Origin of the sequence: Frigoribacterium sp. MCBA15_019 (assembly GCF_001864945.1) — a bacterium.
GTDB lineage: Bacteria > Actinomycetota > Actinomycetes > Actinomycetales > Microbacteriaceae > Frigoribacterium.
The window spans coordinates 902997-959621 of record NZ_MJGS01000001.1 but is presented as its reverse complement, the minus strand read 5'-3'; the positions used below and the strand labels follow the sequence as shown (position 1 = coordinate 959621).

The 56625-nt window shown below is 70.4% G+C and carries 54 protein-coding genes and 1 pseudogene (2 of these 55 running past the window's edge); 31 read left to right on the top strand and 24 right to left on the bottom strand.

The annotated features are described in order from the left end of the window. The 6 genes from BIV04_RS04525 to BIV04_RS04500 form a co-directional block, all read left to right on the top strand. A protein-coding gene (locus tag BIV04_RS04525; RefSeq protein WP_071254414.1) for an ABC transporter permease crosses the window boundary here: on the top strand, window positions 1-109 show its 3' end. Its footprint begins 1181 nt before the window's first position; only the last 109 of its 1290 coding nucleotides appear in the window; its start codon lies off the left edge, out of view; the stop codon is at window positions 107-109. Then, a complete protein-coding gene (locus BIV04_RS04520; protein ID WP_071254412.1) occupies window positions 106-543 on the top strand; it encodes a cytidine deaminase in 438 nt (145 codons plus the stop codon). The genes BIV04_RS04525 and BIV04_RS04520 overlap by 4 nt, the downstream gene beginning before the upstream one ends. An 87-nt stretch (window positions 544-630) precedes the next feature. After that, complete coding sequence (locus tag BIV04_RS04515; protein WP_071254410.1) at window positions 631-1926, top strand: thymidine phosphorylase; 1296 nt, start codon at window positions 631-633, stop codon at window positions 1924-1926. 136 nt (window positions 1927-2062) lie between these two features. Next, entirely contained in the window at window positions 2063-3184 is a 1122-nt protein-coding gene (locus tag BIV04_RS04510; protein WP_071254409.1) for an adenosine deaminase, read from the top strand. Between the two features lie 2 nt (window positions 3185-3186). Next, complete coding sequence (locus BIV04_RS04505) at window positions 3187-3633, top strand: PTS sugar transporter subunit IIA (RefSeq protein WP_071254408.1); 447 nt, start codon at window positions 3187-3189, stop codon at window positions 3631-3633. 29 nt (window positions 3634-3662) lie between these two features. Beyond that, window positions 3663-3935 (top strand): PTS sugar transporter subunit IIB, encoded by a 273-nt coding sequence (locus BIV04_RS04500; protein WP_043594402.1) that lies wholly within the window; start codon window positions 3663-3665, stop codon window positions 3933-3935. 114 nt (window positions 3936-4049) lie between these two features. Here the strand turns inward: BIV04_RS04500 and BIV04_RS04495 are convergent, their stop codons facing one another. From BIV04_RS04495 to BIV04_RS04480, 4 genes are all read right to left on the bottom strand, one after another. Next, window positions 4050-5765 (bottom strand): phospho-sugar mutase, encoded by a 1716-nt coding sequence (locus tag BIV04_RS04495; protein WP_369825276.1) that lies wholly within the window; start codon window positions 5763-5765, stop codon window positions 4050-4052. Continuing rightward, on the bottom strand, window positions 5762-6595 hold the full coding sequence (locus BIV04_RS04490) for a purine-nucleoside phosphorylase (RefSeq protein WP_071254407.1): 834 nt from the start codon (window positions 6593-6595) through the stop codon (window positions 5762-5764). The genes BIV04_RS04495 and BIV04_RS04490 overlap by 4 nt, the downstream gene beginning before the upstream one ends. 60 nt (window positions 6596-6655) lie before the next feature. Continuing rightward, window positions 6656-8413 (bottom strand): biotin carboxylase N-terminal domain-containing protein, encoded by a 1758-nt coding sequence (locus BIV04_RS04485; RefSeq protein ID WP_071254405.1) that lies wholly within the window; start codon window positions 8411-8413, stop codon window positions 6656-6658. Window positions 8414-8492: 79 nt separating this feature from the next. After that, window positions 8493-9182, bottom strand: coding sequence for a nucleoside triphosphate pyrophosphatase (locus BIV04_RS04480; RefSeq protein ID WP_071254404.1), 690 nt, complete (start codon window positions 9180-9182; stop codon window positions 8493-8495). 26 nt (window positions 9183-9208) lie between these two features. Between BIV04_RS04480 and BIV04_RS04475 the strand changes: the two genes are divergently transcribed. From BIV04_RS04475 to BIV04_RS04460, 4 genes are all read left to right on the top strand, one after another. Then, window positions 9209-10450 carry a class I SAM-dependent RNA methyltransferase gene (locus BIV04_RS04475; RefSeq protein WP_071254402.1) on the top strand — a complete coding sequence of 414 codons (1242 nt, stop codon included), beginning with the start codon at window positions 9209-9211 and terminating at the stop codon, window positions 10448-10450. A 71-nt stretch (window positions 10451-10521) separates the two neighbouring features. Then, window positions 10522-11232, top strand: coding sequence for a response regulator (locus tag BIV04_RS04470; RefSeq protein WP_369825282.1), 711 nt, complete (start codon window positions 10522-10524; stop codon window positions 11230-11232). Further along, entirely contained in the window at window positions 11222-12529 is a 1308-nt protein-coding gene (locus tag BIV04_RS04465) for a sensor histidine kinase (protein ID WP_071254398.1), read from the top strand. The genes BIV04_RS04470 and BIV04_RS04465 overlap by 11 nt, the downstream gene beginning before the upstream one ends. Beyond that, window positions 12526-13572 (top strand): hypothetical protein, encoded by a 1047-nt coding sequence (locus tag BIV04_RS04460; protein ID WP_071254396.1) that lies wholly within the window; start codon window positions 12526-12528, stop codon window positions 13570-13572. Before BIV04_RS04465 ends, BIV04_RS04460 begins: the two co-directional genes overlap by 4 nt. Window positions 13573-13849: 277 nt before the next feature. On the opposite strand, the gene BIV04_RS04455 is transcribed toward BIV04_RS04460, so the two are convergent. Together BIV04_RS04455 and BIV04_RS04450 are read right to left on the bottom strand one after the other, a co-directional pair. Next, entirely contained in the window at window positions 13850-14131 is a 282-nt protein-coding gene (locus BIV04_RS04455) for an acyl-CoA carboxylase epsilon subunit (RefSeq protein ID WP_177174757.1), read from the bottom strand. Further along, a complete protein-coding gene (locus tag BIV04_RS04450; protein WP_071254394.1) occupies window positions 14128-15741 on the bottom strand; it encodes an acyl-CoA carboxylase subunit beta in 1614 nt (537 codons plus the stop codon). Before BIV04_RS04450 ends, BIV04_RS04455 begins: the two co-directional genes overlap by 4 nt. A gap of 107 nt (window positions 15742-15848) precedes the next feature. On the opposite strand from BIV04_RS04450, the gene BIV04_RS04445 reads away from it, so the two are divergent. Genes BIV04_RS04445 through BIV04_RS04435 form a run of 3 tightly spaced genes read left to right on the top strand, consistent with a single transcriptional unit; the run spans window position 15849 to window position 18515 of the window. Further along, complete coding sequence (locus BIV04_RS04445) at window positions 15849-16628, top strand: biotin--[acetyl-CoA-carboxylase] ligase (protein WP_071254392.1); 780 nt, start codon at window positions 15849-15851, stop codon at window positions 16626-16628. A gap of 4 nt (window positions 16629-16632) precedes the next feature. Beyond that, window positions 16633-17181 (top strand): PH domain-containing protein, encoded by a 549-nt coding sequence (locus BIV04_RS04440; RefSeq protein ID WP_235451060.1) that lies wholly within the window; start codon window positions 16633-16635, stop codon window positions 17179-17181. Between the two features lie 29 nt (window positions 17182-17210). After that, window positions 17211-18515, top strand: a complete 1305-nt coding sequence (locus tag BIV04_RS04435) for a UDP-glucose/GDP-mannose dehydrogenase family protein (RefSeq protein ID WP_071254390.1) — start codon at window positions 17211-17213, stop codon at window positions 18513-18515. Here BIV04_RS04435 and BIV04_RS04430 read toward each other — a convergent pair. Then, a complete protein-coding gene (locus BIV04_RS04430) occupies window positions 18512-19003 on the bottom strand; it encodes a GtrA family protein (RefSeq protein ID WP_071254388.1) in 492 nt (163 codons plus the stop codon). The genes BIV04_RS04435 and BIV04_RS04430 overlap by 4 nt on opposite strands. A 123-nt stretch (window positions 19004-19126) precedes the next feature. Between BIV04_RS04430 and BIV04_RS04425 the strand changes: the two genes are divergently transcribed. From BIV04_RS04425 to BIV04_RS04415, 3 genes are all read left to right on the top strand, one after another. Further along, window positions 19127-20263 (top strand): 5-(carboxyamino)imidazole ribonucleotide synthase, encoded by a 1137-nt coding sequence (locus BIV04_RS04425; protein WP_071254386.1) that lies wholly within the window; start codon window positions 19127-19129, stop codon window positions 20261-20263. Window positions 20264-20349: 86 nt separating this feature from the next. Beyond that, window positions 20350-20817, top strand: a complete 468-nt coding sequence (gene purE / locus BIV04_RS04420; protein ID WP_071254804.1) for a 5-(carboxyamino)imidazole ribonucleotide mutase — start codon at window positions 20350-20352, stop codon at window positions 20815-20817. A 47-nt stretch (window positions 20818-20864) separates the two neighbouring features. Continuing rightward, complete coding sequence (locus tag BIV04_RS04415; RefSeq protein WP_255364137.1) at window positions 20865-22157, top strand: LCP family protein; 1293 nt, start codon at window positions 20865-20867, stop codon at window positions 22155-22157. A gap of 116 nt (window positions 22158-22273) precedes the next feature. Here BIV04_RS04415 and BIV04_RS04410 read toward each other — a convergent pair whose 3' ends face one another. Genes BIV04_RS04410 through rfbB form a run of 3 tightly spaced genes read right to left on the bottom strand, consistent with a single transcriptional unit; the run spans window position 22274 to window position 25261 of the window. Then, window positions 22274-23413, bottom strand: a complete 1140-nt coding sequence (locus tag BIV04_RS04410; RefSeq protein WP_071254383.1) for a glycosyltransferase family 1 protein — start codon at window positions 23411-23413, stop codon at window positions 22274-22276. Beyond that, complete coding sequence (rfbD, locus tag BIV04_RS04405) at window positions 23388-24278, bottom strand: dTDP-4-dehydrorhamnose reductase (protein ID WP_071254381.1); 891 nt, start codon at window positions 24276-24278, stop codon at window positions 23388-23390. Before rfbD ends, BIV04_RS04410 begins: the two co-directional genes overlap by 26 nt. After that, window positions 24278-25261, bottom strand: coding sequence for a dTDP-glucose 4,6-dehydratase (gene rfbB, locus BIV04_RS04400; RefSeq protein WP_071254379.1), 984 nt, complete (start codon window positions 25259-25261; stop codon window positions 24278-24280). The genes rfbD and rfbB overlap by 1 nt, the downstream gene beginning before the upstream one ends. Before the next feature lie 165 nt (window positions 25262-25426). On the opposite strand from rfbB, the gene BIV04_RS04395 reads away from it, so the two are divergent. The 4 genes from BIV04_RS04395 to BIV04_RS04380 all read left to right on the top strand — a co-directional run bounded on the left by BIV04_RS04395 (window position 25427) and on the right by BIV04_RS04380 (window position 28140). Next, window positions 25427-26035 (top strand): dTDP-4-dehydrorhamnose 3,5-epimerase family protein, encoded by a 609-nt coding sequence (locus BIV04_RS04395; protein ID WP_071254377.1) that lies wholly within the window; start codon window positions 25427-25429, stop codon window positions 26033-26035. A gap of 6 nt (window positions 26036-26041) precedes the next feature. Then, the gene (rfbA, locus tag BIV04_RS04390) at window positions 26042-26902 is read left to right on the top strand and encodes a glucose-1-phosphate thymidylyltransferase RfbA (protein WP_071254375.1); all 861 of its coding nucleotides are present in this window, start codon (window positions 26042-26044) and stop codon (window positions 26900-26902) included. Window positions 26903-27034: 132 nt separating this feature from the next. After that, window positions 27035-27868, top strand: coding sequence for a D-alanyl-D-alanine carboxypeptidase family protein (locus BIV04_RS04385; RefSeq protein WP_071254373.1), 834 nt, complete (start codon window positions 27035-27037; stop codon window positions 27866-27868). Window positions 27869-27909: 41 nt separating this feature from the next. Next, window positions 27910-28140 (top strand): hypothetical protein, encoded by a 231-nt coding sequence (locus tag BIV04_RS04380; RefSeq protein ID WP_071254371.1) that lies wholly within the window; start codon window positions 27910-27912, stop codon window positions 28138-28140. Window positions 28141-28168: 28 nt separating this feature from the next. Here the strand turns inward: BIV04_RS04380 and BIV04_RS04375 are convergent, their stop codons facing one another. From BIV04_RS04375 to BIV04_RS17030, 6 genes are all read right to left on the bottom strand, one after another. After that, complete coding sequence (locus BIV04_RS04375) at window positions 28169-29032, bottom strand: glycosyltransferase family 2 protein (protein ID WP_071254369.1); 864 nt, start codon at window positions 29030-29032, stop codon at window positions 28169-28171. Then, the gene (locus BIV04_RS04370; RefSeq protein WP_071254368.1) at window positions 29032-30168 is read right to left on the bottom strand and encodes a glycosyltransferase family 1 protein; all 1137 of its coding nucleotides are present in this window, start codon (window positions 30166-30168) and stop codon (window positions 29032-29034) included. Before BIV04_RS04370 ends, BIV04_RS04375 begins: the two co-directional genes overlap by 1 nt. 55 nt (window positions 30169-30223) lie before the next feature. After that, window positions 30224-31171: a GDP-mannose 4,6-dehydratase gene (locus tag BIV04_RS04365; RefSeq protein ID WP_071254367.1), complete on the bottom strand. Its 948-nt coding sequence runs from the start codon at window positions 31169-31171 to the stop codon at window positions 30224-30226. A gap of 3 nt (window positions 31172-31174) precedes the next feature. Further along, window positions 31175-32164, bottom strand: a complete 990-nt coding sequence (locus tag BIV04_RS04360; RefSeq protein WP_218141816.1) for a GDP-mannose 4,6-dehydratase — start codon at window positions 32162-32164, stop codon at window positions 31175-31177. Window positions 32165-32234: 70 nt separating this feature from the next. Beyond that, entirely contained in the window at window positions 32235-34370 is a 2136-nt protein-coding gene (locus BIV04_RS04355; RefSeq protein ID WP_071254365.1) for a hypothetical protein, read from the bottom strand. Further along, complete coding sequence (locus BIV04_RS17030; protein ID WP_071254364.1) at window positions 34367-34942, bottom strand: hypothetical protein; 576 nt, start codon at window positions 34940-34942, stop codon at window positions 34367-34369. The genes BIV04_RS04355 and BIV04_RS17030 overlap by 4 nt, the downstream gene beginning before the upstream one ends. Window positions 34943-35121: 179 nt before the next feature. Between BIV04_RS17030 and BIV04_RS17025 the strand changes: the two genes are divergently transcribed. From BIV04_RS17025 to BIV04_RS04335, 3 genes are read left to right on the top strand one after another with little or no spacing between them, the layout of a single operon-like run. Then, window positions 35122-35370: a hypothetical protein gene (locus BIV04_RS17025; RefSeq protein ID WP_071254363.1), complete on the top strand. Its 249-nt coding sequence runs from the start codon at window positions 35122-35124 to the stop codon at window positions 35368-35370. Beyond that, the gene (locus BIV04_RS04340) at window positions 35367-36896 is read left to right on the top strand and encodes a glycosyltransferase (protein WP_071254361.1); all 1530 of its coding nucleotides are present in this window, start codon (window positions 35367-35369) and stop codon (window positions 36894-36896) included. Before BIV04_RS17025 ends, BIV04_RS04340 begins: the two co-directional genes overlap by 4 nt. Then, on the top strand, window positions 36893-38368 hold the full coding sequence (locus BIV04_RS04335; protein WP_071254359.1) for a glycosyltransferase family 1 protein: 1476 nt from the start codon (window positions 36893-36895) through the stop codon (window positions 38366-38368). Before BIV04_RS04340 ends, BIV04_RS04335 begins: the two co-directional genes overlap by 4 nt. On the opposite strand, the gene BIV04_RS04330 is transcribed toward BIV04_RS04335, so the two are convergent. The 5 genes from BIV04_RS04330 to BIV04_RS04310 all read right to left on the bottom strand — a co-directional run bounded on the left by BIV04_RS04330 (window position 38365) and on the right by BIV04_RS04310 (window position 44742). After that, the gene (locus BIV04_RS04330; RefSeq protein ID WP_071254357.1) at window positions 38365-39525 is read right to left on the bottom strand and encodes a glycosyltransferase family 2 protein; all 1161 of its coding nucleotides are present in this window, start codon (window positions 39523-39525) and stop codon (window positions 38365-38367) included. The two genes, BIV04_RS04335 and BIV04_RS04330, sit on opposite strands and share 4 nt — an antisense overlap. Beyond that, window positions 39522-40499 carry an NAD-dependent epimerase/dehydratase family protein gene (locus BIV04_RS04325; RefSeq protein WP_071254355.1) on the bottom strand — a complete coding sequence of 326 codons (978 nt, stop codon included), beginning with the start codon at window positions 40497-40499 and terminating at the stop codon, window positions 39522-39524. The genes BIV04_RS04330 and BIV04_RS04325 overlap by 4 nt, the downstream gene beginning before the upstream one ends. A gap of 16 nt (window positions 40500-40515) precedes the next feature. Next, window positions 40516-41559, bottom strand: a complete 1044-nt coding sequence (locus tag BIV04_RS04320; protein ID WP_255364136.1) for a glycosyltransferase — start codon at window positions 41557-41559, stop codon at window positions 40516-40518. 64 nt (window positions 41560-41623) lie between these two features. Further along, window positions 41624-43882 (bottom strand): hypothetical protein, encoded by a 2259-nt coding sequence (locus BIV04_RS04315; RefSeq protein ID WP_071254353.1) that lies wholly within the window; start codon window positions 43880-43882, stop codon window positions 41624-41626. After that, a complete protein-coding gene (locus BIV04_RS04310; RefSeq protein ID WP_071254351.1) occupies window positions 43879-44742 on the bottom strand; it encodes a glycosyltransferase family 2 protein in 864 nt (287 codons plus the stop codon). The genes BIV04_RS04315 and BIV04_RS04310 overlap by 4 nt, the downstream gene beginning before the upstream one ends. A gap of 173 nt (window positions 44743-44915) precedes the next feature. On the opposite strand from BIV04_RS04310, the gene BIV04_RS04305 reads away from it, so the two are divergent. From BIV04_RS04305 to BIV04_RS04290, 4 genes and pseudogenes are all read left to right on the top strand, one after another. After that, window positions 44916-45869 (top strand): ABC transporter permease, encoded by a 954-nt coding sequence (locus tag BIV04_RS04305; protein WP_071254349.1) that lies wholly within the window; start codon window positions 44916-44918, stop codon window positions 45867-45869. Window positions 45870-45902: 33 nt separating this feature from the next. Then, window positions 45903-46598, top strand: a pseudogene (locus BIV04_RS04300) (ABC transporter ATP-binding protein); the annotation flags it as partial. Between the two features lie 11 nt (window positions 46599-46609). Continuing rightward, a complete protein-coding gene (locus BIV04_RS04295) occupies window positions 46610-48001 on the top strand; it encodes a hypothetical protein (protein WP_071254347.1) in 1392 nt (463 codons plus the stop codon). A gap of 9 nt (window positions 48002-48010) precedes the next feature. Next, the gene (locus tag BIV04_RS04290; protein ID WP_071254343.1) at window positions 48011-48799 is read left to right on the top strand and encodes a polyprenol monophosphomannose synthase; all 789 of its coding nucleotides are present in this window, start codon (window positions 48011-48013) and stop codon (window positions 48797-48799) included. 66 nt (window positions 48800-48865) lie between these two features. Here BIV04_RS04290 and BIV04_RS04285 read toward each other — a convergent pair whose 3' ends face one another. From BIV04_RS04285 to BIV04_RS04275, 3 genes are all read right to left on the bottom strand, one after another. Continuing rightward, window positions 48866-50185 (bottom strand): hypothetical protein, encoded by a 1320-nt coding sequence (locus BIV04_RS04285; protein WP_083396118.1) that lies wholly within the window; start codon window positions 50183-50185, stop codon window positions 48866-48868. Continuing rightward, window positions 50182-51501, bottom strand: a complete 1320-nt coding sequence (locus BIV04_RS04280) for an O-antigen ligase (protein WP_071254341.1) — start codon at window positions 51499-51501, stop codon at window positions 50182-50184. Before BIV04_RS04280 ends, BIV04_RS04285 begins: the two co-directional genes overlap by 4 nt. Before the next feature lie 64 nt (window positions 51502-51565). Continuing rightward, entirely contained in the window at window positions 51566-52762 is a 1197-nt protein-coding gene (locus BIV04_RS04275; protein WP_071254339.1) for an acyl-CoA dehydrogenase family protein, read from the bottom strand. Between the two features lie 154 nt (window positions 52763-52916). On the opposite strand from BIV04_RS04275, the gene manA reads away from it, so the two are divergent. The 4 genes from manA to BIV04_RS04255 all read left to right on the top strand — a co-directional run. Further along, entirely contained in the window at window positions 52917-54083 is a 1167-nt protein-coding gene (manA, locus tag BIV04_RS04270) for a mannose-6-phosphate isomerase, class I (RefSeq protein ID WP_071254337.1), read from the top strand. 44 nt (window positions 54084-54127) lie between these two features. After that, entirely contained in the window at window positions 54128-55087 is a 960-nt protein-coding gene (gene galE, locus BIV04_RS04265) for a UDP-glucose 4-epimerase GalE (protein WP_071254335.1), read from the top strand. A gap of 185 nt (window positions 55088-55272) precedes the next feature. Next, window positions 55273-55608: a WhiB family transcriptional regulator gene (locus tag BIV04_RS04260; protein ID WP_177174756.1), complete on the top strand. Its 336-nt coding sequence runs from the start codon at window positions 55273-55275 to the stop codon at window positions 55606-55608. 166 nt (window positions 55609-55774) lie between these two features. After that, window positions 55775-56625: the 5' end (the start) of a glycosyltransferase gene (locus BIV04_RS04255; protein WP_071254334.1), read on the top strand. 1981 nt of this gene lie beyond the right edge of the window; only the first 851 of its 2832 coding nucleotides appear in the window; its start codon is at window positions 55775-55777; its stop codon lies off the right edge, out of view.

Here is a 56625-nt window from a genome sequence, read left to right as displayed (position 1 = left end):
CGAGTTCATGCTGATGCTGCCGTACGTCGTGACGATCTTCGCGGTCGCCGGCCTGGTCGGGCAGTCCCGGGGCCCTGCGGCCTCGGGCAAGCCCTACATCAAGTCGTGACGGCCCGCAGCAGCGAGTCGGTCGTCGCCGAGACCGACTGGGACGCCCTCCGCGAGGCCGCCCGCGACGCGATGCGCAAGGCGTACGTCCCGTACTCGAAGTTCCCCGTGGGGGCCGCGGCCGTCACGGACGACGGCCGCATCGTCTCGGGCTGCAACGTCGAGAACGCCTCGTACGGCATCACCCTCTGCGCCGAGTGTTCGCTCGTGTCCGACCTCGTCATGTCGGGTGGCGGCCGCCTGGTCGCCTTCGCCTGCGTCGACGGCAACGGCGGGGTCCTCATGCCCTGCGGTCGCTGCCGTCAGCTGCTCTACGAACACTCGGACGAGGCCATGGTGCTCGACACCGTCTCGGGCTTCAAGACCATCGACGAGGTGATCCCCGACGCGTTCGGGCCGCGCCAACTCGAGCAGTACCGCGCCTCGCAGAGCTGACCCGCGCCTCCTCGTCCGTCCCCGTCGCGGCGTCCGCGTCGCGCCGACGGCCGCACGACCCACCGCACCATCGCTAGGAGCCCCACCGTGACCCAGAACGCCGTCGAACCGTTCGACACCGTCGACCTCATCCGCGTCAAGCGGGGTGGCGACGCCCTCAGCACCGAGCAGATCGACTGGCTGATCGACGCGTACACGCGCGGCTACGTGGCGGACGAGCAGATGTCGGCGCTCACCATGGCGATCTTCCTCAACGGCATGGAGCGTCGCGAGATCCGCGACATGACCATGGCCATGATCCGGTCCGGCGAGACGATGGACTTCACCGGGCTCGGCAAGACGACCGTCGACAAGCACTCGACCGGTGGCGTCGGCGACAAGATCACCCTTCCGCTGGCCCCGTTGGTCGCCTCGTTCGGCGTCGCCGTCCCCCAGCTCTCGGGCCGGGGCCTCGGACACACCGGGGGCACCCTCGACAAACTGGAGTCCATCCCGGGCTGGCAGGCCTCGATCTCGAACGACCGCATGCGCGAGATCATGGCCGACAGCGGGGCCGTGGTCTGCGCCGCCGGATCGGGCCTCGCCCCCGCCGACGGCAAGCTCTACGCGCTCCGTGACATCACGGGCACCGTCGAGGCCATCCCGCTGATCGCGTCGTCGATCATGAGCAAGAAGATCGCCGAGGGCACCGCGGCGCTCGTCCTCGACGTCAAGTTCGGATCGGGCGCGTTCATCCAGGACATCGAGCGGTCGCGCGAACTGGCCCGCACCATGGTCGACCTCGGCACCGACGCCGGCGTCGCGACGACCGCCCTGCTCACCGACATGAACGTGCCGCTCGGCCTGACCATCGGCAACGCCCTCGAGGTGCGCGAGTCGGTCGAGACCCTCGCCGGAGGCGGCCCGGCCGACATCCGCGAGCTCACCGTCGCCCTCGCCCGCGAGATGCTGACCCTGGCGGGTCGACCCGACGCCGACGTCGAGGCCGCCCTCGACGACGGCCGCGCCATGGACGCCTGGAAGCGCATGATCCGCGCCCAGGGCGGCGACCCCGAGGCAGCCCTGCCGACCGCCCGCGAGACGCACGTCGTCACCGCCGAGCGCACCGGCTACCTGACCGAGCAGCACGCGTTGCCGTTCGGCATCGGTGCCTGGCGTCTCGGCGCCGGTCGTGCCCGCAAGCAGGACCCGGTGCAGGCGGCCGCGGGCATCGAGCTGCACGCGAAGCCGGGCGACCGGGTCACCGAGGGGCAGCCCCTGTTCACGCTGCACACGGACGAGCCCGGGCGCTTCGAGCGTGCCCTCGACGCCGTCGACGGGGCGTGGACGATCGGCGACGAGGCTCCGGCGGCGCGCACCATCGTCGCCGAGCGGATCGGCTGACCCGGCCACGTCCGACGCGCGTCCCGCCGGCACCGCGCCTCCGTCCAGGAGGCGCGGTGCCGCTTCTCGTGGCGCGCGCACCTCTCTCGTGGCGCGCGTCCAGAGTCGTCGGCCGGACCGCTAGTAGATTGAGGGCATGAGCGCTCCCGACAAGGACTACCGGCTGCCGAACGGTGGCCCGCGGCTCGCGGCCCTGCCGAAGGTGTCGCTGCACGACCACCTCGACGGGGGCCTCCGGCCCGAGACCGTCGTCGACCTGGCGGTCGAGGCCGGCATCGACCTCCCCGCGTCCGACCCCGAGGCGCTGCGCCGCTGGTTCGTCGAGAACGCCGACTCCGGCACCCTGGTCGACTACCTCGCGACCTTCGAGCTCACGGTCGCGGTCATGCAGACCACCGAGCAGCTGACCCGTGTCGCCCACGAGTTCGTCCTCGACCTTGCCGCCGACGGCGTCGTCCACGCCGAGGTGCGCTGGGCCCCCGAGCAGCACCAGCGGCAGGGGCTCACCCTCGACCAGGCGGTCGAGGCCGTGCAGACGGGCTTCGCATCGGCCGTACGGTCGTTGGCCGCCGACGGGTACGAGATCTCGGTCGGGCAAATCCTCAGTGCGCTGCGCCAGGGCGAGCGGTCGCTCGAGATCGCCCAGCTCGCGGTCCGCCATCGCGAGAACGGCGTGCTCGCCTTCGACATCGCCGGCCCCGAGGCCGGGTACCCGGCCGCCGACCACAAGGTCGCCTTCGACCTCCTGGCCCGAGAGTTCATGCCCGTCACGGTGCACGCGGGCGAGGCCGACGGTCTCGACAGCATCCGCGGCGCCTTGATCGACGGGCGGGCCCTCCGCCTCGGCCACGGCGTGCGCATCGCCGAAGACATCCGCGTCGTCGCGAGCAAGGGCTCGACCTCCACGGTCGAGATCGGGCCGATCGCCTCGTGGGTGCGCGACCGCGAGATCCCGCTCGAGCTGTCACCGCAGTCCAACCTGCAGACCGGTGCCATCGCGGCCTGGGGCACGGACCTCGACGACCACCCCTTCGACCTGCTCTACCAGCTCGGCTACAGCGTGACGGTCAACACCGACAACCGCCTGATGAGCGACACGAGCCTCTGCAAAGAGCTCGCCCTCCTCAGCCAGGCCTTCGACTACGACCTCGACGACCACGAGACGTTTCAGCTCAACGCCGCGGCGTCATGCTTCCTGCCGCTCGAGGACCGCGAGGCGCTGGCCGACCGCATCACCGCCGGCTTCGAGGGGGTCTGAGCATGGCGCTCCCTCCGCTGCCCGACGAGGCGGTCGTCATCGGTGCCCGGGTCGCCGACTGGCGTGAGGCCGTCCGTGTCGCGGGGCACGCGCTGGTCGACTCCGGTGCCGCGCTCGAGGGCTACGGCGACGAGATGGTCCGCATGATCGACGAGCACGGCCCCTACGTGGTCATCGCGCCCGGCCTCGTGTTGGCCCATGCCCGTCCGGGCGACGACGTGGTCCGCGACGGTCTGGCGGTCGTGACCCTGGCCGAGCCGGTCCCGTTCGGGCACCCGCACAACGACCCGGTCAGCGTGGTCCTCGGCCTCGCGATCGTCACGGTCGGGGGCCACCTCGAATCGATCGCCGACCTCGCGAACGTCTTCAACGAGGCCTCCGTCATCCCCGCCCTCGCGGCCGCCACTTCGGTCGACGAGGTGCGTCGGTTGATGGGCGTCCCCGCCTGACCCACCCCACGACGGATCGAGACAGCCCCATGAAGATCGTCACCATCTGCGGCGCCGGCATCGGCAGCAGCGGAATCCTCAAGGTCAACGCCGAGCGTGTCCTGGCCAAGCTCGACATCGAGGCCGACGTCGTCGCGGCCGACATCGGCTCGATCGCCTCGGTCGGCGACGACGCGCAGGTGATCCTCACGTCGGCCGAGTTCGTCGAGGCCATCGGCTCCACGTTCGCCGACGTCATCGTGATCCAGAACCACTTCGACCAGGCCGAGCTGACCGAGAAGCTGCAGAAGTCGCTCGGCTGAGCGCGGCGTGCGGCACCGGGGCGAGCCGCCACAGCGCGGACGTGAGAGACCCCGGAGGCGCAGGTCGCGCCTCCGGGGTCTCTTTCGTCGTCAGGGCGGTCGCCGCCCCGACCGTCAGGCCAGCAGGGCCCGCATGCCCGCGTCGAGGTCGGCCACGGCCGCCTCGGCCGCTGCTCGGCGGGCGACGGCATCGCCCTCGGTGCTCGACGCGTCGATGTAGACCTTGAGCTTGGGCTCGGTGCCGCTCGGGCGGACGATGACGCGCGAGCCGTCGGTCAGCCAGTAGCGCAGGATGTCGCCTGCGGGGAAGGCCCCGAATCCGTCGCGGAAGTCCTCGACGCGGTCGACGCGGTGCGAGCCGATGGTCGCCGGGGGCCGCTGACGGAGACCGTCGGTGAGCGCCGTGATGGTGGCGAGGTCGTCGACCCTGATCGAGATCTGCGACGAGGCGTAGGCGCCGAACCGCTCGTCGAAGGCGACGAGGTGCTCGGCCAGGCTCGACCCGGCGGTGTGCAGCTCGGTGGCGAGGGCGAGCAGGTCGACCGCGGCCGAGATGCCGTCCTTGTCGCGGACGACGTCGGGGTCGACGAGGTAGCCGAGTGCCTCTTCGTAGCCGTAGAGCAGACCTCCGACGCGGGAGACCCACTTGAAGCCGGTGAGGGTGTCGACGTAGTCGAGCCCGTGCACCCGGGCGATCTCGCGCAGGGCGGGGGAGGAGACGATGCTCGCGGCCAGGGTGCCGTCGCGGTCGTCCCGACGCGCGCGCTCGGCGGCGCGCCAACCGAGCAGCGAGCCGACCTCGTTGCCGCTGAGTCGACGCCAGCCGCCGTCGACGGGGATCGCGACCGCGAGCCGGTCGGCGTCGGGGTCGTTGGCGATGACCAGGTCGGCCTCGACACGGTCGGCCGTGGCGAACGAGAGATCCATGGCGCCGGGCTCTTCGGGGTTGGGGAAGGCCACGGTCGGGAACGCCGGGTCGGGAGCGCTCTGCTCGCTGACCGGGATCGGCTCGGCGAAACCGGCGGTCGCGAACACGCGACGCGCGACCTCCCACCCGACGCCGTGCATCGCGGTGTAGACGACGCGCGGCTGACGACCGGTCGCTGCCGTGCCGGCCACGGCGGCGGTGCGACGCACGTACTCCATGACGAGGTCGTCGCCGGCCTCACGGTAGTCGTCCGAACGGGCCAGCCGGGTGACGGGGGACTGCGCCGCCTTCTCGATCTCGACCGCGATCTCGCCGTCGACCGGCGAGACGATCTGCGATCCGGCGTCGACGCCGCCGAGGTAGACCTTGTAGCCGTTGTCCTGCGCAGGGTTGTGGCTGGCGGTGACCATGACGCCCGCACTGACGTCGAGGTGGCGCACGGCGAAGGCCAGCACGGGGGTCGGCAGGGCGCGCGGCAGGATCGTCGCGGACACGCCGGCCGCCGCCATGATCTCGGCGGTGTCGCGCGCGAAGACGTCGGAGTTCTTTCGCCCGTCGTAGCCGATGACGATCGAGGGGCTCGACTCGCGACCGAGCAGGAACGCCGCGAAGCCGGCCGCGGCCTGCGCCACGAGGACGCGGTTCATGCGGTTCGACCCCGAGCCCAGGGCACCGCGCAGACCGGCGGTGCCGAACTGCAGGCGACCGGCGAAGCGGTCGGCGAGGTCGACGGCGGCGTCCGAGTCGTCGGACGCGGCACGGGCGATCAGACGGTCGAGCTCGTCTCGCGTCTCGGCGTCGGGGTCCTGGTCGCGCCAGTCCGTCGCCGTCGCGATCAGACCGTCGAGGTCGGGCGAGACCAGGGGACCGTCGCCGCCGGGCCCCGTCACGTCGCCGCTCACAGGGCCGCCACGATGCGGGCGAGCAGGTCGCTGATCTTGGCCTCGGCGTCGCGCCCGGCCTCGAGCACCTCGGCGTGGCTGAGCGGGGTCTTCTGGATGCCCGCGGCGAGGTTCGTGATCAGCGACATGCCGAGCACCTCCATGCCGGACTGGCGGGCGGCGATGGCCTCGAGGGCCGTCGACATGCCGACGATGTGGCCGCCGATCGCCTTGGCCATCTGCACCTCGGCCGGCGTCTCGTAGTGAGGGCCGCGGAACTGCGTGTAGACGCCCTCGTCGAGGTCGGGGTCGATTCCGCGCGCGACGTCGCGCAGTCGCGACGAGTACAGGTCGGTCAGGTCGACGAACGTCGCGCCCTCGAGGGGCGAGTCCGCCGTGAGGTTGATGTGGTCGCTGATCAGCACGGGGGTGCCGGGCTTCCAGGTCTCTTTGATGCCGCCGGCACCGTTGGTCAGGATCATCGTCGTCGCGCCCGTGGCGGCGGCCGTGCGCACGCCGTGCACGACCCGGCGCACGCCGTGGCCCTCGTAGTAGTGCGTGCGGGCACCCATGACGAGGGCGTGCTTGCCCGAGGGCAAAGCGATGCTGCGGATCGAGCTCGTGTGGCCGACGACGGCCGACGCGGCGAACCCGGTGATCTCGGTCGCCGGGACCTCGGCCACGGTCTCGCCGATCAGGTCGGCGGCCTTGGCCCAACCGCTGCCCAGCGTCAGGGCGATGTCGTGTCGGGCGACGCCGGTCTTCTCGGCGATCTCGGCGGCGGCGGTGCGGGCGACCTCGAAGGGGTCGGCGGCGCGGTCGTCGAGCGGGTGCGTGGTGGTCTCAGACATGGCGTCCACTCTAGGGTCTGCCGACCCGCCTCCCCGGTCGCCGCCGGGCTCGGCGCGGGGTCAGTCGATGCTGAGCAGGACGTGGCCCGACGAGACGGTCTCGCCGACGACGGCCGCGATGCCCGAGACGGTGCCGTCACGGTGGGCGGCGACGGGCTGTTCCATCTTCATGGCCTCGAGCACGAGCACCAGGTCGCCCTTGACGACCTGCTGACCGGCTTCGACGGCGAGCTTGACGACGGTGGCCTGCATCGGTGCCTTGACCTCGGCACCGGTCGCGGTCACGACCGACGACCGGGGAGCACCCCGGCGCTTGGGGGCGACCGCAGGAGGCGCGGTGCGCGACCCGAGACCGGCCGGCAGCGAGACCTCGAGTCGCTTCCCGCCCACCTCGACCACGACGGTGTCGCGTGCGTCGGCCGGGCGCGGAGCCTCGGCCTCGCCGCTCCACGCGGGGATGGTGTTGTCGAACTCGGTCTCGATCCAGCGGGTGTAGATCGAGAACGGTGCGCCGTCGGCGGGCGCGAACGCGGGGTCGTCGACGATCGCGCGGTGGAACGGCAGCACCGTCGGCAGGCCGGCGACCTCGAACTCGGCGAGGGCGCGACGGGAGCGCTCGAGGGCGTCCTCGCGCGACGAGCCGGTGACGATCAGCTTGGCGAGGAGCGAGTCGAACGAGCCGCTGATCTCGTCGCCCGCCTGGACGCCGCTGTCGACGCGGACGCCGGGGCCTCCCGGCGCCTTGAAGACGTGGATCGGGCCGGGGGCGGGCATGAACCCGCGGCCGGCGTCCTCGCCGTTGATCCGGAACTCGAACGAGTGGCCGCGGGCCTCGGGGTCGTCGTAGTCGAGCACGCCGCCCTCGGCGAGGCGGAACTGCTCGCGGACGAGGTCGATGCCGGTGACCTCTTCGGACACGGGGTGCTCGACCTGCAGGCGCGTGTTGACCTCGAGGAACGAGACGGTGCCGTCCTTGCCGATCAGGAACTCGCAGGTGCCGGCGCCGACGTAGCCGACCTCGCGCAGGATCGCCTTCGAGGACTCGTACAGCTTCGTGGTCTGCTCGTCGGTGAGGAACGGCGCGGGGGCTTCTTCGACGAGCTTCTGGTGGCGGCGCTGCAACGAGCAGTCGCGGGTCGACACGACGACGACGTTGCCGTGCGCGTCGGACAGGCACTGGGTCTCGACGTGGCGCGGCTGGTCGAGGTACTTCTCGACGAAGCACTCGCCGCGGCCGAAGGCGGCGACGGCCTCGCGGGTGGCCGAGTCGAACAGCTCGGGGACCTCGTCGCGGGTGCGGGCCACCTTGAGGCCGCGTCCACCGCCACCGAAGGCCGCCTTGATGGCGACGGGCAGGCCGTGCTGGTCGACGAACTCGAGGACCTCGTCGGCACCCGAGACGGGGTTCAGGGTGCCGGGGGCGAGCGGCGCCCCGACGCGCTCGGCGATGTGCCGAGCCGAGACCTTGTCGCCGAGCTGCTCGATGGCCTCGGGCGACGGGCCGATCCAGATCAGGCCCGCGGCCTGCACGGCTCGGGCGAAGTCGGCGTTCTCGGCGAGGAAGCCGTAGCCGGGGTGCACGGCGTCGGCACCCGAGCGGCGGGCGACCGAGAGGATCTTGTCGATGACGAGGTAGGTCTCGGCGCTCGTGGTGCCGCCCAGGGCGTAGGCCTCGTCGGCGAGGCGGGCGTGCTGGGCGTCGCGGTCCTGGTCGGCGTAGACCGCCACCGAGCCGATTCCGGCGTCACGCGCGGCCCGGATCACGCGGACGGCGATCTCTCCACGGTTGGCGATGAGGACCTTGCTGATACGCGGCATAGTTCCCCACCCTATTGCGCGGTCCGCGCCTGCCTTTGGCTGACGTGCACAAAAAGGACCAGGAGGCGCGAGGCAGAACCTACAAGGACCCGGCGGTCGGCGAGGTCCACAGCTGGTGCCACGGCACGCCGAAGCCCCGGACGAGCGACCGCAGCACGGGCACCGAGAGACCCACGACGGCGCTCGGGGTGCCCTCGATGTGGGTGATGAACGCGGACGCCCGACCGTCGATCGTGAAGGCACCCGCGACCTCGAGCGGCTCGCCCGTCTCGACGTAGGCCGAGAGCTCGTGCGGGTCGAGGTCGTCGGCGAAGGTGAGGGACGCGCTCGCGACCCGGCCCGCGCCTCCTGACGGGGTGTCGGCGCCGACTCGCGGAGCGCCGCCGCGGTGGTCGACCAGCCAGTGGCCCGACCAGAGGGTGCCGTGGCCGATCTCGGCCATCCGGCGCCACCGGTCGAGCGCCAGCGCGGGCTCGTGCGGTTTGCCGTGCACCTCGCCGTCGAACTCGAAGGCGCTGTCGCCCCCGAGCACCAGCCCGTCGAGGGGGCGGCCGTCGATCACGGTGTGGAGAACGGCCTCGGCCTTGAGCCGGGCGAGGTGCTGCACCGTCTCGGCCGCCGTGAGGTCTCGGCCGAGGCGTGCCGACTCGATCGCGACCGCGGCCTCCTCGTCGACGCCGGGGCTGATCAGCACCGGCTCGATGCCGGCGGCGCGCAGCAGCGCGAGACGGGCGGGGGAGGTGCTGGCCAGGTAGAGCGGGACGGTCATGCCGCCCAGCCTGTCAGACTCGTCGCATGGGAGACATGCTGGGCCGCGAGGTCGAACTGGACGTGACGGGCATCGCACACGGGGGCATCTCGGTGGCCCGACTCGACGGGCGGGTGGTCTTCGTGACCGACACCCTGCCCGGCGAGAAGGTCGTGGCGCGCATCGCCGACGACCGCAAGAAAGCCTTCTGGCGAGCCGACACGATGAGCGTCCTCGAGGCGAGCGAACACCGCCGACCACACGTGTGGGGCGCGGCGGCCCTCGAGGTCGATCCGGCGGACCGGGCCGGCGGTGCCGAGTTCGGGCACATCCAGCTCGCCCACCAGCGCGAGCTGAAGCGGCGCGTGGTGGTCGACGCGCTCACCCGGATGGGCGGGGTCGCCGACGCCGACGGCCGGGTCACGGTCGAGGCCCTCCCGGGCGACGACGAGCGTGACGGCACCGGGTGGCGCACGCGCCTCCGCCTCCACCTCGACGCCGAGGGGCGTCCCGGTCAGTACGCCGCGCGCTCGCACCGGGTCGTGCACGTGCCCGACCTGCCGCTCGCGTCCCCGGAGGCCGCCGAGGTGGCGCCGCTGGGCGACGCCTTCCCCGGCGAGGAACACGTCGACGTCGTCGCCCCGAGCGTGGGCGGCGCGCGTCTGATCATCGGACGTCAGGCTCGCTCCACCATCACCGAGGTCGTCGGTGACCGCGAGTTCCGCCTCGACGACGGCGGGTTCTGGCAGGTCCACCGCGAGGCCGCCGCCACGCTCACCGCCGCGGTGCAGACCATGATCGACCCCGAGCGCTTCGATCCGAAGGGCGCCAACCTCGACCTGTACGGCGGGGTCGGACTGCTCGCCGCCGCCGTGGGCGACCGGTTCGGCGCGGGGACGCGCATCACGAGCGTCGAGAGCGACGAGCGGGCGACCGAGCACGCCTCCGAGAACCTGGCCGAGTGGATCGGCGCGTCGGCCGTGACCGGACGCGTGGAGCGCTGGTTGCGCCAGACGGCGTCACAGGCGAGCGACGCCGAGCGCCAGCGCCTCGCCGCCGCGACGGTCGTGCTCGACCCGCCCCGCTCGGGCGCGGGACGCGACGTGGTGTCCGAGATCGCGGCCCTGCGCCCCGCCCAGGTCGTCTACGTCGCGTGCGACCCGGTCGCCCTCGCCCGCGACGTCGCCCTCTTCGCCGAGCGCGGCTACGCACTCGACGCCCTGCAGGCCTACGACCTCTTCCCGAACACGCACCACGTCGAGACGGTGGTGCGCCTGCTGCCTGCCTGAGCCGCGATCCCGTTACGATGTACCCCGTGCACGCCCGGGGTTCAGGGACCAGGGCACACGCCGACAGAAGGATCACCGTGTCAGACCTCACGACCGAGACCCCCACCGCCACCCGCGAGACCGCACCCGTGCGGGTCGCCGTCGTCGACGACCACGAGTCGGTGCGGCTCGGCATCCAGGCCGCCTGCCAGAACGAGGGCTTCGAGGTGATCCTCACCGCGGCCGGCGTCCAGGAGTTCGTCGAGAACCTCGCCGGTCGCGAGGTCGACGTCGTCGTCCTCGACCTGTCGCTCGGCGACGGCTCGACCGTCACCGAGAACGTCAAGCGCGTTCAGGCCACGGGGTCCGCCGTCCTCGTGCACAGCATCGCCGACCGGGTCGCCTCGGTACGCGAGGCGCTCGCCGCGGGGGCGGCCGGGGTCATCCCGAAGTCCTCCGCCACGAAGACCGTCATGGCCGCCGTCGCGACGGTCGCCCGGGGCGACGTGCTGAACAACCTCGAATGGGCGAGCGCGATCGACGCCGACCGCGACTTCGCCAAGGCCCAGCTCGGTCGTCGCGAGCGCGAGATCCTGCACCTCTACGCCTCGGGCCTGCCGCTGAAGCTCGCCGCCCAGCAGCTCGGCATCGGCTACTCGACGGCCCGCGAGTACCTCGACCGCATCCGCGTCAAGTACGTCGAGGTCGGCCGACCGGCACCCACCAAGGTCGACCTGCTCCGCCGCGCCGTCGAGGACGGCATCCTGCCGGGGCTCGACGCAGACGGCGGCGATGGCCGGTGAGGGTCGGCTGAGCGCCCCGATCCCGCTCGGAGCGCTCCGGCCCCCGCGCAACCCGATCAGCCGCGCCCTGCTCGACAAGGTGCTGGGGCGGATCATCGCCGCGGCCGGACTCGTGTTCGGCCTGCAAGCCCTGCCCGGCATGATCGGTCAGGTCGACAGCATGCAACTCGCCTGGGCCTGGGTCATCGGCCTGGCGATGTTCGGCGGGTTCTTCGCGTTGGTCGTGGCGAGCCTCGTACAGCGCGGCGTCACGACGGTCGAGGCCTTCGTCGCCATCGCCTACCTGATCGCCCTGGTCACCTGGCCCCTCGCCGTCGACGATCCCAGCGCGGTCCAGTCGAGCGTGCCGTGGCTCTGGTACCTGTGCACCGTCGCGACGGCCTCGGCCGCCTCGGCGTTCTCGACCTGGATCGCCACCGGCTACCTCTTCGTCGCCCCGGCCGTCTACGGCTTCATCCGCCTGACGCCGTCGGGCGGGGCGGTCTCCCCGCAGCGGGCGACCCTCGACTCCGTCTACGCCATCCTGCTCGGCGGCGCGGTGCTGATCCTCGTGGTGATCCTGCGCCAGGCGGCGGCCAACGTCGACCAGGCCCAGGCGACCGCCGTCGCGCGGTACTCCGAGGCGATCCGCGAGCACGCCACCGAGCTCGAGCGGGTGCAGGTCGACGCCATCGTCCACGACAGCGTCCTGACGACCTTCATCCAGGCGGCCAGGGCGTGGTCGCCCGACGAGCGCGAGCTGTCGACCAACATGGCCCGGAACGCCATGTCCCACCTCTCGGCCGCGGCGAGCACCACGCCGTTCGACGAGTCCGACACCACGATCGCCGGCATGGTGGGCCGCATCGAGGCCGCCGTGGCCGACCTGGGGGTCCCGGTCGAGCTGCGTCGGGGCCCGATCGAGGGCGACGGCATCCCGTCCACCGCCGCCGAGGCGCTCTACTCGGCCGCCGTGCAGGCCCTCGTCAACAGTTCGCAGCACGCCGGCGACGGGCCCGGCGTGGAGCGCTGGGTGCACGTCACCCGTGATCCGGCGGGCCTGACGACCGTCGAGGTCGGCGACACGGGCAAGGGCTTCGAACCGACGACGGTGCCGACGGAGCGTCTCGGGGTCCGCGTGTCGATCCACGAGAGACTCAACAACGCCGGCGGGCTCGCGACCATCGACTCGGCACCGGGGCGCGGAACCCTCGTTCGCCTGCGGTGGCCGGTCGACGCGCTCCTCGACGGAGGCCGGACGCCCGACCCTTCGCCCGACCCCGCCGACGAGACGGGCACCTCGGGGGGCGCCGCGTGAGGGTCTCCGTGCCGCGGTGGCTGATCGTGTCGCTGGCAGCGGTCTTCTCGGCATACCACCTGGTCCTGGCCGTGGCGTCGCTGGACCGGTTCACCGATCCGCTGCCCGTCGTCGCGTGCATGGCGTTGTACGGCGCCGCCACCGTGGCCGTGCTGTGGCCCAGCAAGCACGTCATCATGCCCGTGTGGATGGCCTCGTTCTGCCTGGCCGTGAGCATCGTCCTGCCGCTCGTCGTGACCTCCGAGCTCGACAGCTCGGTGAAGAACGGCTACGCCACCTGGTACGTCGCCGCCGTGGGCACGCTCATGGTGATCGTGTCCACGAGGCGTCGACAGGGCTTCGCCTGGCTCGGGGTCGGCTTCATGGCGGTACACGGCGTGCTGTGGGCCGGCGTCGAACAGATCGCCGACCTCGGCATCGTCGGCAGCGTGGTCTGGGTCGCCTTCAGCCATGCGATGTCGAGCACGCTCACGCGCGCGGGGCGCGAAACGCGCGAGTTCATCCTCGCCGAGCACGAAGCGGCGGACTGGCAGGCCGCACAGGAAGCCCACGTGAACGAGCGTCAGTACCGGTTGCTGCAGACGGGTCGTACGGCACGGCCGATGCTCCAGACCATCGTCCGCCGACACGGCGACCTCACCGCGGCCGAGCGACAGGAGTGCCTCAACCTCGAGGGAGCGATCCGGGACGAGATCCGGGGGCGGCGCCTCCTCGACGACGACGTCCGTCACGAGGTCATGGCGGCGCGCCGTCGCGGGGCCGTCGTCAGTCTCCTCGACGAGGGAGGCATCGACGACCTCGGACCGACGGATCTGCGACGGGTCCATGCCGTGCTCGCCGGGGCCCTGCGCGATTCGCTCGCCGATCGCATCATCGTCCGGACCGTCCAGGGCGGGGGAGACGACGCGGTCACGGTCGTCGGGCTCGGCTCGGCAGACCTGTCCTCGAGCGCGCTCGGCCGGGGGGTCTCGGCCGACGCGGACGAGGACGACGACGGCGACGAAGTCCAGCTCTGGTTGCAGATCCCTCGCTCGGCCCCCTGATCATCCGACGGCCCCCGGCGCGACGGGCACCCACGACATGAGGAAGGGCCGGACGATCGTCCGGCCCTTCCGAGAACCTGAGCCAGGGCGGCAACCCGAATGCCGCCCTGACTACCCCCGGCAGCGACCCGTTCACCCTGGTCGGCCTCTGTTCGGTGGTGTGACTCCACGAGACACCCAGCACGTGCAAGCATGGTCGCTCGAGGCCGCCTGTGCAGTCGTCATTTAGGGGGACAGGCGGGCGAGGACGGCCGCGTCCACCGCCGTCCCGGGGGAGTCAGCCCGCGAAACCTCGCCAACGGCCCTCGCCGGCCGCGATGGCGGGACGGGGTGCCCGGGCCGACCGCGTCCAGGCCGACGTCGTGGGTCGGGAGGGCGTCGTCGCCGCCGCCTCGGCCCGGCCGGCCTCGACGGCGGCTAGCAACGCCGTCACCGCCGCCAGTTCGTCGGGCGTCGGGTCTCCGGCGACGACCCTGAGCAGGGGCGCCGACGGCTGCTCGTCCGCGTCGGTGGGGCGTTCCGTCGCGTCGGGGGAATCGGCTGCGTGGCGCCCGCTCACAGGGGGATGTTCCCGTGCTTCTTCGGCGGCAGGGTCGCCCGTTTGGTCTTGAGGGCTCGCAGCGCCTTGATCACGGCGACCCGGGTCGCCGCCGGTTCGACGACGCCGTCGAGTTCACCCCGCTCGGCGGCGAGGAAGGGGCTCGCGACGTTGTAGGTGTACTCGTTCGCGAGCCGTGTGCGCACGGCTGCGACGTCCTCGCCGGCTTCGGCCGCCGCCTTGATCTCGTTGCGGTAGAGGATGTTGACGGCACCCTGCCCGCCCATCACGGCGATCTCGGCCGTCGGCCAGGCGAGGTTGATGTCGGCGCCCAGCTGCTTCGACCCCATGACGATGTAGGCGCCGCCGTAGGCCTTGCGGGTGATCACCGTCACGAGCGGGACCGTGGCCTCGGCGTAGGCGTAGAGCAGCTTGGCGCCGCGGCGGATCACACCCGTCCACTCCTGGTCGGTGCCGGGCAGGTAGCCGGGTACGTCGACGAGGGTGAGGATCGGGATGTTGAAGGCGTCGCAGAAGCGCACGAAGCGGCTGGCCTTCTCACCGGCCTCGATGTTGAGCGTGCCGGCCATGGCGGACGGCTGGTTGGCGATGACGCCCACCGGGCGGCCCTCGACCCGGCCGAAGCCGACGACGATGTTGGGCGCGAAGAGCGGCTGGACCTCGAGGAACTCCCCGTCGTCGACGACGTGCTCGATCACCGTCATCACGTCGTAGGGCTGGTTGGGGCTGTCCGGGATCAGGGTGTTCAGCTGGCGGTCGTGGTCGGTGGTCTCGAGTTCGACCGGCACGTCGAAGACGTGCGGGTCGGCCAGGTTGTTGTCGGGCAGGTACGACAGCAGGGCCCGGGCGTAGTCGAGGGCGTCGTCCTCGTCGCTCGCGAGGTAGTGCGAGACGCCCGAGACCTTGTTGTGGGTCAGGGCGCCGCCGAGTTCTTCGAAGCCGACGTCCTCGCCCGTCACGGTCTTGATGACGTCCGGCCCGGTGACGAACATGTGGCTCGTCTTGTCGACCATGATCACGAAGTCGGTCAGCGCGGGGGAGTACACCGCGCCTCCGGCCGCGGGGCCCATGATCAGCGAGATCTGGGGGATGACGCCCGAGGCGGCCGTGTTCAGCCGAAAGATCTCGCCGTACTTGCCGAGGGCGACGACGCCTTCCTGGATTCGCGCCCCGCCCGAGTCGAGGATGCCGATGATGGGCACCCCGGTCTTGAGGGCCAACTGCATGACCTTGATGATCTTCTCGCCCGCGACCTCGCCGAGCGAGCCGCCGAAGATGGTGAAGTCCTGCGAGTAGACCGCGACCTGGCGGCCGTGGATCGTGCCCGTGCCCGTGACGACCGCGTCGCCGTAGGGTCGCTTGGCCTCCATGCCGAAGGCGTGCGTGCGGTGCCGGACGAACTCGTCGAGCTCGACGAACGAGCCCGGGTCGAGCAGCTCGTCGATCCGCTCTCGGGCCGTCTTCTTGCCCTTGGCGTGCTGCTTGGCGATCGCGGCCTCGCCGCTGGCCGTCACGGCCTCGTGATAGCGGGCCTTGAGATCGGCGAGCTTGCCCGCGGTGGTGTGCAGGTCGGGCGCGGCGTCGGTGTGGGGCGCGGAGTCAGGAGTCACGCGCCTCACTCTACTGACCGACCCGTGGCCATCCGTTGGAGGTTTCCACGCGTGGACGCCCCCGGACGTCGTAGGAGTCGTCAACTGCGGTTCCGTAGGCTGGGACGATGGCCTTCCCCCTCAGCGCGTCAGTCAGTCCCCGTCTCGTGGTCCTCGAGTCCACCGGGTCGACCAACGCCGACCTGCTGGCAGCCGTCGACGAGCCGCACCTGTCGACCTGGCTGACCCTCGACCAGTCCGCGGGGCGGGGCAGGCTCGACCGACGGTGGCACACCACGCCCGGTCGTTCCCTCGCGGTGAGCGTCCTGCTGCACCGGGGCGACCTGCCGGTCGACTCGCTCGGCTGGGTGCCGCTCCTCGCCGGGGTGGCGATGCGCGCCTCCGTGCGGGGCGTGGTCGAGAGCGGCGACGTCACGCTGAAGTGGCCCAACGACGTGCAGGTCGACGGTGACAAGGTCTGCGGCCTGCTCGCCGAGCTGCGACCCGACGCGAGCGCCGTGGTCGTGGGTGCCGGGGTCAACCTCACGGTGCCCGCCGACGACCTGCCCACCCCGACCTCGACGTCGCTCGGTCTGCACGGTGCGCGGGGCGCGGCCCTCGAGCTCGCGGACGCCGTGACGTCGTCGTGGGTCTCGGGCCTGGCACGGCTCGTCGGCGACCTCGCCGCAGCCCGCGGCGACGCGATCGCGAGTGGCGCCCTGGCGCTGGTCCGCGAGGACTGCGCGACCCTGGGACGCGGAGTCCGCGTCGAACTACCCGGCGGCGCGGCCCTGGTCGGCGAGGCGGTGGACGTCGACGAGGCGGGTCGGCTGGTCGTCCGTTCCGCCTCGACCGGCGAACTGACGGCCGTCGCTTCGGGTGACGTCACGCATCTGCGGTATGAATGAGCCTGTGAGCACCGACGGACCGCAGCCGACCGAGTACGTCGTCGCGCGGCTGCGTCCCCATGCCCGGGTGCTGTTCTGGCCCTCGCTCGCGCTCGTCGGCATCTGCGCCGCGACCGGCTACTTCGGCGGTCGCTTCGACGTCGAGTGGCAGAACTACGTCGTGCTGGGTGCGGCCCTCGCCCTGATCGTGCTGCTCTGGCTGGTCCCCGTGCTGATCTGGCTCGGCAAGCGCTACGTCATCACCTCGCGACGCCTCGTCGTGCGCAAAGGGCTCTTCGTGCGCACTCGCCAAGAGCTGCTGCACAGCCGCGGGTACGACCTCACGGTGCGCAAGAACTCGGTGCAGAGCGCGTTCCGCAGCGGAGACGTCCTGATCAACACGGGCCTCGACCGTCCGCTCGTCCTCTGGGACGTCCCGTCGGCTGATCTCGTCCAGTCGACCCTGCACGACCTCATGGAGTCGAACCTCAACAGCGTCGCCCAGCGTCGCCAGCACGAGCAGTCCGTCGGGAACGACGAGACGACGGCCTGGGGTCACGGGCCGGTCGTCTGACCGCCGCGGGCACGCCATAGGGTGTGTGCATGCGAATCTCCGTCATCGGTTGTGGGTACCTCGGAGCCGTGCACGCCGCGTGCATGGCCGACCTCGGGCACGAGGTCGTCGGCATCGACGTCGACCCCCGCAAGATCGACATGCTCTCGTCGGGCCACGCGCCCTTCTTCGAGCCCGGCCTGCCCGAGGCCCTCCGCCGCGCCCTCGACTCGGGTCGACTGCGGTTCTCGACCGACCCCGCCGACGCCGCGGGTTCGCAGGTCCACTTCGTCGCCGTCGGCACCCCCCAGACGGCGGGCAGCGACGCGGCCGACCTGACGTACGTCGACGCCGCCGTCCAGGGGCTGCTGCCCCACCTCGCCGACGGCGACCTCGTCGTGGGCAAGTCCACCGTTCCCGTCGGCACCGCGAGCCGCCTCGCCGACCTGGTCCGCGCCTCCTCGGGGGCCGATCTGGCCTGGAACCCCGAGTTCCTCCGCGAGGGTTTCGCCGTGGCCGACACCGTCGCTCCCGACCGCTTCGTCTACGGCGTGCCCTCCGGCGACGCCGGTGAGCGTGCGACGGCCGTGCTCGACGAGGTCTACGCGACGGCACTCGCCACAGGCACGCCCCGCCTCGTGACCGGGTACGCGACGGCCGAGCTCGTGAAGGTCTCGGCCAACGCGTTCCTCGCGACCAAGATCTCGTTCATCAACGCGATGGCCGAGATCGCCGAGGCCACCGGCGCCGACGTGACGCAGCTCGCCGACGCCATCGGGCACGACGCCCGCATCGGCCGGCGGTTCCTCAACGCAGGCCTGGGCTTCGGCGGCGGATGCCTGCCGAAGGACATCCGGGCCTTCCGGGCCCGTTCGCGCGAGCTGGGCCTCGAATCCCTCGACTTCCTCGCCGACGTCGACGCCGTCAACCTCCGTCGCCGCGACCGCGTCGTCGACCTCGCGGGCGAGATGCTCGACGAGGTGCGGGGGGCGCGCATCGCCGTGCTGGGTGTGGCGTTCAAGCCCGACAGCGACGACGTCCGCGACTCGCCGGCACTCGACGTCGCCCGCCGACTCCACGCCGCGGGCGCCGACGTGGTCGTCCACGACCCCGAGGCCAACGAGACGGCCGCCCGGCTGGCCCCCGACCTCGGCTACGTCGACGACGTCCCGAGCGCGCTCCGCGGCGCCGAGCTCGTGTTGGTCCTCACCGAATGGAAGCAGTTCAAGGCGCTCCGGCCGGCCGAGGTCGCCGCGCTGGTCTCGAGTCGTCGCATCGTCGACGCCCGCAACGTCTTCGACCCCGCGGAATGGCGCGACGCGGGCTTCGAGTACCGGGCGCTCGGCCGGCCCTAGCGGGTCGCGGTCTCGAGACGCGTCTCGTGGCCCTGCGAGGTGTCAGCCTCCAGCGTCGGCCGCGTGCGAGACGGGTGGAACACCCACAGCCGGTAGAGAGTGAACCGGAACACCGTGCCGAGGGCGAGCCCCACGACGTTGGACGCCACGTTGTCGGCCAGGGCGGAGCGGTGCCCGAGCACGTAGTGAGACACCCACAGGCAGGCCAGCCCGATCACCATGCCGCCGAGCGCCACCGCGAAGAACTCGACGGCCTCGCGCGCGGCACCGTCACGGCGAGTGTCGCCGAAGGTCCAGAACCGATTGCCCAACCAGACGACCACGATTGAGACGATGCTCGACGCGACCTTCGCGAGGACGGGCCCGCCCGCCGTTACCTCAGGGTCGAGGACCGTCAGGCGCAGGGCGTTGAAGACGCCGAGGTCGACGACTAGTCCGCACAGACCGATGAGCCCGTACCGAACGAGCTGTCTGGCGAGGCGCAGCATGCATCTCCTTCGGGGATCGGCCAAGATGGATCGGGCCCGGCCGGACGGTTTCGGGTCGACCGCGATCGTTCGCGTGCCCGCCATCCTCGCATCCGTGGGGCGGTCGCGCAGTCAGGAGTCGAAATGACCTACCGCGTCGGAGTCGTCGGCGGAGGGCAGCTGGCCCGCATGATGATCCCGCCCTCCGTCCACCTCGGCATCGAGATCAGCGTCCTCGCCGAGGCCGAGGGCAGTTCGGCCCGGCTGGCCGCGACCCGGGTGGGCGACTACCACGACGTCGACGTCGTCCTCGACTTCGCCCGCACGGTCGACGTGATCACCTTCGACCACGAGCACGTTCCCCAGCACGTCCTCGCCGCTCTCGTCGACGCGGGCGTGCGCGTGCACCCCGGGCCGTCCGCGCTGGCCGTCGCGCAGGACAAGATCGTGATGCGTCAGCGGCTCTCCGAGCTCGGACTGCCCGTTCCCGACTGGGCGTCCGTCCGAGACGCCACCGAGCTCGAGGCGTTCCTCGCCGACCACGGTGGCCGGGCGGTCGTCAAGACCGCGCGGGGTGGCTACGACGGCAAGGGCGTTCGCGTGGTCTCGGCGGCCCACGACGCCGACGACTGGTTCGGCGCATTGGCCGAGGACGGCAACGGAGGCGCGCTCCTGGTCGAAGAGCTCGTCTCGTTCCGGCGCGAACTGTCGCAGCTCGTGGCCCGACGGCCGAGCGGCGACATCGTCCCCTGGCCCCTCGTCGAGACCATCCAACGCGACGGGGTGTGCTCCGAGGTCTTCGCCCCGGCGCCCTCGAGCGCCGGTCGCCTGGCCGACGTGGCGGACGAGATCGCGCGGACGGTCGCCGAACGGCTCGACGTCACCGGGGTCCTGGCCGTCGAGCTCTTCGAGACGACCGACGACCGCCTGTTGATCAACGAGCTCGCCATGCGGCCGCACAACACCGGGCACTGGACGATCGACGGGTCGACCACGAGCCAGTTCGAACAGCATCTCCGGGCCGTGCTCGACCTGCCCCTCGGCGACACGGCCCCCCACCGGCCGTGGAGCGTCATGCTGAACGTGCTGGGCGGGCCCGCGACCGGGTCGATGGCCGACCGTCTGCCCGCCCTCATGGCCGACCAGCCGGCGGTCAAGGTGCACGACTACGGCAAAGATCCCCGGCCGGGTCGCAAGGTCGGGCACGTCACCGTGGTCGGCGACGACCTCGACGAGGCCGTCTTCCGGGCGCGCGCCGCTGTCGAGTTCTTCACCGACTGACGGCTATCCTCTAGTCCGTGTCCGACCCGAAGAGCACCGACGTGCGCCCGAACGACCCCGCCGTACCCGCGAAGGTCGCCATCGTCATGGGCTCCGACAGCGACTGGCCCACCATGCAGGGGGCCTCGACCGTCCTGTCCGAGCTGGGCATCCCGCACGAGGTCGACGTCGTCTCGGCCCACCGCACGCCCGACAAGATGATCGCCTTCGGTCGCGATGCCGCCGGTCGTGGACTGTCCGTCATCATCGCCGGGGCCGGGGGAGCCGCGCACCTGCCCGGCATGATCGCGTCGGTCACGACCCTTCCCGTGGTGGGTGTGCCCGTGGCCCTGGCCAAGCTCGACGGCCTGGACTCGCTGCTCTCGATCGTGCAGATGCCGGCCGGCATCCCCGTGGCGACGGTCTCGATCGGCGGCGCGGTGAACGCCGGTCTGCTCGCGGCCCGCATCATCGGCTCGCACGACCCGGTGGTCGCCGAGCGGCTGGCCCGCCACGCCGAGTCCCTCGCCGAGCTGGTCGAGCAGAAGAACGCCGACCTGCGTCGATCGCTGTGAGCGCTTCTCTGCCCGTCCGTCATCCTGACGTCACCTCCGAGCCGTTCATGACGAAGCGGGCGTGGGTGCTCGTCCTGCTGAACGTGGTCGTGCCCGGGTCGGCGCAGGTGCTCGCGGGTAGTCGCCGCCTCGGCCGGTGGGGGCTCGCCTCCACCCTCGTCTTCTGGGCGGTCGCGGTCGTCGTCGTCGTCCTGGCGTTCGCCTTCCGCTCGCCCCTGATCGAGATCGCGACCAACGTCGTCGCCCTGACCGTCGTCCAGGTCTTCCTCGCGTACTACGCGGTGCTGTGGGTGGTGCTGACCGTCGACACGCTCCGGTTGGCCCGCATCGTCCGGACGGCCCCCTCGGCCCGCGGCCTCATCGCCGGAGCCATGGTGCTGTTGATGGTGGTGACCGTCGGACCCGCCGCCTACGGGGCCTACCTCGCCGGGGTGCAGCACGGTCTGCTCAACAGTCTCTTCACCTCGAGGGCCGACGCCGCGCCTCCCGTCGACGGGCGCTACAACATCATGTTGCTCGGCGGCGACGCCGGGGCCGACCGCACCGGTCTGCGCCCCGACAGCATCTCGGTCGCCAGCATCGACGCCGAGACCGGCGCGACCACCATCGTGGGCATTCCCCGCAACCTGTACGACGCACCCTTCGTCGCGGGGTCGCCGCTGTACGGCGACTACCCCGACGGCTACGACTGCGGCGACGACTGCCTCGTGAGCTTCCTCTACACCTACGGGGAGGAGCACCCCGACCTCTACCCCGACGCCGAGTCGAAGGGCAGCAACCCCGGTGTCGAGGCGATGCGTGATGCGGTCGAGGGCATCACGGGCCTGACCGTGCAGTACTACGCCCTGATCGACATGCAGGGCTTCGTCGACCTCATCGACGCCCTGGGTGGCATCCAGGTGGACGTGCAGCAGCGCATCCCGATCAACGGGGGTGTCGATCGCAACGGCCAGCCGATCAACGTCGACGGTTGGATCGAGCCCGGAGACCAGAAGCTCGACGGCTATCACGCGCTCTGGTACGCGAGGGCCCGGCACGGCACCAGCGACTACGACCGCATGGCTCGTCAACGAGAGGTCCAGCAGGCTCTGCTCTCCCAGTTCCAGCCGGCGACGGTGCTGTCGAAGTTCCAGGCCGTCGCGTCGGCAGGGGTGCAGACCGTCGACACCGACATCCCGCAAGGGGCCCTGGCCGCCTTCGTCGACCTGGCCGTAAAGGCCAAGTCGCAGCAGATCACCAGCCTCGAGCTCGTGCCGCCGACCTACGACAACGTCTACCCCGACTACGACGCGATGCGGGCCGCGGTGGCCCAGGCCACGACCTCGGCCCCCACACCCTGACGTCCGACCTGGAGCGTCCCTCGAGGGCTGCCGTCTGACGACGCAACCCGGCGGGACGAGGAGGCGCGGCGCGGCACCGTGGGGCGCTCACGTCGCCCCTCGGGCCGCGCTGTGGTTCAGAGGTCGGCGTGGAGCTGCCACACCTTGTCGGCCGAGTCCCGCCAACTGAAGGCTCGTGCACGGTCGATCCCGGCGATGCCGAGACGAGTCGACAGTTCGACGTCGGAGACGACCTGGAACATGGCCTGCGCGAGCCGCTCAGGGTAACCCGCAGCGTCTTCACGGGCCACGCTGACGGCTGCGTCGGCCGCGACCTCGAGCAGGGCGGGCGCGTCCGAGACGATGGTGGGCGTGCCCAGGCTGAAGGCCTCCACGACCGGCAGCCCGAAACCCTCGGCGAGACTGGGGAACACGAAGACCGAGGCCCGCTGCAGCAGCACGGCCAGCTGTTCGTCTGACACGAAGCCCATGGTGCGGACCTTGTCGGCGGGCAGGCCGGCGGCGGCCACCAGGTCGGCCACCTTGACGTCACCCCAGCCCTCGGGTCCGACGATCAGCAACGGCAGGTCGGGCGCGTCGGGGTGTGCAAGAGCCTGGATGAGCGGCTCGATGCCCTTGCGCGGTTCGAGCGTGCCGACGCTCAGTGCGTAGCGCTCGGGCAGGTCGAGAGAATCGGCGACCTCGTCGGCGTCCGCAGGAACGGCGAGCTTGGGGCTCACCGCCCCACCGATGACACGCAGGCGGTCTCCGAAGGGGAAGAGTTCGGCGAGTTCGCGGGCCACGCTGTGGGTCGGCACGACGACGCCGTCGGCGTGCTTGAATGCGCGCTTGGTCATGGCCTTGTGCCAGCGGACGCCGCGTGGGGTGAGGGTCTCGGGGTGAGTCCACGGGACGGTGTCGTGGACGGTGACGACCGTCTGTGTTCCCGGGTCGAGCGCACGGTCGTGCCGGTAGAGGGGGGCGAACAGGCTGGTCGCATGGACCATGCCGCGCCCGGGGAGGCCGACGACGCCGCCCTGCCACGCCAGTGCCAATTCTCGGCGACCGAGCGGTGACTTGGCGACATGGGACAGCCCGGGCAGCAGGTCGCTCAACCGGTCGTAGTCGGTCTGCGGATGGGCCGCCACCACGCCTGCGACCTCGCAACCGCGGGGAGCGGTCTCGATGAGGGCCCGGGTCAGCTCTTCGGTGTACCGACCGATGCCCCCGGGGATGGGAGCCAGGATCTGGTCAACGACTACTCGCAGCGTGGTCATCGGTCTGCAACACTCCCCTGTTCGCGGCCTCGGCCAGCGCTTCTCTCCACGGACGCATCGGCGTCAGCCCGGCCCGTGTCCATGCATCGTGGCCGAGGACGCTGAAGCTCGGTCGCGGTGCGGGTCGGACGAAGGCCGAGCTGTCCGTCGGCAGCACCCGGGCAGGATCGAGGCCGGCCTCGTCGAAGACCGCCTGGGCGAACTCGAACCAGCTCGCGCTGCCCGAGTTGGTGCCGTGGTACACGCCGGCAGGGGCGTCGGAGTCGAGCAACGCGACGATCTGCGTCGCGAGGTCGGCCGTCCAGGTCGGCTGCCCCAGTTGGTCGTCCACGACCGAGACCGTGTCGTGTGACGCCGCCAGCTTGACCATGGTCTTCGCGAAGTTGCCCCCGTGGGCGCCGTACAACCACGCCGTGCGCACGACGTAGGTGCCGTCGGGGTTGGCCGCGAGGGCGAGCTTTTCTCCCTCGGCTTTGGTGCGGCCGTACGCACTCACCGGCGCGATGGTGGCGTCCTCGGCGTAGGGCTCGGTGGCGTCGCCGTCGAAGACGTAGTCGGTCGAGACCTGGACGAGCTTCGCCCCGACGGAGGCGGTGGCCTCGGCCAGGAGGCCGGCTGCGGTGCCGTTCACGGCGAGCGCGGCCTCTTCGTCGGTCTCGGCCGCGTCGACGGCGGTGTACGCAGCGGCGTTGATGACGACGTCGTGCCCCTGGACGGCAGCGAAGACGGCGTCCCGGTCGGTCACGTCGAGGTCGGCACGGCCGAGCACCGTGACGTCACGTCCGAAGAGCGCTTCGAGGAGATCGGTGCCGAGCATGCCTCGGGCCCCGGTGACGAGGTACTTGGAGTTCTGGGCGGTGGCCATCAGAGGGCGGCGCGCTCTTTGAGCGGCTGCCACCACTCGCGGTTGTCCCGGTACCACTGGACGACGTCGGCGAGGCCCTTCTCGAAGGGGACCTGGGGCTCGTAGCCGAGCTCGTCGCGGATCTTGGAGATGTCGACGGAGTACCGCAGGTCGTGGCCCAGACGGTCTTGGACGCGGTCGACGTACGACCAGTCCTTGCCGGTGGCCTCGAGCAGCATCCCGGTGAGCTCTCTGTTGGTGAGCTCGGTGCCGCCGCCGATGTTGTAGATCTCGCCCGCACGGCCGCTGACGAGCACCATCGCGATGCCGCGGGTGTGGTCGTCGACGTGCAGCCAGTCACGGATGTTGTTGCCCTCGCCGTAGAGCGGGACGTGCACGTCGTCGATCAGGTTCGTGACGAAGAGCGGGATGACCTTCTCGGGGAAGTGGTACGGGCCGTAGTTGTTGCTGCAGCGCGTGATCGAGACGTTCAGCCCGTGCGTGCGGTGGTAGCTGCGGGCGAGCAGGTCGCTGCCGGCCTTCGAGGCGGAGTAGGGCGAGTTCGGCTCGAGCGGGCGGTCCTCGGCCCACGAGCCCTCGGCGATGGAGCCGTAGACCTCGTCGGTCGACACGTGGACGAAGCGCTTCAGGTCGTTGCGCAGGGCGGCGTCGAGCAGCTGCTGGGTGCCGAGCACATTGGTCTCGACGAAGATCGAGGCGTCGCGGACCGAGCGGTCGACGTGCGACTCCGCGGCGAAGTGGACGACGGCGTCGACCTCGGGGAAGAGCGTGTCGAGCAGGGCGCCGTCACGGATGTCGCCCTTGACGAACGTGTAGCGGGGGGAGTCGGCGACGCTCACCAGGTTGGCCTCGTTACCCGAGTAGGTGAGCGCGTCGAGGACGACGACCTCGGCCCCTTCGAGGCCCGGGTAGGCGTCTTCGAGCGTGCGGCGGACGAAGTTGGAGCCGATGAAGCCGGCTCCGCCGGTGACGAGGATTTTCACGCTTGTTCCTTGGGGTGGTCGTTCTCGGACGGATCAGTCGATGCTAGCGGGTGCGCTCTGCGCGGCCGCATGCGCGCGTACGCAGTTTTCTTCGCCGGAAGCGCGGGGTCCGGCCTGGTGGGGGACCGAGATCCGCCCCCACACGGCCGTTGCTAGACTCTCGGAGTGCAGACCAGAGAACTGGCAATCCCTGGCGCCTGGGAGTTCACCCCGAAGCAACACGGGGACGACCGCGGCGTCTTCTTCGAGCAGTACCGATACGACGTGTTGCAAGATGTCGTCGGCCACCCCCTCGACCTCAAACAGACCAACACGTCGGTGTCCGCGCGCGGCGTCGCACGGGGCATTCACTATGCGCTCGTTCCGCCGAGCCAGGCCAAGTACGTCTCGGCCCCCCGAGGGGCCTTCATCGACTTCGTCATCGACATCCGGGTCGGCTCGCCGACCTTCGGTCAGTGGGACTCCGTCATCATCGACGATGTCGACCGTCGCGCGGTCTACCTCTCCGAGGGGCTGGGGCACGCCATCGTCGCCCTGACCGAGGGCGCGACCGTGAACTATCTCGTCACCGAGACCTTCAACCCCGAGCGCGAGAAGGGCCTCAGTGTCCTCGACGCCGACATCGGGCTCGTCTTCCCCGACGACATAGGCGACATCCTCCTCTCGCCGAAGGACACATCGGCCCCTACCCTGAGTGAGGCCGAAAGCCTCGGGCTCCTCCCGACCTGGGACGAGTGCCAGGCCTTCTACGAACAGCACCGAACCGAGAACTAGGCAGACATGCGCGGAATCATCCTCGCCGGCGGGTCCGGCACACGTCTCTACCCGATCACCAAGGGCATCTCGAAGCAGTTGATGCCGATCTACGACAAGCCCATGGTCTACTACCCCCTTTCGACGCTGTTGTCGGCTGGCATCCGCGAGATCCTGATCATCACGACCGCCGATGACGCGCCCCAGTTCCAGCGCCTCCTCGGCGACGGGTCCGACCTCGGCATCGAACTGACCTATGCCATCCAACCCTCACCCGACGGCCTGGCCCAGGCATTCATCATCGGCGAAGAGTTCATCGGCGACGAGAAGGTGGCCCTCGTCCTCGGCGACAACATCTTCCACGGCGTCGGGCTGGGCTCGAACCTCCGCGCCAATACCGACCCCGACGGCGGCGTCATCTTCGCTTACCACGTGTCGAACCCCCGGGCCTACGGTGTCGTCGACTTCGACGAGACCTTCACGGCCCGCTCCATCGAGGAGAAGCCCGAGAATCCCAAGAGCAATTACGCCGTCCCTGGCCTCTACTTTTACGACAACTCCGTGGTAGAGATCGCCAAGGGAATCGAGCCGAGCTCGAGGGGAGAACTCGAGATCACGACCATCAACGAGCGCTACCTCGAGGCGGGCAAGCTGCAGGTGCAGGTTCTCGACCGGGGCACCGCCTGGCTCGACACCGGCACCCATGAGTCGATGATGCAGGCATCCGAGTATGTCCGCGTCATCGAGCACCGACAGGGGTACAAGATCGGCTGCATCGAAGAACTCGCCTGGCGGCGTGGCTGGATCGATGACGAGCAACTCCGCCGGCTGGCCAAGCCCCTCGTCAAGAGCGGCTACGGCGCCTACCTGATGGGCCTGCTGGGCTAGTCCCCCTTTCTGCCGACTCCCGCTCGGGGGGTGGCCTGATCGTGACATCCGTGCAATCTTCGGAGTATGCACTCCTCTGTTGATCAGGCAGAGTCGGGGGACAAGATCACGCGCGGAATCCATCGTCGCCACTTGCTCTCGCTCGCCGCCGCCTCTGTCGTCGCCACAGGTGCGGCCGCCGTGTTGCGGCCCGCCGCCGCACACGCCGCCGTCAGCCTGGGCGAAACCTCGGCGGCGACCGACAGCATCGCCGAGGCCCTGGCCGTCGCCGAGCTGAGCGCCTGGGGCGGTTACGCAAACGGCAACATCCCCGCCAGTGCATTGACACCCGTCTCGGCGAGCGTCGCCGGCTCGGGCTATCTGCGGACCGATGCGGCACGCCAGTACCTCGCCCTCAGCCTCGCCTTCTCGAACGCCGTCGGCCACCCCCTCGCCATCACCGAGGGGTACCGCACGTACTCGCGACAGGTCGACTACTGGAACGCCTACCAGAACGGCACCGGCAACCTCGCGGCCTACCCGGGGACCTCGAATCACGGCTGGGGCATCGCCTGCGACTTCGGTGCCGGGGTCGCGACGGCCGGTTCGGCGGCCAAGCGCTGGATGGACGCGAACGCGCCCTCGTACGGTTGGATGCCCACGGGCAACTCGTTCAGCCGGCCTGAGCCCTGGCACTTCGACTACACCCCGGCGTACGTCGGCGACATCCCGCTCGAGGTCGACAGGGACTCCGAGGTCATCATCATCCGAGCCAATGAGAGTCTCACCGAACAGGCGCTCGGCTACACCGTCCTCGCGGGCGTCCGAAGCCTCCGCCATCTCTCGACCATCGACATGATCAACTCGATGCGCGTTGCCGGCACTCCGTTCTACGAGGTGAACCGAGCCCAGTTCTACGACGTCATCAATTCTCTGGGCATCGCGCGATCGGCATTGACCCAGAACGCGGACTACTGGCGACGCTGACCGCGCGCCGGACCCGATCCCCACGACAGAAGGACACCGACATGCTCATCATCCGTTGCACCGACAACCTGCCCGAGGTCGGAAGCGGCTACGTCTGCATGGTCGGCGTCCGCTCCCTGCGTCACATGACCACCATGGACATGGTCTACGCCATGCAGGCCGTGGGCGTGCAGTACAAGAACCTGAACGCCACCGGCTTCTACGCCGCCCTCGACTCGCTGTCGATCCCGCGGAGTGCCCTCAAGACGGGCGCTGACTGGTCCGGTCGCTGACGCTGCGGTGTCGCAACCCCGGCCGCGCTCAGGCCGGGCGACGACCCGCCGCGATGGCGACCCTCGCACGCAGCCGCAGCCCGATGCCGACGGCGGCGACGACGGGACGCCAGAGCGGCCCCGGGTGGGTCTTGGCGATGTAGCGGTGCGCCGACCTGTGGTGTGCCGTGATCATCACGTCGGCCGACCTCGCGGTGCTCTCGCCCCCGATGTGCATGACCTCGGCGCCGGGGACGAAGAGGTTCGACCAACCGGCCTCGGCGAGCCGGCGCCCCAGATCGACGTCTTCGAAGTACATGAAGAAGTCGGGGTCGAAGCCGCCGACCTGGTCGAAGGCCTCGCGGCGCAGTAGCAGGAACGCGCCCGACAGCCAGCCCACGGCGGACGTGCTCTCTGACTTCGACACGTCGCGCTGCTGGTAGCGACGTGTCCACGGGTTCGACGGCCATGCCCCTGAGAGCAAGGCGTGGCCGATCCCGGTCCGGATGGACGGCAGCGCCCGAGCTGACGGGTAGACCGTGCCGTCGGGGTCGAGCACCCTGGGACCCAGGGCGCCGGCGCGCGGGTCAGCGCGGCCCGCGGACAACAGGGCCTCGACCGTGCCGGGCGTGGCCACCACGTCGGGGTTGCAGATCAGGTACCACTGCTCGTCGTCCTCGGCCAGCGTGGCGCCGAGGTTCGCGGCGCGACCGTAGCCGACGTTGCCGGGGGACCTCACCAGCGTGACCTCGTCGTGGGACGCGGCCACCGCCTCCGGGGCCCCGTCGGTCGACCCGTTGTCGACGACCAGCACTCGGCCGGGCGGAAAGCCGTTCGGCGCGAGCGAGCCGACGAACGTCGCGAGCGTGTCGCCGGGAGAGAAGGTGACGGTGATGCAGAGGATTTCGCTCATCAGACGCCTCCGGCCGCGTGGCGGTACACGACCGCGTGTTCAGCGGCCGTGCGATCCCAGGTGAAACCGAGTGCCCGCTCGCGGCCGCGGCGGCCGAGGGCGTCGCGGCGGCCCTCGTCGTCGAGCAGCGCCTCGAGCGTCGTCTCGAGCGAGTCGGCGTCGGGCTCGCAGTAAACGGCCACGTCGCCACCGACCTCGGGGGCCGCGAGTCGGTCGGTCGTGACCACCGGGACGCCGCTGGCCAGGGCCTCGAGGATGGGCAGGCCGAAGCCCTCGCCGACACTCGGGTATGCCACGAGCGTCGACGACGACACGAACGCGGGCAGGAGGCCTTCGTCGACGTAGCCGAGCCACTGGTAGGGGGACGTGGGTCCCGCTGCCTCGAGACGGGCGATCGTGACGTCGTCCCAGCCGCGGCCGCCTGCGAGGAGGAGGCGCGGTGCCAGGTCGGAGCGCCGCTCGTCCAGTCGAACGATCGCGTCGAGCAACGGGCCGACGTTCTTGCGGGGCTCGATGGTGCCCACGAATGCGCAGTAGCCGCCGTCGCCGATCGCCAGGCGCTCGCGCATCGCCGCCTCGTCGCTACGACTGTCGGGGGAGTAGCGCACGGTGTCCACCCCGTGGAACGACACGACGATCGGCCGGAGCCGACCCGGCACCCAGCGAGTGACCTCGTCGGCCGTGGCCTGGCTCGGCGTGATGCACCTGTCAGCCCGCCGGGCCGCGAGGCGAATCCAGGTGCGGAAGAAGGGACCCTTCAGTCGGCCATGGAGGTCGGGGTGCGAGAAAAACGTCGCGTCGTGCAGCGTGACGACCCGACGTCGACGGCTGAGCAACGGCATCGTGTAATGCGGCGAGTGGATCACGTCGACGCGCAGGCGCCGGGCGAGCCTGGGCAGGACGAGCTGCTCCCAGAGAAGACGCACACCGACCGACGTGGTGCGGGGTGACACCTGGTGCAGAAGGGCATCGGGTGCGCCGTCGCGCAACCAATCGAGATCACGCGCCTGGCAGGCGACATGCAGGACGACGTCGTCACGACGCGCCAGGGCCGGCACGAGTTCTCGTAGATAGCGACCCACGCCGCCCGAGTCGGCGGGTATCGACGTGGCGTCGAGGAGGACGGTGACGCTCACGGCGGTACTCCTCGGTCGGTCGGTGTGGTGGTGCGCGGACGGTGGCGGGTCCGCGTCAGAGGTCGGCGTCGACCATCGCGTCGACCACGTCGGTGAACGAGCGGGTCGGTGACCAGCCGAGGGCCGCGCGGATCTTCGTCGAGTCGCCGCGGAGTTCGGCGGCGTCGGTCGGCCGGACGAACTCGGCGTCGCTGCGGACCAGACCGGTCGTGTGGGTGATGCCGACACGGGCGAACGCTGCGTCGACGAAGTCCTGGATGCTGTGCGACTCGCCGGTGGCGACCACATAGTCTTCCGCCGTATCGGAGGTAGCCACGAGCGCGAGTGCCTCGGCGTAGTCGGGTGCCCACCCCCAGTCCCGACGGACGGTGAGGTCGCCGAGGACCAGTTCGCTCTGCTCGCCGCGGGCGATGCGCGCCGCCGCGGCGGTGATCTTGCGGGTCACGAACTGCTCGGGCCGCCGGGGCGACTCGTGATTGTAGAGCACGACGCTCGAGGCACGCATTCCGGCCGCGCGGTAGGCGCCCACCAGCAGGTGCGCATAGGCCTTCGACGCGCCGTAGGGGTTGACCGGGGCGACCGGGGTCGTTTCGTTCTGCGGCGAGACGGCGGCCTGCCCGAAGATCTCGGCGCTCGATGCCTGGACGAACGCCGCGTCGTGACCGCCGTCTCGCAATTCGGCGACCGCGGCGAGCAGTCCCGCCACGGCCGCTCCGTTCAGCACCGCGGTGTCGACGGGTAGTCGCCAGGACGCCGCGACGCTGCTGAGCGCGGCCAGGTTGACCACGACGTCGGGTCGGACGTCGAGCACGGTCGACCGCATGCCCGGCAGGTCGGTCAAGTCACCCCGGTGCAGGATGACCTCAGGGGGCAGGTCGGCCGGCGGCCCGTCGTCGCCCCCGTCCCGGACGACGCCGTGGACCTCGAGGCCGCGGGCCACGAGGTTCTCGGCGAGGTAACTGCCGGTCTGACCGGCGACTCCGGTGACGAGGGCGCGCAACATGCCTTACTTGCCCTGCGTCGCCTTCTCGCGTTCGAGGTCGGCGTCGACCATCATCGTCACGAGGTCCTCGAACTTCGTGGCGGGCGTCCAGCCGAGCGTCTCACGAGCCTTGGCCGAGTCGCCGATGAGCAGGTCGACCTCGGCGGGACGGAAGAACTGGGGGTCCTGGAACACGTGCTTCTCCCAGTCGGCGATGCCCACGTGGTTGAAGGCGATGTCGAGGAACTGACGCACCGAGTAGGTCTCGCCGGTCGAGATGACGTAGTCGTCGGCCTCGTCCTGCTGGAGCATGCGCCACATGGCCTCGACGTAGTCACCCGCGAAGCCCCAGTCGCGCTTGGCGTCGAGGTTGCCGAGGCTGAGCTGGTCCTGCAGGCCGAGCGAGATGCGCGCGACTGCCATGCTGATCTTGCGGGTGACGAACTCGGGCCCGCGCAGAGGTGACTCGTGGTTGAAGAGCACGCCCGACGAGGCGTGCATGCCGTACGACTCGCGGTAGTTGATGGTCATGTAGTGCCCGAAGACCTTGGCGACGCCGTAGGGCGAGCGCGGCCACAGCAGGGTGGTCTCGCGCTGGGGGACCTCTTGGACGCGGCCGAACATCTCGGAAGACGAGGCCTGGTAGAAGCGGACCTTGCCGATGTCGTCGCCGGCGTACAGGCGGATGGCCTCGAGGATGTTCAGCACACCCAGGCCGGTGACCTGGCTGGTGAGCTGGGCGTTCTCCCATGAGTAGGCGACGAACGAGATCGCACCGAGGTTGTAGACCTCGTCGGGACGCGCGCTGTTCAACGCCCGCAGCAGGCTCGACTGGTCGAGGAGGTCACCCGTCAGGATCTTGACCTCGGGGGCCCACTCGTTGATCACGGGGATCTTCGGGTTGTTCTGGCCGCGGACGAGGCCGTAGACCTCGTACCCCTTCGAGAGGAGCAGGCGGCTCAGGTACATGCCATCCTGGCCCGTGATACCGGTGATGAGGGCGCGCTTGGTCAATTCAGATTCCTTACGTTGGTTTCAGGCCGACACGACATCATAGCCGGGCCGTTCGCTCGGCTCGACGCGATCAGTAGACCTGGGCCGAGTCGATGAGCAGGGTGGAGTCGGTCGAGTCCTGGTAGATCTCGAATTTGAACTGCGTGTGGTCGTCGTGGGTGATCGGCACCTCGAAGGTGACCTTCGTCCACGCGTCGGTGGTCGTGAAGGAGGAGCTGCCCGCCTCGGTCGCGCCACCCAAAGCCCACAGGGCGAGCCGGCCCTTGAAAGGCGTCGGGCCGCCGGACCTTACCCATAGCTCGGCGGTGTACGTCTCGCCGGCCAGGGGCCGGGCGCTCACCGTTTGGTAGAGCGACGAGGCCACCGGCGTGTTCGTGGCCGCGAGGTAGGTGCCGTCCTTCGGAGGCAGCTGGGCCTTCGAATAGACGGCGAGGTTCATGCGGGAGTCGCCCCGCACCCACCCGGTCGACGAGGCGCCCTCGAACGATCCCGACGAGAGCAGGTTGTCGCTCAGGCCACCGCCGTCGAGCCACAGGGTGGCGTTCGTGGTCTCCATGTACACCTCGGCCTTGAGCTGTTTCGACGCCGTCGAGTTCATGTCGGTCGAAACGGTGATCTTCTGCCAGGTCGAATCCACGGTGAACGGAGTCTGTTCGACCACGTTCGCCGAGCCGCCGAGGCCCCAGAGGGCGAGCGTTCCTTTGAAGGGAGTTGTGGCGCTGTCCGATCGCAGCCAGATCGAGAACGTGTACCGCTGGTTCGTCGAGGTGGTCGATACGGGGACCGTCTGTGCGAAGCTGCGCCCCCGGGCGGGGGTGTTCGACGCTGCGAACCACGACCCGTCGACGGCCTCGTTCTCATCGCGGTAGATCTGCTGGTTGACGAAGCCGTTGCCGGGGATCCACTGGGCGAATGACCCCTCGAACGAGGCGTTGCTGAGCTCGTTCTGCGGTTTCGGAGCGGCACCGAAGGTGAGCTCGGTGTTGTCGAGCCACAGGTCGCCCGTGTTCGAACCCATGTAGACGTCGAGACGGATGGTCGAGTGCGCCGACGCGCGGACCGGCAGCTTGACCTGGATCTTCGTCCACGAGGTGCCGACGGTGAACTTCGAGATCGCGACCTCTTGACTGCCGCCCAGGCCCCAGAGCACCATCTCGCCCGAGTAAGACGCGGCGGAGCCTGACCGGACCCACGCCGTAGCAGTCGCCTGTTCGCCAACGTTGGTCGTGCGGGTGACGTCTTGCGTGATGGCCCGGCCGACGACGGACGTGTTCATGGCGAGGAAGTAGTCGCCGTTCTGGCTGAGCGCCGGCGAATTGACGGCCGCCCGGTTGATCGCGCCGTTGCTCCAGCCCCAGCCCGACACGGACCCGCCCTCGAACGACGCCGACTGCAGCCAGTTGGACGGATTGCCGAACCAGTCGGTGAAGTAGAGGTAGAAGTTGCGGTTGCCGTAGGCGCTGCACGAATCGCCCGTGCCGTAGCCGGCGTTGAGGGCGGCCTGGTTAGGCGTGTAGGGGGTGTAGAGGTACAGGTTGGCCGTCGCCTGGTTGACGATGTAGACCGTCTTCGTCCCGCATCCGGCGTTGGGGTGGTAATAGACGTTGTTGTTGCGACCTGGCTGGTAGCTCCACGACGAACTGGTCTTCGTGTAGCGCTGGAACTGGCTGGCCGCGTTGTAGACCTGGTTGAAGAAGCCGTAGTACGCGGTATCGCAGGGGGCGGTGTCGGGGCAGCCGTAGCCCATAGCGATCTTGTAGGCGGTGGCCGTCGGGCTCACCGACTGGACCAGGCCCTGCTCTTTCTGCAGCATCACGAGCAGCACCTGTGGGTTGATGCCGCAGACCTGGCCGACCCGGTAGATGATCGACGCCGCGCTCTCGTTGTTGCGACCGTCGATCGCCGAGCAGTACGGGGTGGCGGCCCGACCCGAGGTCGTCTGCGTGTAGTCCTTGAGGCACGACTGGCCCGCGGCCGCCCTGCAGGTCACGACCTTCGAGTTCAAGAACGATTGGATGCTCTCGGGCGTCATCGCGGCAGAGTTGTAGAAGGTGTCGTTCGAGATGATGTTGCCGGCGTCGAACTGCCGTGCGTCGGCGGCCGCCGAGGCGGGGGCGGCGGGGCCGGTGACTGCCGCGGCGGTCATCAGGCCTGCCGCGACGGCGACCGACGCGACGAGCGCGATCAGGCGTGAGGGGCGTCTCATGGGATGGTGACCTCGTAATCGGTGACGGAGCCGACCGAGGTCGACGAGGCGTACGCGACGCTCACCGACCAGGTGCCGGTCGTGAAGGTGTCGCTCTGCAGGGGCATGGACCCGCAGTCGGTGCTGGAGGCCGTGGCTTGGGCGGTGAACGTCCCCGCGACCGCGAGGCCACCGTTCGTGGCGGTGACCGTGCAGGTGCCGTCGTCCTCGAGCGTGCCGGGTACCGTGGCCCCGATCGTCAGGGTGCGGGTGTCGGCCGACCACTGGTCGAAGGTCACCAGTGGCGTGACGGTCGCGGCGTCGGGGATCGGTTCCGGTACCTTCGTCGTCGTCTGCCCTGGCCCGACGGGAGTCGCGGTCGGCCGGGGGGTCGAACCGGAGGTCACCGAGGGGCTGGGCGTCACCGGGGCCGAGGGGGTGGGCGAGGCCGAGGGTCTCGTCGACGAGGAGGACGCCGTCTGCGCGTCCTCGGGACCCGGTGCCCCGTTCGAGATGACGACCGCCGTGACGACACCGGCGACCACGACGACGCCTGCGACCATGCTCAGCGTGACGACGGTGGCTTTGTTCATGGCTCGCTCTCTTCGGACCGGACCCTGCTCCGACCCTGGTGGGTTAGACGATATGCTAACCGGGCGCTCCCGCCGATCGGGTCGGTCGGCCTGTCGTCGATGCTCCTGTTCGGGGGTCCAGCCCGCGCTCTCGTGGGTTCCGGCAGACCTGGCGGAGCGCCCGAGACGGAGAACGAGCGATGAACGAAGACCAGACGAGCGCCGCGAGAGACCTCGAAGAGCTGCGCGAGGCCGTGCTGGACGACTGGCTGATGGTCACGTCGAACGTGACGGACGCCCTGCGTGACATCCAACAGACGGTGTCATGGCGCGTCACCCGGCCATTGCGCGCCGCCAAGACCTTCTCCCGCAAGGCCGAAGAGGTGGGTGTCGTCCCCGCCGGTCGACTCGCCGCCGTCGAGGTCGCTCGACGCCTGGGGCGCCGGTGACGCGCGTCGCGCCGGTCACGGCCGAGAACGTCTCGGACGAGATCGGAGCACTGCGTGCTGCGCTGGGCGCCCGCCTCGAGGTGGTCGCTCCCGCCCTCGGCGTCGACGTCTCGGGTCTCACCCCGGCCGAGCAGCTGGACCGACTGGCCCGGTCGGTGCACGCGAGCGCCGACCCCGCGTCGGCGTGGTTGCTCTTCGTCGGTGTCACGGCCACGTTCCCGTCGACCGCAGACCTGGCGGCCCTCCGGCGGGCACTGTTGCTCGCCACGTCCGCCACGGCGATGCTGGCGGTCCTCGAACGCACGATGGACGTCCAGTCCCGCACCCACTCCGGCCTGCGAACGATCGAGCTGGTCTCCGACACCGTGGTGGTCGACGTCGACTTCTGCGCCAAGTACGAGCACAACACGGGCATCCAGCGCGTCGTCCGGCACATGCTGCCCGAATGGAGCGACGACCGCGACGGTCGTCACCGCCTGGTCGCCTGGAACCAGGACAGCACCGGCTACCGTGAGCTGACGCCTCAGCAGGCCGACCGCGTGCTCCACTGGAACGACCGACGGCTGTCGAAGAAGGACGACCCCGTACTCACCGACGCCGACCTCCGTCGCGAGCACGTCCTCGTGCCTTGGCGAGCGACCCTGCTCATCGCCGAGGTGCCGGCGTTCCACGTGTGCGACTCGCTGACCTCCATCGCCCGCTGGTCGGGGACGGCCGTCGACCTGATCGGCTACGACGCCATCCCCCTCGTCAGCGCCGATTCCGTGCCGAACGCCGAGTCAGAACGCTTCGCGCACTACCTCACGATCGTCAAGCACGCTCGCCGCGTGTACGGCATCAGCGTCTCGGCAGCGGACGAGTTCCGCGGGTTCGTGGCGACGCTCCCCAGTCAGGGCCTCTCGGGCCCCGAGGTCGTCGACGTCACCCTGGCCACCGAGGTCTCGCCCGTTGCACGGGCCGCCGCGTCAAGGGCGACCGTGGACCCGTCGGCCGAGCCGGTCGTGCTCTGCGTCGGCAGTCACGAGCCTCGCAAGAACCAGGACGCCACGCTCTTCGCGGCCGAGTTGCTGCACCGTGAGGGGCATCGGTTCCGAATCGTGTTCGTCGGTGGGGGCAGTCGTCTGGCGACCATGCACTTCGACAAGCGCGTCGCCCAGCTGTCCGCCTCCGGGATGAAGGTCGAGTCACACAGACGACTCGGCGACGCTGAGTTGTGGGGCCTCTACGGCGTCGCACGCTTCACCGTCTTCGTCTCGCTCCACGAGGGATTCGGCCTGCCGGTGGCCGAGTCGTTGGCCCTCGGCGTTCCGGTGGTGACGAGCGACTTCGGCAGTCTCGACGAGATCGCCCGGGTCGGCGGCTGCCTGCAGGTCGATCCCCGTGACGACACGGCCGTCGTCGACGCCATGCGCACCCTGCTGACCGACGACGCCGAGCATGAGAGGCTCCTGGCCGAGATCGCCGAGCAACGACCGAAGACCTGGCGCAGCTACGCCGACGAGATCTGGACGGCGGTCACCGCATGAACCTCGCATCACTCGCACCCAAGATGCGTGCACGACCGGGTCACGATCTTGCCCTCCGCGCGGCCGGACGTCGCGCCTCCTCGGCTCCCGTCGACTGGGACCGCCTCTCAGGTGGCGAACTCGTCGACGCGCTCTCGCGCGACCTCGGCGAGGCCAGCGACCGGCTCTCGTATCTGCTGCTGGCCTTGCTCGAACGTCGCATCCCGTCGAGCGCCCGCGTCGTGGAGTTCACCCGACGCTGGCGTGTCGAGGGTCTGTCCGAGCCGTTGACCGTCGAGTACCGTCGTCTGCGCCCGCCCCGCCGGCCGACCCCGTTCGTCATAGTCGACGGCGTCGTCATGGACGTCACCGACACGAGCCGCAGCACCTTCACTACCGGCATCCAGCGGGTCGCCCGCGAGACGGTCACCCGCTGGACGCGCGAGCACCGCGTAGTCCTGGCGGCGTGGGACGTCACGGGGCGGCACATGGCCGGACTCACGTCCGAAGAGACCGGACGCGTGCTGCTCGCCGGCGCCGGCGCCGTCACGGCGGTTCCCGCCGGCTCGGTGGTCATCCCGTTCGACGCGACCTTCGTGCTCCCGGAGATCACGGTCAACGCCGACCGCACCGCGAGCCTGAGGTCGGTCGTCGCATTCGGCGCGGCCCGGTCGGTCGCCATCGGCTACGACTGCATCCCCGTCACGACGGCCGAGACGAGCGGCCCGGGGATGCCCGGCGCGTTCTCCGAATACTTGGCGACCCTGTCGACGTTCGACGCGATCGCCCCGATCTCCAGCGCGGCCCGGACCGAGTACTCCGGCTGGGCTTCGATGCTGCCCGGTGCCGGGCTGACGCCTCCCGCCATCACGACCGTTGCGCTGCCGGCGCAGGTCGGCAGCGTCGACGACGACACCGTCGAGAGCGTGCGGCGTGAGCTCGGCCTGGCTGACAGCACGATCGTCCTCTCGGTCGGCAGCCACGAACCCCGCAAGAACCACCTGGCGCTTTTGACCGCGGCTGAGCTGAACTGGCGACGCGGGCACGAGTTCACCCTCGTGCTCGTGGGCGGCAACGCGTGGGGGGACGGTGAGTTCCAGGCGTTGGTCCGTCGTCTGCGTCGCAAGGGTCGGTCGGTCCAGATGCTGTCCGGCGTCGACGACAGCGTCGTCTGGAGTCTCTACCGCATGGCCCTGTTCAGCGTCTTCTGCAGCGTCAACGAGGGCTTCGGCCTGCCGGTCGTCGAGTCGTTGGTCAGCGGGGTTCCGGTCATCACGAGCGACTTCGGCAGCATGCGAGAGCTCGGCGAGGGCCACGGGGCCGTCGTCGTCGACCCGCACTCGCCGCTCGACATGGCTGCGGCCATGGAGCGACTGCTGACCGACGACGGCCTCCGTGCCGAACTGGTGGAGGCGTCCACCACGCTGCCCCGGCCGACGTGGGACGACTACGCGGCCGAGATGTGGACGCTGGTCGAGGGCTCGACGGTCTAGTCCCGACGGTGTGGCAGCCGGGCCCTGACCCGATCGAGGGTCGTCATGGCCTCGAGGTGCTGCACGTGGAGGAACAGTGCGTGGTTGCTCTGCGTCAACTCGTGGTGTCGTGCCTGCAACTCGGCGAACCGTTCGTTCAGGTCGGCCGCCTCGATGCGTTGCGCCTCGACGACCGCGGCCATTTCGCGGGCCTGCGCGAGCTGCTCGGTCAGCCAGCGAAGGTACGGAGCGGCCACGGCGTCGTGCGGGATGCCCGGTGTCGACGCCGACGGGGTGTCCCCGCTCGCCCCCACCTGTTCGCTCGGCGACGTGACCTCGCAGAGATCGTCGAGCGGAGCGTCGGCCTCGGGTGCCGAGGCCAGGGTGTCGGCCCACTTCGCCCGGAACGCTGCTCCGTTTCGCAGCCCCAGAAACTCCCGGTAGAAAGGCATGGCGTCGGTTGAGGCACCCGACGAGTGTCGGACCACGGCGTCCGGTGCGATGACCACGGGCCGCCCGGCGGCCCGGAGCCGAAACTGCAGGTCGACGTCTTCGAAGTAGGCGGGTGCGAACCGCTCGTCGAACCCTCCCACCATGTCGAAAGCGGCTCGGTCGACCCAGAGGGCAGCAGCCGAGCAGTAGTCCACCTCGCGTGAAACCAGCAGGCCGGCCGCCCGGGCGTCGTCGACGGTCAGGCCGCGCCCGAACTGCACGGTTCCGGCAGTGGAGAGCACGCGACTGCCGGCCTCTTGGACGGTCCCGTCCACGTCGAGCAGCAGACTGCCGACGGCTGCAGGGCGGTCGTTTGCCGAGGCCCTTGCGGCCAGTCGTGCGAGCCAGTCCGGTTCGGCGGCGGCATCGTCGTTCACGAAGACGAGTGCGGAGCCCCGAGCTGCCGCGGCTCCTGCGGCGCAGCCGCCGCCGAAGCCGGCGTTCTCGTCGAGCTCGACCAGCACCACACCGTCGACCCGGCTGAGGGCCTCGTCAGCCGCCGGGACGACGCCGTTGGCCACCACGACCACCTCGAAGGGCGGGGCTCCGCGCTGGGCGGCCAGGGCGTCCAGGCAGTCGAGCAGTTCGTCGCCGAGGCGCCAGGCGAGCACGACCATCGAGACCTCGGGGGACGGGTGAGACGGAACGGTGACCCGTCGGGCCGGGTACGTGTCGGTCGACGTCATCGTCGGACGCCTCCTTCGTTGAGTGACATCAGGGTGCGGTGGATGCCCGCGGCGATCGGTGTGAGCGACCGCCGGTCGAGCTCCGGCCACACAAGCGACCGGAACCGCAGGTCGAGGGCCTGTCGGGACGCCGAGGCGTGACTACCCCACACGATGCGGGGACGCCGCTTCACGACGTTCTGCAGCTCGTTGATCAAGGCACCGATGGTCACGCCCAGACCCGACGCGATGATCTTGGTGACGACCGTTCCCGAGTCGAGCCGGGAGGCGCGCTCAAGCGCGTCGACCGTCATCGCGGCCGCGTCGTCGATGAACACGTAGTCGCGGATCGTGTCCATCGGCACGTAGATCGACGACGGCCGTCCTTGGAGGTGAGCCAGACAGAGCTGCGAGACGAGCCCCTGGGCCTTGGTGAGGTCCTGACCCGGGCCGTAGAGGTTGGCGAACCGCCCGACGACGACCGGCACGCCCGAGTCGGCAGCCCAGCGGGTGAAGAGCTCTTCGACGCCGAGCTTGTTCCAACCGTAGGGAGCGAGGGGGCTGGGCTCGGTGTACTCGTCGAAGGGCGAGCCCGACGACCCTGCGTACACGCCGCCGGCGGACGACGCGACGAACGTGCTGCCGTGGGCGGCGCCTCCGTCCGTGGTCGCGTCCGTCGTGGCGAGCAGGCGGCCGAAGGCAGCGAGCGACGCTTCGACGACGCGACGCTCGCGGTCGAGGGCGTCCGGGCTGCTGGCGACCACGCCGGCGCCCGCGCACCAGACGAGCGACCACGGTGATCCGGTCGCGACGATCTCGGCGAACTGCTCGGACAGGGCGGCGACCGACGCGGCCTCGTCCTGCCACGGCACCGACGCCCGGGTGACCACCGCGTCGGCTCGACGGTCGAGTTGGGCGGCGACCGCACCTCCGAGCAGGCCACCGGCGCCGACGACGAAGTACCGCCGGGAGGCGCGGACCGAGTCGACGCTCACGGTGCGGTCCCGACCATCATCTCGGCTGACTGCTGCGGGGGACGTCTCGTCGCCCTGCCACGGCGCGTCGTGCCAGCGGCCCCCGACCGGGATCGCTCACGATCAGGTAAGAGGGGCGGCCCATGGCCATGTTGACCGCGACACCGATGTACTCGGCGACGATGCCGAGCGAGAAGAGGATGGCCCCCGACGACAGCAGCACGACCACGATGGTGGACGACCAGCCGGCCTCGAGCTGTCGACCGACCAGGGTCGAGATGATGACGTAGAGCGCGAAGAGCAGGCCCAACACGGCCAGGACGACCCCGAGGACGCTGACGATGCGCAGACCGCGGGTGCCCGAGGTCAAGACCATGCGCCAGAAGTGCGACAGCAGCTTGCGCAGGGAGTAGCCGCTCGTGCGGTCTCCCTCGTCGCGCAGCAGGACCGGGCTGGTGGTGACCCGGCGAGTGACCCAGCTGATCGCGACGTCGAGGTAGACGCCCGACCCGGCGTACGCGGAGACGCTCCGGCCCACGTCGCCGAGGATCAGCCGGTAGGACTGGAACAGCGACGCATCGCCGTCACCGAAGACGGCGCGCAGCACGGCCTTGGCCCCCTTGGACGCTGCGTTCCGGAGGTGGCCGTGGGGGGCGGCGTTCGTCGGACGCGCGTAGACCAGCGCAGCCTGCTCGCGCATGGCCGTGTCGAGCATCGAGTCGAGATAGGCCGGGTCGTGCTGGCCGTCCTCGTCGATGGTGGCGATCCAGTCGCCACCGGTCGAGGCCATGCCGGCGAGGGTGGCCGCGTGCTGGCCGAAGTTGCGGCTGAGCCACACGCCTCGGACGAGGTGGTGGGCCTGCTCGAGCTCGCGGATGACGCGGTCGGAGCCGTCGGGCCCGTTGTCGTGCACCAGCAGGATCTCGGTGACTTCGCGGCGGTGGCCGTCGGGTGTCTCGCGGACCGATGCCAAGGCGACGATCTCGTCGATCAGGCTCGGAAGCGTCTTCTCGCCTTGATAGACCGGAACGACCACCGACAATCGGTGGACCGGCGTCTCGTCGTCGGGCAGGGTCGGCACGGGTCGTGACTTTATCACAGGGCCTCTCGTCGGGTCGGGTGTGGCATCGTCGGCCCGCAGCGCCTCACGGGGTCAGGTCGAGGGCCTCGACCGAGGGTTGCAAGACGGCGATGGAGGTGAAGCCGACGGCCGCGGACTGACCGAGGGTCGTCTCGCCCCCGTCGGTTGATCCTTCGATCGTCACCGTCGTGACCCCGGGCGCGAGCTCGAGGTCGAGCGTGACGGTGGCCGAGCTCTCGTTGACCGGGACGACGCGCGTCGTCCCTGAGGTCGTGACGACCACGCTGGTGACGCTGGGCAAGGTGGTGAGGTCGATCTCGAGCGTCGCCGGCACGGCGGTCTCGCGGTCGTTCTGCACGACGACGCTGTTCACGGTGTCGTCGCCGCCGCTGGCGACATCGGTGCTGCCGGGCCGCGCCACCGGGGGATCGGTGATCTCTTCGGTGAGCTGCCGGCGTTCACCGGCGGGAAGCGAGGCGGCCGCCTCGGCGAGATCAGCGGGGATCGAGTACAACGCCCAACGCCCGCCGGGGGACTCGAGGGTCGGGGCGCCGAAGGACGGCTCGAGGGACGCCTCGACCTCGTCGCCGGAGTCGGCGTAGCCCTGACGGTCGACGAGGACTGCCGCGAAGCCGACGACGGCGAGCTGGTCGGCGATGGACGCACCCGGGTACTCCTGCAACGACTGGACCCACTCGCTCGTCGCGCGACCCTTGATGCCGCCCGCGGACCAGTGGACGTCCTGCGTGTGCAGGTACGGCTTGAGGAACTCGGTGTAGCTGAGACCGTTCGGGGTGCTGGCCTCGGGGAAATCGACGTAGGGCAGTTGCAGCACGTCCGAGCCCCGCCCGACCTCGTCCTGCACGGCGGAGAAGAAGGCCTGGTCGGACGCGAAGGCCGTGTCGTTCGCGGCGTAGGTGGGAACGGCACCCGAGTTCGTCTGGTCGTAGACACCCCCGCCGAGGAGCACGAGCGCCACCAGACCGCTGACCACCATGGGCGCCCGCCGCCAGCGAGGACGCCAGCGGGCCAGTCGCGTGAGGACCACGTCGACGATAAGCCCCACGGCGGCCAACGACAGCAGGCCGATGACGATCGAGAGGCGGTTCCACCCGCGGAGGTCGCTCGTCAGGAACGACAGGAGGCTCGAGACGCCGCCGAGGGTGCCGAAGAGGAACGCGAGGACGGCCAGGGCGGAGAGCACACGCAGCGTGCGGAAGCGCTCGGAATCGAGCGGAGTCGTCGACGCGGCGGTCCGGCGGCGGCCGAACAGCGTCACGAGTGCCAGCACGAGCAGGGCCACGAACCCGGCGGCGGCGACGGCCCCGAGGACGGGGGTCTCGGACGGGAAGGGGTAATAGGCATCGTAGAAGTGGCGCAGGTCGCCCAGTGCGGCGATGCGGTGGTTCGGGATCGGCAGCAGCAACTGGGTCAATTTGAAGGCGTAGAACTCGGTCTCGACCGGAGACCTGGTCAGGCCGCCGTTGGACTCGCCGTTCTGCCAGGCATAGATCGTGTCGGGCAGCATGTTGGCCACTGCGCTGGCGGCGAGAACGGCACCGGCGGCGATCGCCCCGACGAACCGTCGCCACGAGCGGTGCCGCCAGAACGCGGCCACGCCGGCGACGGCCAGCAGGACGATCGAGAAGAACGCGTAGTACGTCGAACTCGCGGCGGCGAGGGCGAGGCCGACGAAGACGCCGGCACCCCGTCCGGTGAACGCGCCGACCACGCGGTTCGAGACGCCCGCTCGACGCAGCCAGAGCGGCTGCCCCGTTCCGACCAGCCAGACCACCCAGAGGGCGATCGGCAGCAGGAAATACGACGCGAGCCAGAGGTGGTTCTCGTTGCGGACGAAGTGGTAGGGCGCCAGGGCGAAGAGCACCGAGAGGGCCATGGCCAGGAGACGCGACACGCCCACTCGGGAAAGGAAGAACAGTCCCCCCATCGCGCAGAGGACGAAACCGGCGACGTAGTAGACGTTCATGGCGACGGCCCAGTCGCCGAACAGCACGCCCAGCACCCGGCCAGCGGCGAAGTTCAGGTTGTCCGCCGTCGGGAAGTCATGGTAGGTCTGGCCGATCGGGGCTCCGAGCAAGGGCTGCGACTCGTACCACCCCGTCTCGAGCAGCGTCTTGAAGTGGGCCGAGACGGCCAGGGCATCACCCGCGTAGTAGAACGGGACGCTCCAGTCCGCGCGCCAGAGCTTCAGCACCCAGGTCGTCGCCGCGAGGGTGACGAGTGCCGTGACGAGGTAAGAGAGGCCGGCGGAGTGGACGACGCGGCGCAGGCGGCTCTCGTCGTCGGGTCGGGCAGTCGTCATCGGGTCTCCTCCTCGTGTCGGCCTGCCCCCGAGGCCATGCGCCGTCTCAGGACGACGTAGGCGAGGCGGCGCGTCTGGGCGACGAGGCGTGCACGCAGGTCGCCGAGACGCCGGTCGGCCTCGCTGATGACCTCGGGGTGCGTGCGGCGCAGTTCGGCATGCAAGCCGCGGGCCTGGCGCGACTGCTCCGTCGCCAGGGCGACGCTCCACTGTGTCGAGCTCAACCGGAACCCGCCGGCGAGCTCGGGGACGGCGGCGAGGTCGCCCAGCATCAGCGCGCGGCAATAGCTTGCCTGGTCGATGAGGTAAGGGAACGACGAATCCCACCCGCCGGCGCCGACGAAGGGCTCACGGCGGAACGTGACGCAGAAGGGCTCGCCGAACAGGTTCGTGCCCGCCCGGACCGTCGCCCGGACGGCCTCCGTGCCGGGCACCAGGCGGGATCGCCAGCGCGGGCCCCGGCGACCGATGATCGTCTTCGTCGACGCGTCGACCAGCGAGCGGGGGGACGAGGCGATCGTCGCGGAGGGGTGGGTGTCGAGAGCCGCCACATGCTGGGCGAGGGTGTGGGGGAAGAGAACATCGTCTCCCGGCACGAGGCGCAGGTACTCGCCCGTCGCGGCCTCGGTGACGCGGCTCCAGTTCGCCAGCGCACCGCCGCCCGCAGGGGTGCGCAGCAACGTGACGCGCTCGTCGTGCGCGTAGCGCTGCAGCACCTGCCAGGTGTCGTCGGTCGACGCATGGTCGGCGATGATCAACTCGAAGTCGTCGAACGACTGGTCGAGGATCGACCGCACCGTCTCGTCGACGAACTCGGCGTTGTTGTAGGCGGGCACGACGACGGATAGACGGGGTGACATTCACGCAACTCTCTGGCTTGACCAGAGGCAGAGTCTACCGATGCCCTGGGGTGGGACGGGTAAGCTGCCCCGGGCTGTCGGTGACGGCCTGTGATAATGATTCGTCGCCATGACCTCGACACCGCCGGTCCGGCGGGTCGTGGACGTCGTGGCGTCGAGAGTCTTGGAGAGTCGTGAGTACTGAATCGCAGACGCGCATCGAACGCATCGCGACGCTGCCCTTCGAGAAGGCAGGAGCCCCAGCCGGCGGCCTCGTGAGCGGCATCTCGCCGGCGGTCCGCGACATCTGGGCGCACCGGAGCCTCCTCGACCTCCTCATCCGCCGTGAGCTCAAGGCGCGCTACAAAGACAGCGCCCTGGGCTTCGTCTGGAGCTTCATCCGCCCGCTGACCATGCTGGCCATCTACTACTTCGCCGTGGGGCAGGTCCTCGGAGCGGCCCGCTCCGTGCCTCAGTTCGCCATCTACGTCTTCGCCGGTCTCACCCTCTGGGGCTTGTACAACGAGATCATCGCCAGCGGCACGACCTCGATCCTGGCCAACGCCGGGCTCATCAAGAAGGTCTACGTCCCGCGCGAGCTCTTCCCCCTCGCTTCGCTGGGGTCGGCGTTGTTCAACTTCGGCGTGCAGTTCCTGGTGCTGATGGCGGCGGTCGTCCTGCTCGGGCAGTTCCCGGTCTCGTGGAACCTCCTCTACCTGCCCGTCGCCCTCGTGCTGACCGTCATCTACGGCCTCGCCCTCGCGCTGTTGCTCTCGGCGCTGAACGTCTACCTCAGGGACATCCAGTACCTGGTCGAGGTGGCGCTGCTGATCCTCTTCTGGGCGTCGCCCATCGTGTACTCGTTCGGCATGGTCGTCGACCGGGCCGCAGCACGCGGGCAGGAGTGGATCGTCAACCTGTACCAGCTCAACCCGATGACCGACATCATCCTGGCCTTCCAGAAGGGCATCTGGCGGGCGGGCACCGAGACGACGACCCTCGCCGACGGCACGGTCGTCGGCCCGCAGCCCTACCCCGTCGACCTCGACTTCCGCCTGCTGGTCATCGGCGTCGTGGGGCTCGCCCTGCTCGTCGTCGCCCAGCGCATCTTCGCCCGCCTGCAGGGCAACTTCGCACAGGAGATCTGACCCGTGAGCCCAGCTACCGTTCCCGTCGTCACGATGGCCGACGTCTCCAAGCGCTTCGTCATCCGCAAAGAGAAGTCTCTGAAAGAGCGCATCGTGAACCTGGCGCGCTCGAACAAGCACAAGGACGACTTCTGGGCCCTCCGTGGCATCACGCTCGACATCGAGGCGGGCACCACCGTCGGCCTCATCGGCGCGAACGGCTCGGGCAAGAGCACGCTGCTGAAAGTCATCGGCGGCATCTTGCAGCCGTCGACGGGCGAGGTGAAGCGTCGAGGGCAACTCGCCGCGCTCCTCGAGCTCGGGGCGGGCTTCCACCCCGACCTCACGGGTCGCGAGAACGTCTTCCTGAACGGGGCGATCCTCGGCCTGTCCCAACAGCAGATCGCAGGCTTCTTCGACTCGATCGTCGAGTTCAGCGAGATCGGCGAGTTCATCGACACCCAGGTGAAGTTCTACTCGTCGGGCATGTACGTGCGACTCGCCTTCGCGATCGCCATCCACGTCGATCCCGACGTCCTGCTGGTCGACGAGGTCCTCGCCGTCGGTGACGAACCGTTCCAGCGCAAGTGCCTCGACAAGATCGAGGAGTTCCAGCGACAGGGCCGCACCATCGTCATCGTCACCCACGACCTCGGCACCGTCGAGTCGCTCTGCGACCGTGCCATCGTCCTGGCGCACGGCAAGGTCATCTTCGACGGGGGCGCCGTCGACGGTGTCGCCGCCCTGCGCGCCGAGTTCGGGTGACCGCGAGCGCGAGCCCCGGTGAGGGCGCTCCGGCCCCGCGGAACCCGGTCGTCGGCCTCGCGGCCGGCACGATCGTCCTCGGGGCGAGCAACTACGTCTACCTGGCCCTCGTCGGCAACGTCGTCGGAGGCGTCGAGAGTGCTCCTGTCTCGGTCCTCTGGACGATGATGGCGGGGCTCGCCGTCGGACTCTTCCAGCCCGTCGAACAAGTTCTGTCGCGGGCTCTCGCCCGTCGTCGGGCGAGAGGGCTCGACGTGCGGCCGTCGCTGCGCCGGGTTGCCCTGCTCGCCTGCAGCCTGCTCCTGGCTTCCCTTGTCGTCCTCGCCGTTGCCTTCGAACCCGCGTCGAGACTGCTCTTCTCCGGTCGTTCGGCCTTCACGCTCCTGCTGGCCGCTGGCCTCGTCTCGTCGACCGTGCTGTTCTTCGTCCGCGGTTGGCTGGCCGGTCAGGGACGTTTCGGCTCGTACGCCGTCGAGATGGCCTTCGAGGGGTTGCTCAAAATAGGGGCCGTCGCCGTCCTCGCCGGTGTCGGCCTGCGTGATCCGATGTTTCTGGCGGTCCCGCTCGTGGTCGCGCCGCTGGCCGCGTCCGCGGTCGCCGTCCTCGTCACGGGTGCGGGCCGCCGCTCAGGCGCCCGAGCACCGGTGGAGAACGCGTTGACGCCGGGAGGCGTCGCCGACGCGGCTGCCGCCGACGCCGCTGCCACCGCCCCTCACGAGGGCGTCGGCTTGCGGTCGTTCGCCGCCCTCACGACGGGGTCGCTGCTCCTGCAGCTCTTCGTCAACGCTGGTGTGCTGCTCACGCAGTTGTCGGTAGGCGGCCAGGCGACCGCCTTCACCGCGAGCCTGGTCGCCGGGCTGGCCATCGCGCGCATCCCGCTCTTCCTCTTCAACGCCGTGCAGTCGTTCCTGCTGACGCGTTTCTCCGTGGACGCCCAGGCCGGTCGGTTCCGTTCGCTCGCCCGGTCGGTCGGCGTCTGGAACGCCGTCGTCGTGTTGCTCGGCGTCGCGTGGGTGGTCCTCGTGAACATCACGGGTGCGACCGCGCTCTCGCTCTTCGGGCCGGGCTACGAACTGGCCACCCTGCAGCTCGTCCTGCTCGCCGCCTCCTGCGTGTTCCAGATCGCGACGATGGTCACGGTTCAAGGGCTCCTGGCCCTGCACCGCGACCGCACATCCATCGTGGCCTGGCCGGTGGGTCTGGTCGTCCTGCTCGCGGTGTTCGCGCTGCCATGGTCCGACCTCGGCATCGCCATCGGCGCGGCCATGCTCGCGGGGACGGCGACCGCCTTCGTGACGGCCGTGGCCGGTCTGGTCTGGTCGATCCGCCGCAACGCGGCCCCGCGGGCGTCCGCCGACCTCACCACGGGCGCCGACCCGGTGCACTAAACTCCAGCGGTGCGACCAACAGACCACCGGCCCCGTTCCCTCGTCGTCCTCCCCACCTACGACGAGGTCGAGAACCTCCCGATCATCCTGGGTCGACTCTTCGCCGCCGTCCCCGAGGTCCACGTCCTCGTGGTGGACGACGGCAGCCCCGACGGCACCGGGGAGCTCGCCGAGACGATGGCAGCGGACGACGAGCGCATCCACGTGGCACACCGCACCGGCAAGCTCGGGCTCGGCTCCGCCTACGTCATGGGCTTCGGCTGGGGCCTCGATCGCGACTACGACGTCGTCGTCGAGATGGACGCCGACGGCTCGCACCCGCCCGAGAAGCTGCCTGAGATGATCTCGCTCGTCAGCGCGGCCGGTGCGTCCGCCCCGAGCCTCGCGATCGGCTCTCGGTGGGTCCCCGGTGGCTCGGTCGTCAACTGGCCGGTCTCCCGCCAGGTCCTCAGCCGCGGCGGAAACCTCTACGCCCGTCTCGCCCTCGGCCTCCAACTCAAGGACGTCACGGCCGGGTTCCGCGCTTACACCCGTGAGGCCCTCGAAGCGATGGACCTCACGGGCATCGACTCGAAGGGCTACTGCTTCCAGGTCGACATGACCCTCCGCGTCCTGGACGGCGGCGGTCGGGTCGTCGAGGTGCCGATCGAGTTCCGCGAACGCGAGCTCGGCGAGTCCAAGATGAGCCAGGCCATCGTCGTCGAGGCCATGCTCCGGGTGACGAAGTGGGGCGTCCAGCGACGTCTGCAGACCCTGCTGGGCAAGCGACCCGGACCCCGCTGGGTCGTCGAGGACTGACGACGAGCCGAGGGTGCCGGGCCTGGCTCGGGATCGGCCACGGGTGACCGACCCGGCCCGCGCCTCCTACCGGCCGGCCGCCTGCGGCAACCGTGACCGCCACGACCTCTTGCGAGCCGCGATCGTCGCGATGGTGACGAAGGTCATCAGGGTCCCCTCGAAGAGGACGAAGCTCTCGGCGACGGCCGTCACCCCGATCAGGACCAGCACGAGCGCCGGCCAGACGTAGGCCACGATCGGGTGGCCCGAGGCCGTGATCCAGCTGCGCACGAACGCGAGGGTGCCGGCCACGGCGAGCAGGAGGCCCCCGACGAGGCCCAGCTGCAACCAGATGTCGAAGAACGCGTTCAGGCCCGTCTCGTGCGGTCGGCCGTTCGGGGCGATGATCGTCGAGTAGGGGAAGATCTCGGTCGGCCACTGCCCGACGAAGCCCCAGCCGACGATGTCGTGCACCGCGGCCAGTTCGCGGATGCGAGCCCAGAGCAGCGACCGGACCGAGAGGTCGTTCGTGGCGTCGACGGCATCGAGGAGGCGCGAGCGGCCCGCGTAGGCCAGCGCGCCCCCCAGCACCACGATCACCGCGAAGACCGACTGCATCAGCGACCGTCTCGACTCGGGGGCCCGCCTCAGCGCGTCGAGCGCCACGCCCGCCACGATCAGGACGATGACCGCGATCGCCGTCGCGGGGGAGCGGGCGAAGCCGAGCGCCGTGAGGGCGAGCACGCCCGAGGCCACGGCCTGTCGTCGGGGAACGGACCGGGTGAGGAACTCGACGGCGAAGGTGATGACGGCGAGCGTCGCCAGGAACCCGAGGTAGTTGCGGGTGCCCGAGATGCCCTGGATGGGCCCGCCTGCGGCGAGGTTGCCCTGGATGCCCAGGAACGCGATCGGCTGGTCGATCAGCAGACCGCTCAGCACTTCGAGCGACAACGAGACCACGAGCAGGATGCGCAGGGCGTCGCCGAACGCCCTCACGACCTGCACGAGGTCGCGTCCGAGTGCCAGGTAGAGCCCGAGCGCGCCGAACCCGACGGCGTAGGCCACCCCGCCGATCGTCACCCAGGTGTACTCGCTCCAGAAGACGCTGAGGCCCATGAACCCGAAGAGGGCGATGAGGGACACGGGCAGGATGCCGTGCCATTCGATGTGGTGCCGACCGCCGACCAGCGAGAGGGCCGCGAGCACGACGAGGGTGCCCAGCACGGCGAGCGAGCCCGGCCAGCCCATCAGTGCCCGGACCGACTGGGTCGAGAACGCGTAGAGCACGATGGCGACCGACAGGGCCTGGGAGAAGTGCCCGCCGGCCGAGAAGCCGATCCAGGCCGAGAGGTACCGGCGCAGGGGGTCCCGGTCGCGGTCGAACCCGTGGTCGTGGCCGGAGGTCACCGGTCGTGGCCCGTCCAGCCGAAGGGGTCGCGTCGGGTGACGAGCACGACGATCACGAACGTGGCCCACCCCCATTCGACGATCAAGCGGGACTCCGTCAACCCGTGGACGAGCAGGGCCGTCACGAGCAGCAGCGGCAGCAGGTCGAGGGCCGACCAGGGGGCCGCGACGTCGCGGGCCAGCATCCGACGGTCGACGGCCCACCACCAGGACCGCAGCACGACCCCGACGATGGTCAGGGCGAAGAGGATGAGGCCGATCCACCCCAGCTGGAACCAGACGTCGAGGTACGCGTCGTGCGCCTGCAGGTACACGACGCCGTTGCGCTCGGCGAGGTCGGTGAACGGTTCGACGAACGGGAACCAGTAGCTGACCCAGCCCCAGCCCACGACGGGGTGCTGGACGCCGAGATCGTAGACGGCCGACCAGATGTCGGTGCGACCCGTCAGGTCGCCGCTCTTGCCGAGCACGGCCAGCAGGGGGCCGCGGGCGAGCACGGCGACGGCGAGGCCCGCGACGACGACGAAGGCCGCCACGCCGAAGACGGGGGCCCGGCGACCGGGCTCGCGACGGCGGGTCGCCAGCACCAGCAGCAGGACGAGGCCGACGGCGACCGCGACCACCGCGACCGTCGCCGACCGGGTCAGCGCGAGGGCCAGCAGCGCCGCGGCGAGCCCGACGACCGTCGAACCGCGGGTGATCGACCGGTCCGCCGCCTGGACGGCCGTGACGATCAGGGCGAGCAAGGCGATGATCGCCAGGATGTTGCTGTTGCCCTGCAGCCCTTGGATGCGTCCGCCCTCGAACAACACGTCGCGCGACCAGAACCACGCCGCCGGCCGCCCCGTGCAGTCCAGGTAGACCGGGCAGACCGGCTGTCGGACGAACAGCCCGACGACGACCTCGAACAGCAGGGAGGCCACGACGTGGAGGCGCAGCGCTCGGCCGAGAGCGGTCACGATGGCCGGCCACGGGGCGACGACGGTGATCGCCAAGGCGCCCACGGTCGTCATCAGCGTGAGGACGATGCCGATCGCCGACCCGGCCGGGTACTGGGACCACGCGATCGAGGCGACGGCGAAGACCAGGAAGAGGACGAGGAGGCGCGGGAGGGTCCGCACCCGGGGCGGGTGCCGCACGACGAGGACGACCGCCGTGACGACCATCGCGACGCAGGCCGCCCCCCAGCCCCACCAGCCGGTTCCGTTGCGCAGGACGTCGCCGCCGAAGAGCACGAGGAACGCGAGCGTCGCGAACGTCGTGGCTCCGCGCGCGGGCGCCACTCGGGCGGGCCGCGCGGGCAGCGTCGAGGTCATGGGCACCAGGCTAGACGACGGGGGAGGCGCGGCGGGGCGACCAGGGGTCACCCCGCCCGTCGGATCAGACGAAGGCCGCCTGGCCCGTGATGCTGCGGCCCACGATGAGGGTGTTCATCTCGCGGGTTCCCTCGTAGCTGTACAGCGCTTCGGCATCGGCGAAGAACCGGGCGACGTCGTATTCGAGGACGATGCCGTTGCCGCCCATGACCTCACGGGCGTATCCGACCGTCTCTCGCATGCGGGCCGTCGTGAACGCCTTGGCGAGGGAGGCGTGCTCGTCGCGCTGGGTGCCCTCGTCGAGCATCTGGGAGCACCGCACCACCATGCCGATCGACGCCGTGATGTTGCCGATGCACTTGACCAGCAGGTCCTGGATCAGTTGGTGCTTGGCGATGGGCTTGCCGAACTGCACGCGCTCGTTGGCGTACGCCAGGGCGGCCTCGTACGCGCCGATCGAGTTGCCCACGGCCGCCCAGGCGACCTCGGCCCGGGTCAGGCGGAGCACGGCCGCCGTGCTGCGGAACGAATCCGCCTGCTGCAGCCGGTTGCGTTCGGGCACGCGGACGTCCTCGAGGGTGATGTCGGCGTTCTGGACGATGCGGAGGCTCTGCTTGTCCTCGATCTTGGTCGCCGTGTAGCCCGCGGTGTCGGTCGGGACGATGAAACCCTTGACCTGGCCGTCCTCGGCGCTCTTGGCCCAGATGATCGTGATGTCGCTGAACGTGGCGTTGCCGATCCACCGCTTGGAGCCGTTCAGCACCCAGTCGTCGCCGTCACGGGTCGCGATCGTGCGGAGTCCCTGGGCCGAGTCGGACCCCGACAACGGCTCGGTCAGGCCGAAGGCGCCCACCAGGTCGCCGCTCGCCATGCGGGGCAGCCACTCTGCGCGCTGCTCGGGCGAACCACCGACGCCGATCGACCCCATCGCCAGGCCGTTCTGCACGCCGACGAAGGTCGCGACGGACGCGTCGACGCGGGCGAGCTCGAGTGCGACCCAGCCGCGGAAGACGGCGGAGTTCTCGAAGGGGCGCGTCTCCTCCCACGGCATGCCGAACAGGCCGAGGCCGGCGAGGCCCTTGACGATCTCGTGCGGGAAGGTCGCGTCCGCCCAGTGGCGGTTCACGCCGGGCTTGACCTCGGTCTCGAGGTAGCGGCGCAGATCGGCCAGCACACCCTTCTCGCGGTCGGAGAGCAGGTCTTCGTAGCCGTAGAAGTCGCTGACGAGAGAGGTGAACGAGGTGAGGGTCGCTGATGACATCCGGGCTCCATTGCTTCGTGTCGGGACGACAGGAGCCTAGGCAGCGCTTCGGCCGTGACCAAGGGATTGGTAGCTTTGGTCAACGCCCCGGCGCCGTCGACCGTACGGCTTTGTAGGGGGCGACCAAGCACGACCTCGACAAGCAGGTAAAGCCATGTTCCTCCCCATCACCAACACGCCCCGCGACTACGCCTGGGGTTCGACGACGGCCATCGCGGACCTGCTCGGTCGTCGACCGAGCGGCCGCCCCGAGGCCGAGCTCTGGCTCGGCGCACACCCGGGCTCGCCGAGCGTCGTCGTCGCTCCGGCGGTGGTGGGCGGGGCCGACACCCTCGCCGACTGGTTCGCCGCCGAGCCGGCCCGGGCCCTCGGCCGCGATCGGGACCACCTGCCGTTCCTTCTCAAGCTGCTCGCGGCCGACGGCCCGCTGTCGATCCAGGCGCACCCGACCCCCGAGCAGGCCCGCGAGGGATTCGCTCGTGAGGACGCCGCCGGCATCCCGCTCGACGCCCCCGAGCGCAACTACAAGGACTCGTCCGCCAAGCCCGAGATCATCGTGGCGCTGAGCGACACCTTCGACGCCCTCTGCGGGTTCCGCGAGCCGACCGAGACCCTGGCCGACATCGACCTCCTCGACGACGGCTCGGGGCGCCTCGACACGCTCCGTCGGTACCTGGGCGAGTCCCTCCGGTCGACCCTCGCCTTCCTCTTCCAGGCCGACGACGACTCGGCCGCGACCATCGCCGCGGTCAGCGAGCTCGCCGCCGCCCACCGGGCCGACGGCGCGAGCGTCGCGACGGTCGTCGACCTGGCCGAGCGCTACCCGGGCGACCCCGGCGTCGTCCTCTCGCTGCTGCTCAACCGGGTGACGCTCCGCGCCGGCGAGGCGCTGTTCCTTCCCGCCGGCAACGTGCACGCGTACCTCGGCGGCTTCGGCGTCGAACTCATGGCCCCGTCCGACAACGTGCTGCGCGGTGGGCTGACACCCAAGCACGTCGACGTCCCCGAACTGCTCAAGGTCCTCGACTTCGAACCGCTGCCCGTGCCCCGACTCGAGCCGACCACGGTCGCCCGGGGGGTCGAGCGCTTCGCGCCGCACGGCACGGGGTTCGCCATGCTCAGGGTCGACGCCTCGGGACCGGGGGCCGTCGTCGAGATCGGCGGGCCGAGCATCGTCCTGGTCACCGACGGCGAGGTCCACGTCAAGGGGCAGGACGGCACCATCCGGCTCGGTCGTGGTGAGTCCGCGTTCGTGACGCCCGACGAGGTCCGGCTCGCGATGACCGGCGACGGCACCGCGTACGTGGCCACGCCGGCCTGAGCCGGGCCCGCCACCACCCGCCGGGCACCCGGTAGGTTGGCCCCATGTCATGGTTGGTCACCGGCGGTGCCGGGTACATCGGTTCTCACGTCGTCCGCGAGTTCACGGGGGCGGGCATCGACGCGGTGGTGCTCGACGACCTCTCGTCCGGCCTCGAGGGCTTCGTGCCCGCCGACGTGCCGTTCGTCCGAGGCTCCATCCTCGACCGCGAGCTGATCGAGCAGACCATCGACCGTCACGGTGTCACGGGCGTCGTCCACGTCGCGGGCTACAAGTACGCCGGGGTCTCGGTCCAGCGTCCGCTGCACACCTACGACCAGAACGTCACGGGGACCGCCCGCCTCCTCGAGGCCATGTCGAGCCGCGGCGTCGACCGGATCGTGTTCTCGTCGAGCGCGGCCGTCTACGGCACCCCGCCCACCGAGCTCGTCACCGAGGACACCCCCAAGGCGCCCGCGTCACCATACGGCGAGAGCAAGCTGATCGGCGAGTGGCTGCTGCGTGACCAGGCCGTGGCCGAGGGGCTGCGACACACGAGCCTGCGCTACTTCAACGTGGTGGGCTCGGGACGACCCGACCTCTGGGACGCCAGCCCGCACAACCTCTTCCCGCTCGTCTTCGCGGCTCTCGTCGAGGGACGCGTCCCGCGCATCAACGGCGAGGACTACGACACCCCCGACGGCACCTGCGTCCGCGACTACGTCCACGTCGCCGACCTGGCGGTCTCTCACGTCGCCGCGGCCCGCCGACTGGACGCGGGCGAGTCGGTCGAGCCCGCCTACAACCTCGGTTCGGGCGGGGGCGTGTCGGTGGCCGAGATCATGGCCGCGATGCGCGAGGGAACCGGCATCGACTTCACGCCCGAGATCGCTCCGCGCCGCCCCGGCGACCCCGACCGCATCGTCGCGGACGGCAGCCTGGCGGCGCGCGACCTCGACTGGGAGATGCGGCACACGCTCCTCGAGATGGTCACGAGCGCCTGGCAGGCCGCGCCTCGCGGCTGACGGACGACTCCGCGCCCGACGTCACCCGTTCCGGTCGAAACGTCCCCCGACACGCCGGGGCTCCCTTGCCCCTGATCGGGGGGTGGAGGGTTTATTGGCCCTCGACTTGACGGATGGGTAATGACACCGGTGTAATTACCTTGTCGCGTACATTCACGGGCGATCGACACGAGGGGAGATGCGCTGTGGGCATCCACGAGAACCGCGCCGGCGTCCCGGACGACTGGCACGTCGACCCGATCCAGCTGGGCGTCCCCGGCGTCGGATCGTCGGCGTCGCGCATCACCGTCGCCGACGACGAGAACCAGCTGGCCTGGCAGGCGGATTCGCTCTGCGCCCAGACCGACCCCGAGGCCTTCTTCCCCGAGAAGGGCGGCTCCACGCGGGACGCCAAGAAGATCTGTGCCTCCTGCGACGTCCGGGCCCAGTGCCTCGAGTACGCCCTGCAGAACGACGAGCGCTTCGGCATCTGGGGCGGACTGTCCGAGCGCGAGCGTCGCAAGCTCCGCAAGCAGGCCTGACCCGCGCCTCCTCGGCTTCCGACGGCATCGACCCCTCCGGGTCGGTGCCGTTCCGTCGTCCCGGGCCGAGGTCGAGGGACCAGGAGGCGCGGGTCGCCACGTCTCGCTCGTCGCGTCGGCGCGCCGAGCCGGTGCCCGCGTCGGTGCGACCTAGGCTGCACGAGTCATGCAGCCGAGAGTCACAGCGATCCTCGTCGCCCCTGGTGGAGCGACCTACCTCGACCGAACCCTCGACGGGCTGTCGCGTCAGACGCGGCCCCCCGAGGCGTTGGTGGTGGTCGACACCGGCGGCAAGGACTCGGCCGCGGGCCGACTGTCGCTCAGCGGTGCCGCCCAGCTGGCCTCCCTGCCCGACGCGAAGACCTTCGGTGCCGCCGCCGCGCACGGCGTGCGGCTCTCCGACCCGGGCGACGGCGACCCCGACGAATGGGTCTGGCTGCTCGGCCACGACAACGCGCCCGCGCCCGAGGCGCTCGAGCACCTCATGACGACCGTCGAGGTGTCGCCGTCCGTCGCGGTCGCGGGGCCCAAGCTGATGCGGTGGGGCCAGCCCGGCGTCATCGCCGAGTTCGGCGAGACCGTCACCCGGTACGGCGCCTCGCTCGCCCGCGTCGAGAACGAGCTCGACCAGGGCCAGCACGACGTCACCGACGACGTGCTCGGCGTCGCGGCCGGCGGCATGCTCGTCCGTCGCACCGTCTGGACCGCGCTGGGCGGCTTCGATCCCGCGCTGCCGCACGTGGACGCGGCGCTCGACTTCTCGATCCGCGCCCGTCTCGCCGGTCACCGTGTGGTGCTCGTGCCCGATGCGAAGGTCGACAGCGCCGGACCGCCGGAAGAGTTCGGCCACGGACCCGTCGGTCACGCCCGTCGAGCGCGCCTCCACCGTGCGGCACAACTGCATCGACGCCTCGTCTACTCGGCGGCCGTCCTGTTGCCGCTGCACTGGCTGAGCCTCGTACCGTTGGCGGTCGTGCGCAGCGTCTGGCACCTCCTCACCAAGAACCCCGGAGCCGT

What these genes read in the sequence shown, in the direction of transcription:
- rfbD (WP_071254381.1), bottom strand. Translation starts at nt 24,278, where the DNA reads ATGGCCACCGCCCAGAACTCCAAGTACCTCGTCACCGGGGCCCGAGGC.
- BIV04_RS04475 (WP_071254402.1), top strand. Translation starts at nt 9,209, where the DNA reads ATGGGAGACATGCTGGGCCGCGAGGTCGAACTGGACGTGACGGGCATC.
- BIV04_RS04415 (WP_255364137.1), top strand. Translation starts at nt 20,865, where the DNA reads ATGACGAAGCGGGCGTGGGTGCTCGTCCTGCTGAACGTGGTCGTGCCC.
- BIV04_RS17025 (WP_071254363.1), top strand. Translation starts at nt 35,122, where the DNA reads ATGAACGAAGACCAGACGAGCGCCGCGAGAGACCTCGAAGAGCTGCGC.
- BIV04_RS04435 (WP_071254390.1), top strand. Translation starts at nt 17,211, where the DNA reads ATGCGAATCTCCGTCATCGGTTGTGGGTACCTCGGAGCCGTGCACGCC.
- BIV04_RS04490 (WP_071254407.1), bottom strand. Translation starts at nt 6,595, where the DNA reads ATGTCTGAGACCACCACGCACCCGCTCGACGACCGCGCCGCCGACCCC.
- BIV04_RS04375 (WP_071254369.1), bottom strand. Translation starts at nt 29,032, where the DNA reads ATGAGCGAAATCCTCTGCATCACCGTCACCTTCTCTCCCGGCGACACG.
- BIV04_RS04355 (WP_071254365.1), bottom strand. Translation starts at nt 34,370, where the DNA reads ATGAGACGCCCCTCACGCCTGATCGCGCTCGTCGCGTCGGTCGCCGTC.
- BIV04_RS04380 (WP_071254371.1), top strand. Translation starts at nt 27,910, where the DNA reads ATGCTCATCATCCGTTGCACCGACAACCTGCCCGAGGTCGGAAGCGGC.
- rfbA (WP_071254375.1), top strand. Translation starts at nt 26,042, where the DNA reads ATGCGCGGAATCATCCTCGCCGGCGGGTCCGGCACACGTCTCTACCCG.
- BIV04_RS04480 (WP_071254404.1), bottom strand. Translation starts at nt 9,182, where the DNA reads ATGACCGTCCCGCTCTACCTGGCCAGCACCTCCCCCGCCCGTCTCGCG.
- BIV04_RS04335 (WP_071254359.1), top strand. Translation starts at nt 36,893, where the DNA reads ATGAACCTCGCATCACTCGCACCCAAGATGCGTGCACGACCGGGTCAC.
- BIV04_RS04485 (WP_071254405.1), bottom strand. Translation starts at nt 8,413, where the DNA reads ATGCCGCGTATCAGCAAGGTCCTCATCGCCAACCGTGGAGAGATCGCC.
- BIV04_RS04280 (WP_071254341.1), bottom strand. Translation starts at nt 51,501, where the DNA reads ATGACCTCGACGCTGCCCGCGCGGCCCGCCCGAGTGGCGCCCGCGCGC.
- BIV04_RS04465 (WP_071254398.1), top strand. Translation starts at nt 11,222, where the DNA reads ATGGCCGGTGAGGGTCGGCTGAGCGCCCCGATCCCGCTCGGAGCGCTC.
- BIV04_RS04445 (WP_071254392.1), top strand. Translation starts at nt 15,849, where the DNA reads ATGGCCTTCCCCCTCAGCGCGTCAGTCAGTCCCCGTCTCGTGGTCCTC.
- purE (WP_071254804.1), top strand. Translation starts at nt 20,350, where the DNA reads ATGGGCTCCGACAGCGACTGGCCCACCATGCAGGGGGCCTCGACCGTC.
- BIV04_RS04500 (WP_043594402.1), top strand. Translation starts at nt 3,663, where the DNA reads ATGAAGATCGTCACCATCTGCGGCGCCGGCATCGGCAGCAGCGGAATC.
- BIV04_RS04505 (WP_071254408.1), top strand. Translation starts at nt 3,187, where the DNA reads ATGGCGCTCCCTCCGCTGCCCGACGAGGCGGTCGTCATCGGTGCCCGG.
- manA (WP_071254337.1), top strand. Translation starts at nt 52,917, where the DNA reads ATGTTCCTCCCCATCACCAACACGCCCCGCGACTACGCCTGGGGTTCG.
- BIV04_RS04310 (WP_071254351.1), bottom strand. Translation starts at nt 44,742, where the DNA reads ATGTCACCCCGTCTATCCGTCGTCGTGCCCGCCTACAACAACGCCGAG.
- galE (WP_071254335.1), top strand. Translation starts at nt 54,128, where the DNA reads ATGTCATGGTTGGTCACCGGCGGTGCCGGGTACATCGGTTCTCACGTC.
- BIV04_RS04430 (WP_071254388.1), bottom strand. Translation starts at nt 19,003, where the DNA reads ATGCTGCGCCTCGCCAGACAGCTCGTTCGGTACGGGCTCATCGGTCTG.
- BIV04_RS04410 (WP_071254383.1), bottom strand. Translation starts at nt 23,413, where the DNA reads ATGACCACGCTGCGAGTAGTCGTTGACCAGATCCTGGCTCCCATCCCC.
- BIV04_RS04425 (WP_071254386.1), top strand. Translation starts at nt 19,127, where the DNA reads ATGACCTACCGCGTCGGAGTCGTCGGCGGAGGGCAGCTGGCCCGCATG.
- BIV04_RS04510 (WP_071254409.1), top strand. Translation starts at nt 2,063, where the DNA reads ATGAGCGCTCCCGACAAGGACTACCGGCTGCCGAACGGTGGCCCGCGG.
- BIV04_RS04315 (WP_071254353.1), bottom strand. Translation starts at nt 43,882, where the DNA reads ATGACGACTGCCCGACCCGACGACGAGAGCCGCCTGCGCCGCGTCGTC.
- BIV04_RS17030 (WP_071254364.1), bottom strand. Translation starts at nt 34,942, where the DNA reads ATGAACAAAGCCACCGTCGTCACGCTGAGCATGGTCGCAGGCGTCGTC.
- BIV04_RS04365 (WP_071254367.1), bottom strand. Translation starts at nt 31,171, where the DNA reads ATGTTGCGCGCCCTCGTCACCGGAGTCGCCGGTCAGACCGGCAGTTAC.
- BIV04_RS04275 (WP_071254339.1), bottom strand. Translation starts at nt 52,762, where the DNA reads ATGTCATCAGCGACCCTCACCTCGTTCACCTCTCTCGTCAGCGACTTC.
- BIV04_RS04330 (WP_071254357.1), bottom strand. Translation starts at nt 39,525, where the DNA reads ATGACGTCGACCGACACGTACCCGGCCCGACGGGTCACCGTTCCGTCT.